Annotated in this window: 52 protein-coding genes and 2 pseudogenes (1 of these 54 cut by a window edge); 30 read left to right on the plus strand and 24 right to left on the minus strand. The window is 65.8% G+C overall.

Annotation, left to right across the window (positions count from 1 at the left end):
* Positions 1-713 precede the first annotated feature (713 nt).
* The 5 genes from rpsN to NFU08_RS17575 form a co-directional block, all read right to left on the minus strand.
* On the minus strand, positions 714-1,019 hold the full coding sequence (gene rpsN, locus NFU08_RS17555) for a 30S ribosomal protein S14 (RefSeq protein ID WP_009358853.1): 306 nt from the start codon (positions 1,017-1,019) through the stop codon (positions 714-716).
* A 2-nt stretch (positions 1,020-1,021) separates the two neighbouring features.
* Positions 1,022-1,189, minus strand: a complete 168-nt coding sequence (gene rpmG / locus NFU08_RS17560; protein ID WP_013602737.1) for a 50S ribosomal protein L33 — start codon at positions 1,187-1,189, stop codon at positions 1,022-1,024.
* Positions 1,189-1,425, minus strand: coding sequence for a 50S ribosomal protein L28 (gene rpmB, locus NFU08_RS17565; RefSeq protein WP_013602738.1), 237 nt, complete (start codon positions 1,423-1,425; stop codon positions 1,189-1,191). Before rpmB ends, rpmG begins: the two co-directional genes overlap by 1 nt.
* Positions 1,426-1,678: 253 nt before the next feature.
* On the minus strand, positions 1,679-2,440 hold the full coding sequence (locus tag NFU08_RS17570; RefSeq protein WP_174181813.1) for an SGNH/GDSL hydrolase family protein: 762 nt from the start codon (positions 2,438-2,440) through the stop codon (positions 1,679-1,681).
* A 52-nt stretch (positions 2,441-2,492) separates the two neighbouring features.
* Positions 2,493-2,972, minus strand: a complete 480-nt coding sequence (locus NFU08_RS17575) for a MarR family winged helix-turn-helix transcriptional regulator (RefSeq protein ID WP_174181811.1) — start codon at positions 2,970-2,972, stop codon at positions 2,493-2,495.
* A 71-nt stretch (positions 2,973-3,043) separates the two neighbouring features.
* Between NFU08_RS17575 and NFU08_RS17580 the strand changes: the two genes are divergently transcribed.
* A complete protein-coding gene (locus tag NFU08_RS17580) occupies positions 3,044-3,331 on the plus strand; it encodes a YciI family protein (protein ID WP_174181809.1) in 288 nt (95 codons plus the stop codon).
* 27 nt (positions 3,332-3,358) lie between these two features.
* Here the strand turns inward: NFU08_RS17580 and NFU08_RS17585 are convergent, their stop codons facing one another.
* The 6 genes from NFU08_RS17585 to NFU08_RS17610 all read right to left on the minus strand — a co-directional run bounded on the left by NFU08_RS17585 (position 3,359) and on the right by NFU08_RS17610 (position 9,509).
* Positions 3,359-4,204, minus strand: a complete 846-nt coding sequence (locus tag NFU08_RS17585) for an SGNH/GDSL hydrolase family protein (protein WP_251424946.1) — start codon at positions 4,202-4,204, stop codon at positions 3,359-3,361.
* A gap of 160 nt (positions 4,205-4,364) precedes the next feature.
* Positions 4,365-5,405, minus strand: coding sequence for a siderophore-interacting protein (locus NFU08_RS17590; protein ID WP_251424949.1), 1,041 nt, complete (start codon positions 5,403-5,405; stop codon positions 4,365-4,367).
* On the minus strand, positions 5,402-6,217 hold the full coding sequence (locus tag NFU08_RS17595) for an ABC transporter ATP-binding protein (protein ID WP_251424951.1): 816 nt from the start codon (positions 6,215-6,217) through the stop codon (positions 5,402-5,404). The genes NFU08_RS17590 and NFU08_RS17595 overlap by 4 nt, the downstream gene beginning before the upstream one ends.
* Position 6,218: 1 nt before the next feature.
* Complete coding sequence (locus tag NFU08_RS17600) at positions 6,219-7,241, minus strand: iron chelate uptake ABC transporter family permease subunit (RefSeq protein WP_251425068.1); 1,023 nt, start codon at positions 7,239-7,241, stop codon at positions 6,219-6,221.
* Positions 7,242-7,315: 74 nt separating this feature from the next.
* Positions 7,316-8,407: an iron ABC transporter permease gene (locus NFU08_RS17605; protein ID WP_251424953.1), complete on the minus strand. Its 1,092-nt coding sequence runs from the start codon at positions 8,405-8,407 to the stop codon at positions 7,316-7,318.
* Positions 8,408-8,417: 10 nt separating this feature from the next.
* Positions 8,418-9,509, minus strand: a complete 1,092-nt coding sequence (locus NFU08_RS17610; protein WP_251424955.1) for an iron-siderophore ABC transporter substrate-binding protein — start codon at positions 9,507-9,509, stop codon at positions 8,418-8,420.
* Positions 9,510-9,689: 180 nt separating this feature from the next.
* Here NFU08_RS17610 and NFU08_RS20880 point away from each other — a divergent pair, with 180 nt between their 5' ends.
* Positions 9,690-9,815, plus strand: coding sequence for a hypothetical protein (locus tag NFU08_RS20880; protein ID WP_285835605.1), 126 nt, complete (start codon positions 9,690-9,692; stop codon positions 9,813-9,815).
* A gap of 54 nt (positions 9,816-9,869) precedes the next feature.
* Positions 9,870-10,364 (plus strand): FBP domain-containing protein, encoded by a 495-nt coding sequence (locus NFU08_RS17615; protein ID WP_251424957.1) that lies wholly within the window; start codon positions 9,870-9,872, stop codon positions 10,362-10,364.
* Between the two features lie 31 nt (positions 10,365-10,395).
* On the opposite strand, the gene NFU08_RS17620 is transcribed toward NFU08_RS17615, so the two are convergent.
* The 4 genes from NFU08_RS17620 to NFU08_RS17635 all read right to left on the minus strand — a co-directional run bounded on the left by NFU08_RS17620 (position 10,396) and on the right by NFU08_RS17635 (position 16,926).
* Positions 10,396-11,040: a hypothetical protein gene (locus NFU08_RS17620; RefSeq protein WP_174181795.1), complete on the minus strand. Its 645-nt coding sequence runs from the start codon at positions 11,038-11,040 to the stop codon at positions 10,396-10,398.
* Positions 11,041-11,229: 189 nt separating this feature from the next.
* Complete coding sequence (locus tag NFU08_RS17625; protein WP_251424959.1) at positions 11,230-14,721, minus strand: ATP-binding protein; 3,492 nt, start codon at positions 14,719-14,721, stop codon at positions 11,230-11,232.
* Positions 14,718-15,476 carry a DUF4194 domain-containing protein gene (locus NFU08_RS17630; protein ID WP_174181791.1) on the minus strand — a complete coding sequence of 253 codons (759 nt, stop codon included), beginning with the start codon at positions 15,474-15,476 and terminating at the stop codon, positions 14,718-14,720. Before NFU08_RS17630 ends, NFU08_RS17625 begins: the two co-directional genes overlap by 4 nt.
* The gene (locus NFU08_RS17635; protein ID WP_174181789.1) at positions 15,469-16,926 is read right to left on the minus strand and encodes a DUF3375 family protein; all 1,458 of its coding nucleotides are present in this window, start codon (positions 16,924-16,926) and stop codon (positions 15,469-15,471) included. The genes NFU08_RS17630 and NFU08_RS17635 overlap by 8 nt, the downstream gene beginning before the upstream one ends.
* Before the next feature lie 238 nt (positions 16,927-17,164).
* Between NFU08_RS17635 and NFU08_RS17640 the strand changes: the two genes are divergently transcribed.
* The 3 genes from NFU08_RS17640 to NFU08_RS17650 all read left to right on the plus strand — a co-directional run bounded on the left by NFU08_RS17640 (position 17,165) and on the right by NFU08_RS17650 (position 20,472).
* Positions 17,165-17,467, plus strand: a complete 303-nt coding sequence (locus NFU08_RS17640) for a hypothetical protein (protein WP_174181787.1) — start codon at positions 17,165-17,167, stop codon at positions 17,465-17,467.
* Between the two features lie 61 nt (positions 17,468-17,528).
* Positions 17,529-19,571, plus strand: a complete 2,043-nt coding sequence (locus NFU08_RS17645) for an acyl-CoA dehydrogenase family protein (protein WP_251424961.1) — start codon at positions 17,529-17,531, stop codon at positions 19,569-19,571.
* Between the two features lie 64 nt (positions 19,572-19,635).
* A complete protein-coding gene (locus tag NFU08_RS17650) occupies positions 19,636-20,472 on the plus strand; it encodes a TIGR04086 family membrane protein (RefSeq protein WP_251424963.1) in 837 nt (278 codons plus the stop codon).
* Here the strand turns inward: NFU08_RS17650 and NFU08_RS17655 are convergent, their stop codons facing one another.
* Positions 20,473-20,871 (minus strand): YchJ family protein, encoded by a 399-nt coding sequence (locus NFU08_RS17655; protein WP_251424965.1) that lies wholly within the window; start codon positions 20,869-20,871, stop codon positions 20,473-20,475. It abuts the gene before it with no gap.
* Positions 20,872-21,035: 164 nt separating this feature from the next.
* On the opposite strand from NFU08_RS17655, the gene NFU08_RS17660 reads away from it, so the two are divergent.
* The 6 genes from NFU08_RS17660 to NFU08_RS17685 all read left to right on the plus strand — a co-directional run bounded on the left by NFU08_RS17660 (position 21,036) and on the right by NFU08_RS17685 (position 26,872).
* On the plus strand, positions 21,036-21,821 hold the full coding sequence (locus NFU08_RS17660) for a hypothetical protein (protein WP_251424967.1): 786 nt from the start codon (positions 21,036-21,038) through the stop codon (positions 21,819-21,821).
* Between the two features lie 27 nt (positions 21,822-21,848).
* Positions 21,849-22,853, plus strand: coding sequence for an aldo/keto reductase family protein (locus tag NFU08_RS17665; RefSeq protein WP_174181778.1), 1,005 nt, complete (start codon positions 21,849-21,851; stop codon positions 22,851-22,853).
* Positions 22,854-22,860: 7 nt separating this feature from the next.
* On the plus strand, positions 22,861-23,730 hold the full coding sequence (locus NFU08_RS17670; protein WP_251424970.1) for an SDR family oxidoreductase: 870 nt from the start codon (positions 22,861-22,863) through the stop codon (positions 23,728-23,730).
* Positions 23,731-23,821: 91 nt separating this feature from the next.
* Positions 23,822-24,949 (plus strand): sulfite oxidase, encoded by a 1,128-nt coding sequence (locus NFU08_RS17675; RefSeq protein WP_251424972.1) that lies wholly within the window; start codon positions 23,822-23,824, stop codon positions 24,947-24,949.
* Between the two features lie 79 nt (positions 24,950-25,028).
* Entirely contained in the window at positions 25,029-25,412 is a 384-nt protein-coding gene (locus NFU08_RS17680) for an RNA-binding S4 domain-containing protein (RefSeq protein WP_174181774.1), read from the plus strand.
* Entirely contained in the window at positions 25,409-26,872 is a 1,464-nt protein-coding gene (locus NFU08_RS17685) for an amidohydrolase (RefSeq protein ID WP_251424974.1), read from the plus strand. The genes NFU08_RS17680 and NFU08_RS17685 overlap by 4 nt, the downstream gene beginning before the upstream one ends.
* Positions 26,873-26,886: 14 nt before the next feature.
* On the opposite strand, the gene NFU08_RS17690 is transcribed toward NFU08_RS17685, so the two are convergent.
* Positions 26,887-27,393 (minus strand): hypothetical protein, encoded by a 507-nt coding sequence (locus NFU08_RS17690; protein ID WP_251424977.1) that lies wholly within the window; start codon positions 27,391-27,393, stop codon positions 26,887-26,889.
* A 106-nt stretch (positions 27,394-27,499) separates the two neighbouring features.
* On the opposite strand from NFU08_RS17690, the gene NFU08_RS17695 reads away from it, so the two are divergent.
* The 6 genes and pseudogenes from NFU08_RS17695 to NFU08_RS17720 form a co-directional block, all read left to right on the plus strand.
* The gene (locus NFU08_RS17695; protein ID WP_397426116.1) at positions 27,500-29,092 is read left to right on the plus strand and encodes an HNH endonuclease signature motif containing protein; all 1,593 of its coding nucleotides are present in this window, start codon (positions 27,500-27,502) and stop codon (positions 29,090-29,092) included.
* 197 nt (positions 29,093-29,289) lie between these two features.
* Positions 29,290-29,907 (plus strand): uracil-DNA glycosylase, encoded by a 618-nt coding sequence (locus NFU08_RS17700; RefSeq protein WP_066272323.1) that lies wholly within the window; start codon positions 29,290-29,292, stop codon positions 29,905-29,907.
* A 15-nt stretch (positions 29,908-29,922) separates the two neighbouring features.
* Positions 29,923-30,876, plus strand: a complete 954-nt coding sequence (locus tag NFU08_RS17705; protein WP_251424980.1) for a hypothetical protein — start codon at positions 29,923-29,925, stop codon at positions 30,874-30,876.
* Between the two features lie 109 nt (positions 30,877-30,985).
* Positions 30,986-31,438, plus strand: a pseudogene (locus NFU08_RS17710) (helix-turn-helix domain-containing protein); the annotation flags it as partial.
* A 298-nt stretch (positions 31,439-31,736) separates the two neighbouring features.
* Positions 31,737-32,804, plus strand: coding sequence for an IS110 family transposase (locus NFU08_RS17715; RefSeq protein WP_251424983.1), 1,068 nt, complete (start codon positions 31,737-31,739; stop codon positions 32,802-32,804).
* Between the two features lie 7 nt (positions 32,805-32,811).
* Positions 32,812-33,372, plus strand: a pseudogene (locus NFU08_RS17720) (integrase core domain-containing protein); the annotation flags it as partial.
* A 5-nt stretch (positions 33,373-33,377) separates the two neighbouring features.
* On the opposite strand, the gene NFU08_RS17725 reads toward NFU08_RS17720, so the two are convergent.
* Together NFU08_RS17725 and NFU08_RS17730 are read right to left on the minus strand one after the other, a co-directional pair.
* Complete coding sequence (locus tag NFU08_RS17725) at positions 33,378-34,628, minus strand: type II toxin-antitoxin system HipA family toxin (protein ID WP_251424985.1); 1,251 nt, start codon at positions 34,626-34,628, stop codon at positions 33,378-33,380.
* Complete coding sequence (locus NFU08_RS17730) at positions 34,625-34,888, minus strand: helix-turn-helix transcriptional regulator (RefSeq protein ID WP_251424988.1); 264 nt, start codon at positions 34,886-34,888, stop codon at positions 34,625-34,627. Before NFU08_RS17730 ends, NFU08_RS17725 begins: the two co-directional genes overlap by 4 nt.
* A gap of 292 nt (positions 34,889-35,180) precedes the next feature.
* On the opposite strand from NFU08_RS17730, the gene NFU08_RS17735 reads away from it, so the two are divergent.
* Positions 35,181-36,293 (plus strand): thermonuclease family protein, encoded by a 1,113-nt coding sequence (locus tag NFU08_RS17735; protein WP_251424991.1) that lies wholly within the window; start codon positions 35,181-35,183, stop codon positions 36,291-36,293.
* A gap of 67 nt (positions 36,294-36,360) precedes the next feature.
* Here the strand turns inward: NFU08_RS17735 and NFU08_RS17740 are convergent, their stop codons facing one another.
* Complete coding sequence (locus NFU08_RS17740) at positions 36,361-37,611, minus strand: hypothetical protein (RefSeq protein ID WP_251424995.1); 1,251 nt, start codon at positions 37,609-37,611, stop codon at positions 36,361-36,363.
* Between the two features lie 123 nt (positions 37,612-37,734).
* On the opposite strand from NFU08_RS17740, the gene NFU08_RS17745 reads away from it, so the two are divergent.
* Genes NFU08_RS17745 through NFU08_RS17755 form a run of 3 tightly spaced genes read left to right on the plus strand, consistent with a single transcriptional unit; the run spans position 37,735 to position 41,329 of the window.
* Positions 37,735-39,231 carry a class I SAM-dependent DNA methyltransferase gene (locus NFU08_RS17745; protein WP_251424997.1) on the plus strand — a complete coding sequence of 499 codons (1,497 nt, stop codon included), beginning with the start codon at positions 37,735-37,737 and terminating at the stop codon, positions 39,229-39,231.
* On the plus strand, positions 39,228-40,391 hold the full coding sequence (locus tag NFU08_RS17750) for a restriction endonuclease subunit S (protein WP_251425000.1): 1,164 nt from the start codon (positions 39,228-39,230) through the stop codon (positions 40,389-40,391). The genes NFU08_RS17745 and NFU08_RS17750 overlap by 4 nt, the downstream gene beginning before the upstream one ends.
* Complete coding sequence (locus NFU08_RS17755) at positions 40,391-41,329, plus strand: restriction endonuclease (protein ID WP_251425003.1); 939 nt, start codon at positions 40,391-40,393, stop codon at positions 41,327-41,329. Before NFU08_RS17750 ends, NFU08_RS17755 begins: the two co-directional genes overlap by 1 nt.
* A gap of 30 nt (positions 41,330-41,359) precedes the next feature.
* Here NFU08_RS17755 and NFU08_RS17760 read toward each other — a convergent pair whose 3' ends face one another.
* Both NFU08_RS17760 and NFU08_RS17765 read right to left on the minus strand, forming a co-directional pair.
* Positions 41,360-41,740, minus strand: a complete 381-nt coding sequence (locus tag NFU08_RS17760; protein WP_251425006.1) for a PIN domain-containing protein — start codon at positions 41,738-41,740, stop codon at positions 41,360-41,362.
* Positions 41,737-42,006, minus strand: coding sequence for a type II toxin-antitoxin system Phd/YefM family antitoxin (locus NFU08_RS17765; RefSeq protein ID WP_251425009.1), 270 nt, complete (start codon positions 42,004-42,006; stop codon positions 41,737-41,739). Before NFU08_RS17765 ends, NFU08_RS17760 begins: the two co-directional genes overlap by 4 nt.
* Before the next feature lie 108 nt (positions 42,007-42,114).
* Between NFU08_RS17765 and NFU08_RS17770 the strand changes: the two genes are divergently transcribed.
* Complete coding sequence (locus tag NFU08_RS17770; protein WP_251425012.1) at positions 42,115-45,513, plus strand: DEAD/DEAH box helicase family protein; 3,399 nt, start codon at positions 42,115-42,117, stop codon at positions 45,511-45,513.
* Here NFU08_RS17770 and NFU08_RS17775 read toward each other — a convergent pair.
* On the minus strand, positions 45,510-46,103 hold the full coding sequence (locus NFU08_RS17775; protein ID WP_251425015.1) for a class I SAM-dependent methyltransferase: 594 nt from the start codon (positions 46,101-46,103) through the stop codon (positions 45,510-45,512). The two genes, NFU08_RS17770 and NFU08_RS17775, sit on opposite strands and share 4 nt — an antisense overlap.
* Positions 46,104-46,182: 79 nt before the next feature.
* On the opposite strand from NFU08_RS17775, the gene NFU08_RS17780 reads away from it, so the two are divergent.
* Genes NFU08_RS17780 through NFU08_RS17795 form a run of 4 tightly spaced genes read left to right on the plus strand, consistent with a single transcriptional unit; the run spans position 46,183 to position 50,976 of the window.
* The gene (locus NFU08_RS17780) at positions 46,183-46,884 is read left to right on the plus strand and encodes a FadR/GntR family transcriptional regulator (protein ID WP_251425017.1); all 702 of its coding nucleotides are present in this window, start codon (positions 46,183-46,185) and stop codon (positions 46,882-46,884) included.
* A 27-nt stretch (positions 46,885-46,911) separates the two neighbouring features.
* Positions 46,912-47,982 carry an asparaginase gene (locus NFU08_RS17785; protein WP_251425020.1) on the plus strand — a complete coding sequence of 357 codons (1,071 nt, stop codon included), beginning with the start codon at positions 46,912-46,914 and terminating at the stop codon, positions 47,980-47,982.
* A 6-nt stretch (positions 47,983-47,988) separates the two neighbouring features.
* Positions 47,989-49,428: an aspartate ammonia-lyase gene (locus tag NFU08_RS17790; RefSeq protein WP_251425023.1), complete on the plus strand. Its 1,440-nt coding sequence runs from the start codon at positions 47,989-47,991 to the stop codon at positions 49,426-49,428.
* A gap of 33 nt (positions 49,429-49,461) precedes the next feature.
* Positions 49,462-50,976, plus strand: coding sequence for an amino acid permease (locus NFU08_RS17795; RefSeq protein WP_251425026.1), 1,515 nt, complete (start codon positions 49,462-49,464; stop codon positions 50,974-50,976).
* A gap of 95 nt (positions 50,977-51,071) precedes the next feature.
* On the opposite strand, the gene ggt is transcribed toward NFU08_RS17795, so the two are convergent.
* On the minus strand, positions 51,072-52,931 hold the full coding sequence (ggt, locus tag NFU08_RS17800; RefSeq protein WP_251425029.1) for a gamma-glutamyltransferase: 1,860 nt from the start codon (positions 52,929-52,931) through the stop codon (positions 51,072-51,074).
* A 166-nt stretch (positions 52,932-53,097) separates the two neighbouring features.
* On the opposite strand from ggt, the gene NFU08_RS17805 reads away from it, so the two are divergent.
* From NFU08_RS17805 to NFU08_RS17815, 3 genes are all read left to right on the plus strand, one after another.
* The gene (locus tag NFU08_RS17805; protein WP_251425032.1) at positions 53,098-54,045 is read left to right on the plus strand and encodes an L-lactate dehydrogenase; all 948 of its coding nucleotides are present in this window, start codon (positions 53,098-53,100) and stop codon (positions 54,043-54,045) included.
* A gap of 138 nt (positions 54,046-54,183) precedes the next feature.
* Positions 54,184-55,506: an ATP-binding protein gene (locus tag NFU08_RS17810; protein WP_251425035.1), complete on the plus strand. Its 1,323-nt coding sequence runs from the start codon at positions 54,184-54,186 to the stop codon at positions 55,504-55,506.
* Between the two features lie 45 nt (positions 55,507-55,551).
* Positions 55,552-56,470, plus strand: the 5' portion of a protein-coding gene (locus NFU08_RS17815) for a low temperature requirement protein A (RefSeq protein ID WP_251425038.1). Its footprint extends 338 nt past the window's final position; the window shows 919 of its 1,257 coding nt (coding positions 1-919); its start codon is at positions 55,552-55,554; its stop codon lies beyond the right edge, outside the window.

The following is a 56,470-nucleotide window of genomic DNA, read 5'->3' on the forward strand; positions in this document are numbered from 1 at the left end:
GATCAAACTCTCCGTTGAAGTAAAACAGACACAACCCCCAGCCCCGGGAAAACGGGACAAAAAGGCTGCACAAAATTTGAAACCAGCTGTAAAAACCAGACCACCCACAGGGGCGGACGATCCAGTCAATTCAACCAATCACTAAAACAATTGGTATCAACAAACTTGGCACACTATTGAGTTCTCAAACAACAGACACACCCGGCACCACCACCAGCAAACAAACACCGTGGATCGCTCCGGAGCAACTTCTCAAACTTACCCGATCCTCCAGTCCGAAGCAAATCCATGTTTCAGGATTCCGATCGGCAGGAAGTCGTTCCCAACCACTTCAGGAGCGCTCTAAAGCACTACCAGAATTGGTGTTGATTTTTGGGGGTTTGGCCGCCGTGGTTACCAGCTCTTCGCTGTCTCCCTCGCGGCGACTTAGAAAACAATACACCTGCTCCAGCGCCACTGCAAATCCCCCTCGCGGGGGGCCGCAATCCCCGCCATTCCGCGGCGAAACGGCCTGTTTCCATCCCTGGAGGGCCATCCGCCGTCGCACCTTCTTTCTGTGTGCTGCAGCACAGTCCCAACGCAGGTACTGGTGTCGCACGGGTACCTATGCACCACCACCCCAAACGGCGCCATCAAGGTCCGTTAAACGCAGAAGAGCCGGCAACCGAAAGGTTGCCGGCTCTTCTCAAGCAGCTGGTAGCAGCAGTGCTGGATTACCAGGAAGACTTGGTGATGCCCGGAAGCTCGCCCTTGTGGGCCATGTCGCGGAAACGGACACGGGAGATTCCGAACTTCTGGAAGGTGCCGCGGGGACGGCCGTCGATGATGTCGCGGTTACGCAGACGGATCGGGGACGCGTTGCGGGGCAGCTTCTGCAGGCCCAGGCGGGCTGCTTCGCGTGCTTCGTCGGTTGCGTTTTCGTCAACCAGGGTCTTCTTCAGCTCGAGGCGCTTTGCAGCGTAACGCTCAACGATGACCTTGCGCTGCTCGTTGCGAGCAATCTTGGACTTCTTAGCCATGTTTAGCGCTCCTCTCGGAATTCGACGTGCTGGCGGATCTTGGGGTCGTACTTCTTCAGGACCATGCGGTCCGGATCGTTACGACGGTTCTTGCGGGTTACGTAGGTGTAACCCGTGCCCGCAGTCGACTTGAGCTTGATGATCGGACGTACGTCCTTGTCCTTAGCCACTAGAGCTTCACCCCACGAGCCAGGATCTGGGCGACGACTACGTCGATGCCGCGTACGTCGATGGTCTTGATGCCACGTGCAGAGACCTGCAGCGTGACGTTACGGCGCAGGGACGGAACCCAGTAGCGCTTCTTCTGAATGTTCGGATCGAACCGGCGCTTGTTGCGGCGGTGCGAGTGCGAAATGCTGTGCCCAAAGCCCGGCTCGGCTCCGGTCACTTGGCAGTGTGCTGCCATGACTTCTCCTCAAGAATTGAAAGTAATGATCCGCATATCTGCTGCTGGACCATGCTGCTAAGGGCGACCCAAAAATGAAGAAGGGCAACGGTTAGTCACGCAACTTGAGCCCCTAACTACCGGCCACCCTGGAGAAATTACCGGGAAACCGGAGCAATTGCGCACGCTCCGCGCACTTAGCGCCTACCAAGTCTACGAGTTCACGCAATTAAAGACCAATCCGGCGCCGAAGAGTGTATAAGCAGGCGCGGGGTTAGAGGCGCGTGAGCTCGGGGTACTTCGGCTTCAAGCCGTCGCCGGAGGACTTCCCAGTGACCCTCCGGACAACCCACGGACCGGCATACTCGCGGAACCAGCGGGCGTTGGCGCGGAGGGCGTCCACCCCGCTGAGTTCGGGGACGGGGGTCATGGGCGGGATGTCGATCGAGTGGTCGTGTTCCAGGACGTCCAGCACGCGCCTGGCCATATTGGCGTGCCCTGCCGCGGACATGTGCATCCGGTCCTGCGCCCACATGCCCCAGTCGTAGTACTCGCTGAAGCGCCAGTAGTCCACCAGGAGGGCGCCGTGGTCTCCCGCAATGCCCCGGACCAGTTCGTTGTAGATGGCCGTGCGTCCCCGCATGGTGCTGAACACCTTTGAGCCGCGGGCGTCGAAACCCGTGAACATGACCACGGCGGCACCGGTGGCGCGCAGTTTGGCGATGGCGTCGTCGTACTCCACCAGGAGGTCGTCAATATCGATCCTGGGGCGGAGGATGTCATTGGCGCCGGCGTAGATGGTCACCAGGGTGGGGTTAAGTTCGACGGCGGCGTCCACCTGCTCAGCCAGGATGTGGCGGAGTTTCCTGCCGCGGATGGCGAGGTTGGCATAACCGAAGCCAGGGTCGGCGGCGCACAGCTGCTCGGCCACGCGGTCCGCCCAGCCGCGGACACCGTTGGGGCGGGTGGGATCGTCGTCGCCCACGCCTTCCGTAAAGGAGTCTCCGAGGGCGACAAACCGGGAAGTAAAGTCCATCCGGTTAGTTTGCCACCCGTTGCCGGGAGCAACCAACCAGCTGGCGGGTGGGCTAGTTTTCCCGGAGGATCCAGTGGTCCGCGTCCAACCGGCCGACCACCTTCTCGCCGATCCTCGCCAGGTCCAGGACGTCCTGCTCAGTGAGGGCATCCAGGAACAGGTCGCGAACGTCCTCGACGTGCCCGGGCGCCAGCTCCACGATGGTGGCCATCCCTTCTTCGGTCAGATGGGCGGTGGTGACGCGGGCATCATGGGGATGCGGGCGCCGCTCCACCCAGCCGCGCTTCTGCAGCTTGGTCACTACGTGCGACAGCCGGGACAGGGAAGCGCTGCTGCGGGCGGCGAGCTCGCTCATGGGAAGGAACCGGCCCTCAGCTTCGGAGAGCATCGCCAGCACGGTGTAGTCGAAGAGCGAGAGCTTTCCCGCGGTGTGGAGCTTCGTGTCCAGGGCTGCGGGCAAAAGGGTGTTGATGCTTACCAGGGCCAGCCAGGCACGGCGTTCGTCGGCGTTGAGCCAGCGCGGTTCGGTCATGTCCCTCATTCTACGAGAGCAGCGTGGTTGATTCTTCAACTAGGCCCCGCGGCGGCCGGTAGGCTGGGGCCATGTATGTTGTCTCCCTGAGCTACCGAGTTCCGCAGGACATCGTGGACTTCCACAACGCCGGCCACATCGCCTGGCTGCAGAAGGCTTTCGACGACGGCGTTTTCATTGCGGCCGGCCGAAAAGTGCCCAGGACCGGCGGCCTGCTGCTCTCCCAGGCCGACCGCACTGTCCTTGATGCCTGCCTGGAGCAGGACCCGTTCTATACGAACGGGGTGGCGGACTTCGAGGTCATGGAGTTCCACGCGGCCAGGGTGGCCCCGGGGTACGAGATCCTGCTGGACAGCTGAGCGTCCTGGCGCTTCAGGTAGGGTCAGCTAGGCCCGGGGTGCAGCGGCGGAAGCACCCGCTGCCAGCTTTTTCAGTCCGCCCTTCCGCGGCACCTTGACCGGCTCCGGCCAGCGCGGGCCCAGCTCGTCCCCCAGGGTGACGCCGCGCAGCTTGCGGCCGAAGAGCGGCAGGACCCAGTCGCGGATCCAGCGCCGCTGCTGCCGTTCCCATTCCCGCAGGCTGTGCCGGGCGGGCGGTTCCCAGTCCTTGGGCCGGATCTTGTGCGGCACCCCCAACTGGTCCAGCACCTGCCCCGCCAGGTACTTGTGCCCTGCCTTGGACATGTGGAGCCGGTCGGAGTCCCACATCCGCCGGTCACGGAAGGCATCCAGGCACCAGTAGTCCACCAGCACCGCCCCGTACTTCGCGGCGATGGTCCGGACGTGCTGGTTGTAGTAGGTGTTGCGTTTCCGGAGCGGCTCCAGCAGTGCGGAGACCTTGACGTCGAACCCCGTGAAAAGCACCACCGTTGCCCCCGTTTCCGCCAGTGTTGCCACGAGCTTTTCGTAGTCCTCCATGAGCGCGGCCATGTCCGTTTTCACGTCCAGGATGTCGTTTCCGCCTGCATACAGCGTGACCAGCGAGGGCCTCATCCGCAGCGCCGGTTCCAGCTGCTCGTTGACGATATGCCGGAGCCGCTTGCTGCGGATGGCCAGGTTCGCATAGCGCCACCCGGGCTGGGCTTTGGCCAGTTTCTCCGCCACCCGGTCTGCCCAACCGCGGACACCGTTGGGCAACCGGTCGTCCCGGTCCCCGACCCCCTCCGTGAATGAGTCCCCCAGGGCGACGAACACCCGCCTCCCGGAATCAGGAAGCAACGGTTGAGCAGGCACCAGCCCAAGGTAGCCACCACAGAAGAAGGAAGAACGACGCCGGGGTGAACAGGAAGTGCAGAGCGTCCCCGGAAAACCGGCATCAAGTGCAAGAGCGTCGCCGGAAAACCGGCAGGATCTGCGAGAGCGTTGCCTGGGGCTGTAGCGCGACGGGCCCGGGCTACCCCTCGGCCTTGCCCTGCCGCCAGTACCCCATGAACGCCACCTGCTTCCGGTCGATCCCGACGTCCCGGACGAGGTACCGGCGCATGTCCTTGATCACGGCTGCTTCTCCGGCGATCCAGGCGTAGAAGGGCATGGCGCCGGCCGGCATTCCCGGGTTCTTGGTGGCCTGGATCTCGGAAGTCTCCATCCGTGCCGGGGTCTCCCAGAGGATGTCCACGTCCACATTGACGTCCTCCGGCTCGGGGCCCGCGCCGCCGTCGGCCGCTTTGATCCCCACCCAGCCCGGCACGGGCACGGCCTTGCGCACGGCCTCCTGGAGCAGCTCGCCGTGCGGCCTGGACCGCCCGATGGACGCCCCGCGCGCCAGCCAGGTGATGTCGACGCCGGCGGGTGACGTGAGTTCCCTGAAGTCGCCGGCTTCAGGGACCTCCAGGAACGCGTGCCCGGTCATGTACTCCGGCAGGCTTTCCAGGATGGCGGAGATGGCGGGGACGGAGGTTTCGTCACCGGCCAGCAGGATGCGCTGCGCGAGGCCGGGCCGCCATTCGATGCCCGAGTAGGTTTCGGCCGTGACGCAGTGGGCTGCCCTGTTGTTGGGTCCGATGATGGTGATGGCGTCGCCGGGCCGGGCGTTGAGGGCCCAGTTCGCCGCCGGCCCGCCGTTGCCACGGTGGTCAAAGTGCATCACGAAATCGACATCGATTTCGGGGTACACCGCGTCCAGGCGTGCCTGGCGGACGGTGTAGGTACGCATGGAGCCGCGCACGGCAGGGTCCATGGCCAGCCATTCGCGGTACCAGCCGGACTGGCTCATTTCGAACACCGGGAGGGGCAGCGGGCTGCCGTCCGCCGCGAGGGACGGGATCATGAGCTTGATCCGGAGGTCCAGGGTGTCCCCGTGGACGCCGAAATCCCGCAGCGAGTATCCGCCGAACGTGATCCTGCGGAAATTGGAGCTGAGCTCCTGGACCGAAGTGACGGTCACTTCGAACGCCAGGGTCATGGGCTCCGTGGAGGCGATGTCGCGGGTTTTCATGAAACGAGCTCCAGTTCATTGGCGGGAACGTGGTGGCGGCCGATGGGAATGATCAGGGGGGTGCCGGAGACGGGATCCGGGATGACCCGCGATTCGAGGCCGAAAACGCTGCGGACCAGCCCTTCCGTGACCACCTCGAGCGGGGACCCGACTGCTACCACGGCGCCGTCCTTCATGGCGATCACGGTGTCCGCGTACCGGGCGGCCAGGTTCAGGTCATGCAGGACGATGGCCACGGTGGTGCCGCGCTGGCGGTTCAGGTCCGTCACGAGGTCCAGGACCTCCACCTGGTGCGCGAGGTCCAGGTAGGTGGTGGGTTCGTCCAGGAGGAGCACGTCGGTCTCCTGCGCAAGGGCCATGGCGATCCAGACGCGCTGCCGCTGCCCGCCGGAAAGTTCGTCGACGTTCCGTTCGGCGAGGGCAAGGGTCTCGGTAGCTTCGAGCGCGCGCTGCACGGCGGTTTCGTCCCGTTCGCTCCAGCTGCGGAAGAAGCCCTGGTGGGGGTAGCGGCCGCGGCCCACCAGGTCCCTGACCGTGATGCCGTCCGGGGCAGAGGGGTGCTGTGGAAGGAGGCCCAGGGTACGGGCCAGTTCACGCGCCGGAAGGGAGTGGATGTCCTTGCCGTCCAGGGTTACGGCACCGGCCGCCGGCTTGAGGAGCCGGGACAGCCCGCGCAGGAGGGTGGACTTCCCGCAGGCGTTGGCGCCCACGATCATGGTCACCTTCCCCTCCGGAATCTCGGCGCTGAGGCCGTCCACCACGCAGCGCTGGTCGTACTTCAGCGTCAGGTCCTTGGCGTTGAGAACTGCCACCTCAGGCATCCTTTCGGTTGGCCGTGACCAGGAGCCACAGCAGGAACGGGGCACCGAGCGCACCGGTGATAACGCCCACCGGCAGCACTGTGCCGTCCAGGAGCAGGGGTGCCAGGTTGGCGGCCACATAGTCGGCCGCCAGGACAATCACGGCGCCCACAAGGGCCGACGCCGGGAGGCTGGCCTTGCCGGTAAAGCGCCGGGCGATGGGCCCGGCAAGGAAGGCAACGAACGAAACCGGGCCGGCTGCCGCCGTCGCCACCGCTGCCAGCGCAACGGCGGTGACCACCAGCGCAAGCCGTGTGGCACCCACCCTGATCCCCAGTCCTGCGGCGGCATCGGGTCCGAGTTCCAGGATGCGCAGCGGGCCGGCGAGGGCAACCACGGCGGGGAGCAGGACGGCGAGGGCCAGGGCAAGGACGCCCGCGCGGTCCCAGCTGGCGGAGTTCAGGGAACCATTGAGCCAAACCAGGGCGTCCGCCGCGGTGCGGATGTCCGCCCGGGTCATCAGGAAGTTGACCACTGCGTGCAGTGCTGCGGCAATGCCCACCCCGGCGAGGATGAGCCGGTTCCCCGCAGCGTCGCCGCGGCCGGTTCTGCGCAGGGTACCGCCGCTGGAAATGGCGTAAATGATGGCTGCCACGCCCAGCGCACCGCCCAGGGCCGCCGCGGAAACCGCTGCGCCGGATGCGCCGAAGACCACGATGGCGGTCACGGCCGCGGCGCTGGCCCCGTAGCTGATGCCAATGACATCGGGACTGGCCAGCGGGTTGCGGAGCATGGTCTGGAACAGGGCGCCCGCCAGGCCGAACGCGGCCCCGATCATGGTGCCGATGACGGCCCGCGGCAGCTTGTTTTCCATCACGATGAAGCTGGCACCGGGGATCTTTTCACCGCCGGTCAGGTGGGCGATGAGGATCCTGAAAAAGTCCGGGATGGTCACCGTGTAGCTGCCCAGCAGGACGGACACGGCGAACAGGACCACGACGACGGCGGCCAGGAAGGCGGTCCGGTTCAGCAGCAGCCGGGTGCGGCGTGGTCTCCCGGACCCTGCTTTGGGAGTTCCTGCCGAGGGGTCGACGCGGGATGTGGTGATGGTCACAGTCCGGCTCCCTTGCCGCGGCGGATCAGCCAGACGAAGACCGGTGCTCCGACGAGGGCGGTCATGATGCCGGCCGGGACTTCGCCGGGCAGGAGCACAACGCGGCCGATGATGTCCGCGCCGAGGAGCAGTGCCGGGGCAAGGACCAGGGAGAAGGGCAGGATCCAGCGGTAGTCCGGGCCGGTGAGGAAACGGACGGCGTGCGGGATGACCAGGCCCACGAAGGCGATGGGGCCGGCAAGCGCGGTGGCCGATCCGCACAGCAGCACTATGCCGAGCGCGGTAACGGCGCGGGACAGGCCTACCCGCTGGCCGAGGCCGCGGGCGATGTCGTCGCCCAGGGCCAGGCTGTTGAGGATGCGGCCGGTCAGGAGCACGATGAGGGCACCGGCGGCCAGGAAGGGCAGTCCGGAGAGCACCACGGACCAGTCGCGCCCGGCGATTCCGCCCACCTGCCAGAAGCGGAAGCGGTCCAGGGTGTCCTGGCTGGAGACCAGGATGACGTTCATCAGGGAGTAAAGGCCGGCATTCAGTGCGGCGCCCGCCAGGGCAAGCTTCACCGGTGTGGCCCCGTCCCTGCCGAGCGAGGCAATGAGGTACACCACGACGGCGGCGGCAGCGGCCCCCACGAACGCGAACCAGATGTAGCCGGAGAGCGAGCCGACGCCGAAGACGTAGATGCCGGTCACCACAGCGAGGGCGGCTCCGGCGTTAACGCCCATGATGCCGGGATCGGCCAGCGGGTTGCGGGCCACGCCCTGCATGGCTGCTCCGGCGAGGCCCAGCGCGCCGCCCGCCAGCAGGCCGAGGACGGTGCGCGGGATACGGGCGTGGACCACGGCGTGGTCGCCGTTGGCGGGATCAAACGCGGTGAGCGCCTGCCAGACGGTGGCCAGGGGAAGGCCCCGTGCGCCAATGGCCAGGGAGGCTCCGGCCAGCAGGGCAAGTACGACGACGGCGGCCAGCAGCCAGGCGGCGCGCGGCCCTGCGAACGCGCGGCCGCAGGTCCCGCCGGCAGGAGCCGGTCCCGGCACCAAAGTGCCGGGTCCGGGCTCACGGCGCGCCGCCGTCGTCGTACTCTCCGTCATGGAACTGCGCCTACTTCACCGCGTCCGCTGCGCCCGCCAGCTGCGGCAGGAACGTGTCCAGCGACCACGGCAGGCTCAGCGGGGAGGAAGCGGAGATGGAGAGGGTCAGGGTGTTGTCCGAGTCGGCCACCAGGGCACCGTTCTTGATGGCGGGGATCTGGCCCAGAAGGGGGTCCGACTTGATGGACTCGGTGGTGGCTGCGTCCGGAACCCAGGTCACGAAAATATCGGACTCGAGCTCGTTGGCCTTCTCAGCGGACCAGGGGATGAAGAATTCCTTGGAGCCCTTGGAATTTTCCTCAACCACGGGAGCCAGCTGCATGCCGATCTCGGAAAGGAAGCGGGGACGGTTGTCATTGGCGGTGTAGACATTGACGCCCTCGGCCGATGCCGGCTCCAGGTTGCCGTAGATGAAGCTCTTGCCGGTGATCTGCGGGTACTCGGCAACCTTTTCCTTGATGGTGGCCTCGGTGTCGGAGACCAGCTTGGCGGCTTCGGCATCCTTGCCGAGGGCCTTGCCGATGATGGAGGTGGAGTCCTGCCAGGAGGTTCCGTAGGCCAGTTCAGGGTGGGCCACCACCGGCGCGATCTCGGTGAGCTTCTTGTAGTCCTCCTCGGTGAGGCCCGAGTAGGCGGCCAGGATGACGTCCGGGGTGAGTTTGGCGATTTCGGTGAAGTTGATGCCGTCCGCCTCGGAGTACTGCACCGGGGCTTTGTCGGAGCCGAATCCGGCGCCGAGCTCCTCCAGAGCCGCGTCCTTCCACGGAGTGGAGCCCTGCTCGTTGCCGCCCCATTCGTTCTTGGGCACGCCCACCGGCACAACACCCAGGGCAATGGCGACGTCGTCATTGACCCAGGAGACAGTGGCCACGCGCGTGGGCTGCTTCTCGATGGTGGTTTCGCCGTAGACGTGCTCGATGGTGACGGGGAACTGCGAGCTGCTGGAGCTGGAGGCGCTGGCGTCGCCGGCGGAGGACGCCGGCCCTGTGGAGCAGGCGGACAGGGTGAGTGCCGCAGCGGCCAGGACGGCCGTGGCCTTGCCGGCTGATCTGAACAGCGTGCGGCGCGTGGCACTGGGCCCGGAGAAGAGGGGGGAAGTCACGGAACTCCTTAAGTCATGAAGCGAACTTAAGTAAGGCTAGCCTACCCTCGGGCTCATTACGCAACGTTTCCATGTCTTATTCCCGTTCGTGACAAAGGACACAATTCCGCCGTGGTCGGTGGGCTTGGACAGGGAAGATGCGGTTTGACAGGATATTCCTGCCGGTATTAACCGGCTGGAATGCCGGCCGCAGCCGGCGACGGATGGGGAGACGAAGGACAAATGTGCAAGCAGAAGGCCGTCATGGCCGGCGCTGCCATGGTGAGCGGGGTGGCCGCTATGGCCTGCTCCACGGGGAACAGCTGAGACCCACCTGCCATTACCCGCACGCCGGGGCCCATCCTTCGCGAAAGTCCAGCCATGCAATCCATCACGCCTCAGCAAATCCGCTCATCGTTTATCAATGCCAGCCGCTCCGAAGCGGCCAAGCTCACCCTGCCCAAGGATTTCGAGTCTCTCGACTGGGACAACCTTGACTTCCTGGGCTGGCGGGACGAAAAGATGCCCCTCCGCGGCTACCTTGTGGTCCCAGGGCCGAAGGGGGTCACGGGCATTCTGCTGCGGGCGCCCGAAGGCGGGGCCCGGAAGAACCGCTCAGTCCTTTGCGAGCTGTGCCGCGACGTGTTCTCCAAGGAGGATGTGCTCCTCTGGGTGGCCAGGCGCGCCGGGCAGTCCGGCCGGAACGGCAACACCGTTGGCACTTTGATCTGCGCCGATTTTCTCTGCTGCGGCAACGTCCGCAAGGAACCACCGGCCAATGAGATCAACCCGGATCCCGCCGCCGTGGTCCTCCGCCAGATTGCAGGGCTGAAGGAGCGGGCTGCCCAGTTCCTGGCCCGGGTACAGGCCAAATAGCCGGAGCACATCGCACGGACAGCAAAGCGGGTCAGCGGTAGGAAAAGCTCATCAGCAGAGCCTTCAAGGCCTGGCCTTCCGTTCCCCAATACCAGGCTTTCGCCTCCTCGTCATTGGCGAACGGCTGACCGGTGAACACCACATCGGCGGTCAGAACGCGGTCACCCAGCATGACCAGCCCGTCCCTCACCTCCCCGTCCGGCGATACGGGCAGCCCCGGAGTGAGCCCCATCCGATAAGTGGCAGCGTCGCCGCTGCGGTCAACAAAGAACGACGAATGGGGCGTTGGAACAGACTGCCCCACCAATCCCGGCACCGGATCCGTCTCGAGGACGGTCCGGGCGGCAGAACTGGCTACGACGTCTGCAATTTGGCCTGTGTAGATGCTGATTTTCGCCTGGCTGGTGGGATCGAACACCGTTGCGGTGCCCACGTACGGCGATTCGGATGCATTGAAGAACTCCACGTGCCATCCCTTCGGGTGCTGAAACGACAGCTTGCCGTCCGGAAAGGTGACCGTTACCAGGCTGTCGGCGCGGAACGCAGCCGGAGCCGTTGCGCCTGGGGTCGAGGAGCCGGCGGTTTCCACCGGGGTACTGGCAGCACAACCCGCAAGGGACAGTGCGGCCGCAGCGATTGCCGCCGGGAAGAATGCCACGCGTTGTGATGGGCGCATGCCGGTGCCTTTCAAGAGGACGCCATCGTTCTCTTGGGGAACAGGGCGGAACCCGGCATTCCGCAGTACCTATGGGATTTACTCAGGCGGGGTGGGTTGGTAAAGCCCAGAGTGGCACGGCAGCAGCACCCGTCACCAGAGCTTCCGCAATAATTCCATCAATTTGTTATATAGGCGTGGTCAGGGCGTTCAGCGCAGGACGATGTCCACCGGGTTCGCTTCCGAGCGCCATGCGCCCGCTTCGCCCTGCCGGGGTGTGATGACCGGCGCTGTGAGCACTCCGGAGCGGTTGGTGCGCTTGTCACGGAGGATTTCGGTGACGGAACCAAGGTGCCGGGAGAGGTCGATGACGTTCTCGGGGGCAGCCAGCAGCAGCTGGAACCCGAATTCGTGCAGCGCCTTGATCCCGGCGCCGGCGAACTCCTCGGAAGCCAGCACAAAGGCCTCGTCCATCATTACGGTGCCATACGTGGTGAAGCCCTGCTCCGCGATGCCCAGTTGGTAGCTCAGTGCGGCAGCCATGATGAAGGCCGTGAACCGCTGGCGCTCCCCGCCGGACATGGATCCGGTATCCGCGTGCATGAACACCTCGGACTTCTTCGCTCCACCCTTTTTGCCGGACGCCGGCTGGGCAACCTCGCGGTGCTCCTTGCACTGGATGAACAGGTGCCCGCGCACGTCCAGGACCTCGGCCCTCCACCGCCGGTCCTCGGGCGCCTGCGAGCCCAGCCGCTTCACCAGCGTCTCCAGCGACTTGTAGCGGGCGGTGAGCTCGGCGTCGTCGTCCCTTTCCCCTCCTGTTTCCAAGCCTGTGGCGCCTTTCCTCGACGCTTCGGATTTGGCCGGGCGGGAATGCCGGGCCTTCAGGGCGTTCTGGATCGCGTCCTTGAACTGCTTGGCCGTGGGAGGAAGCGTCTGCTTGATGTCCAGTTCAAGGAAACTCCCCTCGTGGAAGTTGACCTGCGACAGGATGCCGTTCAGCGGCAGGATGCGGCTGGTGATGGAGCGCCGCTCCTCATCAAGCAGGTGCAGCAGCGTGCTGAAGGACTCATGCGTGCGCTGGTTGAAGAACTGGCGGAACTCCGCTTCCTGGGCCGGGAGGCCATCGCTCACGATCGCGTGGTAGCGCGTCTCAAACTCGCCGGCGGCACCGATCGTGGTGCCGTGGTCTGCCGAGATGGCGCTCCCCCAGTCACGCACGAACGCCTCGAAGATGCGTGTAAGCCGCTCGGCGGTGGCCTGCCCGCGGGACTCGGCGGTGTGGAGCTCCGCCAGCAGGGCGGTGCGCACCCGGTGGGCGAGGTTGTCCAGCTCGTGCATCTCCGTCACATCACCGAAATCGGCAAAGTACGGTTCCAGGGCAGTGACGGTGGAGTCCGACGGCGGCGCCTGGGCCAGGCGCTGGCGGGCACCTTCCAGCAGGGAATCGGCAGCGGTGAGCTGCCGGTCCAGTGCCTTGTACTCGCTCTGCAGCACGGCGGCGGCCTCGGTGCTGGCCTGGTGTTTCTGCCGCACCTCCTCGATGCTGGCCCGCAGCGGTTCCAGGTCTGCCTGTGCCGCGAGGGCGTCCTTCAGCCGCTGCTCGAGCCGGGCGAGCTCCTCGGCGGCCACTGCCGCCGACACCTGGTCCCAGCCACGGTGGTCCTCAGCGATGCGGCGCAGGGCCTCAAGCTGCCGGGCCATGCCCTGGTGCGAGTCTTCCCGGCTTTGCGCCAGCTCTGCCGCCTTGGCCACCTCCTGCCGAAGGTCCTCCGCCTGCCCGGCAACAAGTTCCAGCTTGGCGGCGTTGTCGAACCCGAGGACGTAATCCTGCCGGCTGGTGAACCTGTCGTCCTTTTCCACGGTGTGGCGGTTGCGCTTCACCACGCCGCCCAGGCTGAGGCCGCGGTCCAGTGAGGCCAGCTCATCCGGGTCCTCGACGCAGGTGTAGGCGAAGTCCAGTGCGATGCGCTCACGGATCCAGGACCCTGCCTCGGCCGCGACGCCCGTGGTGAGGATGTCCAGCTTGGTCAGCAGGTCGCCGTCGCGCACGTCCTCCAGCGCCAGCGCGCCGCCGGACAGTGGCTTGGACACGTCCACGGCCCGCAGCGCGCCGCGCACGGCGTGATCGTTGAGGTACCGGGTGACCGCGGCGAAGTGCTCGCCCGGCACCAGCAGCGTGGTGGCCAGGTTGCGGAGCGCCCGCTCGGCGGCCGGGCGCCACTTCTCCTGCCCCTCGGCGAGGTCCATCAGTTCGCCGGCGAACGGCATCCGGTCCTCCGGGATGCCGGTTGCGGCGGCGATCGCGGCCCGGTTTTCAATGCTCGACGGCGGCAGCAGCGACTTGCGCGTCTTCAGGGACACGAATTCCTGCTCAGCCGCGGCCAGCTCGCGCTTCTTGGTTGCGTGCGCGTCGAAGGCCTCGAAGCGGAGTTCCTGGAGGGCCTGGGAATCGTTGTTGAGCTCCGCGGACCTTGCTGCCGCCTGCCCGTGCGCCTGCTCCCAGCCCTCCTCGGTCCAGTCAAGCTGCAGGCCGGCGTCGGCCAGCGCCTGGCGCGCCGTCTCCTCCACCTGTTGGCGGAGCTTCAGCCCAACGCGGGCGTTTTCCAGGGACTGCTCGATTGCGGAGATGGCATTGCCGCCCTGGTTGTTGTAATCCGCTTCCAGCTGGCGGAGGTCCTTGGCCAGCCCGTCCCGGACAGTCCGCTCGGCACCAAGCTCTTTCGCCTTCGCCTGGGCCAATCCCTTGAACCGTTCAAGCAATCCCTGGTGGACCGTGACGGCCAGCTTCTGCTTGTAGGCCTCGAACTCCTCGCCGGCGAGGTCCCGCAGCCTGTTCGCGTCCAGCAGCGCCTGAGCGTACTCCCGGTTCAGTCCGGGAACCGGTGCCAATTGGTCCCGCTGCTGGCGGACGTCCTCCAGCCGCTGCCGGATGGACATCAGGTTGCTGAATTCCTCCACCACGTCGTCCGCCGCCGCGAGGGTGGCCGGGGCGTCCAGGACCTGGTCGCGGAAGAACGTGTTGACGCTGCCGCCCAGGCCCTTGCCGGCCTGGATGACACGCAGGAGCGGAAGGGCCTGGTCCGAGTTGATGCCCAGCAGCCGGCGGAACCGCTCGGCGAAGGCCTTGTGGACATCGAAAACCTGCGCATCGGGAAAGATCGTCTCCAGCGCAGCCTTGGTGAACCGCTTGTCCGCGATGCCTTCGAGGGCTTCCAGGTCCAGCGGGTCGTGGTCGATGACATAGAAACGTCCGACGCTCGACTCCGTGCCGTTCTTGGGAAGGTCGAACAGGGCCGAGACGGTCACCCGCGTGCCGGCCGCGTTATCGAACGTCAGGGCGACGGCGGACCACGTGGCACCGGGCCGCTGGAAGGCGCTGGCCGAGCCCTCTCCCACAGCTTTGTCGCCCACCTTGCCCCGCATGTAGGTGAAGGTGGTCCGTTTGTCCTCCACGGCTCCGCCCGAACGCTGGGCCGCGGCCTCGTTGGACCTGGGCCGGGCATCGAAGACCCGCAGCATGGCGTCGAACAGCGTGGACTTGCCCACGCCCGAGTTGCCTGTCAGCAGCGTGCCGTTGCGGTCCACATGCATCGTGTGGGCTCCGTGGAACGTACCCCAGTTGACCACCTGCACCAGGGCAAGGCGCATCTGGCCGGGGTTTGTCAGCTCACCCATCGGGAGCATGGAAGCGATGCTCACTGGGCGTCCTCCGTGTCAGTGTCGCTGTCCGCGGAACCGGCTGCTCCGTTGTCGAACTCCAGGAGCGCCTCCGTGCCCGCGGGGTCTGTGGTTGCTGCCACCAGGGCCTCTATGTGGGCGGGGATGTCGCCTATGTTGTCGAACGGGAGGGCCAGGGGCAGGGCGTTGGAGATGGTGTAGACGTCGTCCAGCCCTGTGGGGAGGAGGAGCTGGCGGGCCAGGAGCTTGGTGATGGCCCTGTTCACCACGTCCGAATCCCGCAGCGCGTCCTGCTGGCCGGCGGGCTGGTAGTGCGCCACCAGGTCGGCGATTTCCTCGCGGGTGATGGTGGGGTCGGTCTGCGCGGTGACATGGCGGTCCAGGAGCAGCCGGAGCCGGAGCAGCACGATGGTCTCCACCCGGCTGAGGGCACGCTGCTGCCGAAGGATGCTGGAGCGGGTGCTGCCGCCGATGGCGTCGGGGTCCACCGGGCGCAGGACGGCGATCTTCCGCTCGTGGTCCAGCTCCATGGTGAGGAACAGCTCGGACAGCCGGCTCCGCAGGATCACCTGGTTGTCCAGCAGGACAGTCCACAGCTTTTCGTCCCGGCCGCCGTCCACGTAGGGGCCTTTGAGGAGCTTTACCAGCGCCTGCCGCACCTTCATGGACAGCACCCCGGTATCACCGGGGAAGAGCGCGGCGCCGTCCACGAAAGTGTCGCGGGGCGTGACGGCGAAAGGCCGCTCCGCCGTCGTCGTGGTTGTCTCTTCAGTCATCAGGATCCTTTGGAAGCGTGACCAGCGGCAGGTAGGCCCTGCGCGTGGTGCCGTCTATCTGTTCGTAGTCCAGTGCCTCAAGGCCCTGCTTGTCGAAGCCAGCGCCGGCGTGGAGGGCGTGCGAGAGGAGCGCGCGGATGGTGTTGATGTGCTGTTCTCCGGGCGGCAGCTGCTGCCACGCCTCGGAAAGGGTGGAGGCGCCGGCCAGGGCAGCCCGCACCACCTCCGGCTTCGCCTTGCCGGTCCTCGGCGAGCGCACCCGGTCAGAGTCGCTGAAGGCGATGGGATCGGCCAGTTTGGGCGGGGCGGCGAACTCGTCGGGATCGAAGAGCTTCACCATGGACAGCGATTCGAACCCCGCGTTGAACAGGACCGGCCCGGGGACCAGGCCAGGGCGTTCCCGCTCATAAGGAAGGGACCTGATGGCCTGCTCGGCCTCCCGCAGGACCTGGCGGAGCCGGACGGACTGACGGAAGTCGTCACTCTGGACGTAGGTATTGAGGCTCTCGCTGAGCTTGCCGTAGATCCGCTGGATCTGGCTGTGCTGGTGGCGAAGCTCCGCCACCAGGTTCTTCAGGGTTTCCCGGTCCTCCGGCGAAAGGTCGTCGGCGAACTGCCGGCCCAGGACCTCCCCGATCGCGGACCGGAAGCGCAGTTGCTGCTGCGGATCCTCGAGGAAGGCGGTGAAGGACCGGAACGTCCTGCCCTCGGGACTTTGCCGGAGGCGTTTGTCCGCCTCCAGCACCTGGGCCATGGTGGCGCCCTTGGTCAGCGACTCCTCGATGATCTGGTTGCGCAGTTCGCCCACCAGTTCCTCGATCCGGTCGCGCATCTTCTTGTAGTCGGCGGGCAGGCTTGCCGCCAGGTCCAGGATGTTTCCCGCGGCCTCTACCGCCTCGTCGTCATCCAGGAGGCCGTCGAATTCGCCGCTGCTGATGTCCTGGATCAGTTGCTGGCGTTCTTCGATCTCCTCTTCCAGGGACTCCAGCCGGGCGCTCTGGTCCGGGTTGGTCTCGTTGGCGAGCTTTTCCACGTCGCCCAGCAGCGTGCCCAGGCGGGACCCGTTGAGGGTGGACCGTTCGCTGGAGAGGCTGTCCAGGAAGGCCAGCACGCGCGCCGCGGGTTCCGTCACCTCGTAGACGATCTGGCCGGACTGGTTGCGCCGCGTCAGGAACTGGCGGCGCGTCCACTCGTCGCCAAAGGACTTCCCGTTCGCCCCTCCACCCAGCCCGGGGTCCTGGCGGCGGAGCTCCTCAAGGAAGGAGTCGACGTCGGCATGGAACTCCTCCAGCGGCAGCTGCGGCCGGGTGCGGGTGAAGGACGCCTGCAGCACCGCGATCACCCAAGGCGCCGAGCGCGTCAGCGCCCAGGCGGGTCCTTTGGTGAGGAGTTCGAGGTCCCGAAGCCGGGCGCTGATGGCATCAGCGGATGACCTGGCGGAGCGGGGCACACACTCTCCTTGGACTGTTTGCGGGGCGGGCGGCGGACTGGATCGGAAAACCGCCAACTACAAGGTTAACGCAGGCGCCGCGACCACTCCGTGACCTACCGGGCGGTAGTGTTTCGATCCCATATCAACAGGGCTTTGCGCCCGTTGCGGCTCTGGCTGGAAAGGGAGGCTCCCCCTACGCTCGTGCTACTGGTCTCAACCAACTCCTAACACACGCAACGACGCAGCAGGGGGACTCATGCCGTTCGATCTGACAGCAGTGGACAACGCCACTTTGGTGTTCGTGGGCACGCTGGTATTCGGGTTTATCCTGGCCGCTTTCGTCCTGGCCTCGGGACTGGTGGCACTGATCCTCCTGGGGGCCGGAAAGTTGGGCTGGACGCTGGCGTCCAAAACGCTCCTGGCCGTGGTGCACGGTATTAATACCGGCTGGGAAAGGCTGGTTCACCACGCCGCCACGGTGGACGTTGCAGGCGATTTCCAGGCCCAGGCTTCCCCTAGCACCGGAACCTACCCGCGGGTAATCTTGAGAGACAGCTGAAGGGTTCTCCAACCCGGCGGATCCATGGCTACACCGGCCAATCCGGCCAAGGAGATGACCCATGAGCTCCGCCACTGACAGCCCCGCAACAAGCCCTGCCACCGGCCTCCCCACCTCCACAGGACCGGCAACAGACTCCCCCGCAGAGGACACCCCCGTACCCGCCGGCAAAATCGGCGCCGGCGTCACGGCCGATGAGGCCCGCGCCGTGGCGGAAGCGGCACGGGAATCCGGCTGGGAGCGGCCCAGCTTCGCCAAAGGCCTCTACCTGGGCAGCTTCGACCTCAGCCTGGTCCACCCCTGGCCCACCCCGGACCCGGCTTCCGTGGAGCGGGGCGAGGCATTCATGGCCCGGCTGCTGGAGTTCGCGGGCACCATGGACGGCCGGGTGATCGAGCGCGATGCCATGATTCCCGACGACTACATCCGGGGCCTGGCGGACCTGGGTGTTTTCGGGATGAAGATCCCCCGGGAATACGGCGGCCTGGGCCTGTCCCTGGTGTACTACGGCCGGGCCCTGGCGCTGCTGGGCAGCGTGCACCCAAGCCTCGGTGCACTCCTCTCGGCCCACCAGTCAATCGGGGTGCCGGAACCGGTGAAGGTTTTTGGCACCCCGGAACAAAAGCGCGAGTACCTGCCACGCTGCGCGGCCGGCGCCATTACTGCCTTCCTGCTGACGGAACCGGATGTGGGCAGCGATCCCGCCCGGCTGGGCAGCACTGCAACGCCCACGGACGACGGCGAGGCGTACCTTTTGGACGGCGTCAAGCTGTGGACCACCAACGGGGTGATTGCGGAACTGGTGGTGGTGATGGCCGTGGTGCCGGCCCACACGGATGCTGACGGCACCCGCCACAAGGGCGGCATCAGCGCCTTCGTGGTGGAAATGGACTCGCCGGGCATCACGGTGGAAAACCGGAATGCGTTCATGGGCCTGCGGGGCATCGAAAACGGCGTGACCCGGTTCCACCAGGTCCGGGTGCCGGCCGCCAACCGGCTGGGGCGCGAGGGGCAGGGACTGAAGATTGCGCTCACCACCCTGAACACTGGACGGCTTTCCATTCCGGCGCTGTGCGTGGCGTCGGGCCGCTGGAGCCTGAAGATCGCCCGGGAATGGTCCAACGCCCGGACCCAGTGGGGCAGGCCGGTGGGCGAGCACGAGGCCGTGGGCAAAAAAATCGCATTCATCGCCGCCTCCGCCTTCGCCCTGGACGCGGTTTTTGAGCTCTCCGCCGAACTCGCCGACGCCGGCCAGAAGGACGTGCGGATCGAGGCCGCCCTGGCCAAGCTCTGGGCCACGGAAATCAGCTGCCGGATTGCCGATGAACTGGTCCAGATCCGGGGCGGCCGCGGCTTTGAGACCGCGGATTCGCTGGCGGCACGCGGCGAGCGCGCCGTTCCTGCGGAGCAGCAGCTGAGGGACCTGAGGATCAACCGGATCTTCGAGGGCTCGTCGGAAATCATGCGGCTGCTGATCGCCCGGGAGGCGGTGGATGCGCACCTGGCCGCCGCCGGTGACCTTGCGTCTCTGGACGCGAGCCTGTCCGACAAAGCGAGGGCCGCCGTCGGGGCTTCCGGCTTCTACGCGCGGTGGCTCCCCAAGCTGGTGGCCGGCGCCGGCATGGACCCGCGCTCCTACAGTGAGTTCGGGCGGCTGGCCAGGCAGCTGCGCTTCGTGGAGCGTTCGTCTCGGCGGCTGGCCCGCCAGACGTTCTACGGGATGGGCCGCTGGCAGGCGAAGCTCGAACGGAAGCAGGCGTTCCTGGGCAGGGTGGTGGACATCGGCGCCGAGCTGTTCGCCATGACCGCGTGCTGCGCCCGGGCGGAGAACCTGCTGCACACCGCACCGGAAAAGGCCGCCAGTGCCTATGAGCTGGCGGAGGCCTACTGCGAGCAGGCCCGGGTTCGTGTGGACGAGTACTTTGACCAGCTGTGGCGGAACACGGACGACGCCGACCACTCCCTCACGCGGAAGGTCCTGGCCGGGGACTACACCTGGCTTGAGGAGGGCATCCTGGACCAGTCCGAAGGGACCGGCCCGTGGATCGCTGATGCCTCCCCCGGAGCCTCCCGGCGGGAAAACCTGCACCGCAGATACCGGTGACGCCACAGGTCACGAAATAGTAAGCATCCTTGCTATCACTGGTGGGTGATGCTTGAGTGGAGCCATGAGTAGCTCAACAGACCCAGAGAACCTGCCTCCGAGGCGTGCCCGCGAGGATGTTGACCGAACCGGGACCCGCCGCGACGATGCCGTTGGGGGCGAACCCACCCGCTCCTACCCGCAGGTGCCGGCAAGCGATGCCGCGCCGACCTCCACCTATGACCGGGTGCCGGACCGCACAGGGCGGGCCGGTGCCTCCGCCGAGCGGGAGTACGTTCCCACAGCTCCCGCACCGGCTGCCGATCCCAACCTGACCGACCGGCAGACCGCCGTGGCCCGGGAAAAGGAACAGTTCGGCGGCATCAAGGTGGGCTCCGCGTTCTTCGGCTGGCTGACTGCCACCGGCATGGCCGTGCTACTCACCGCCTTTGTGGCGGCGGCGGGAACGGCTGTTGGCCTGGCCACCAACACCGATGTGAATGAAGCTGTCAGCCAGGCAGCCCAGAACCAGGGCACGGTGGGCCTGGTGGGCATCATTGTCCTGCTGGTGATCCTGTTCGTGTCCTATTACTCCGGCGGTTACGTGGCAGGCAGGATGGCGCGCTTCAATGGTGCCAAACAGGGCCTCATGGTGTGGATCTGGGCGCTGATCGTGGCGATCCTTGTGTCCATCCTGGGCCTGGTGGCGGGGCAGCAGTTCAACGTGCTGGCCAACCTCAACAGCTTCCCGCGGATCCCCATCAACGAAGGGCAGCTGACCACCACCAGCATCATCGCCGCCGTCGTGGTGGCCGCTGTTGCCCTGGTTGGCGCCGTCCTCGGCGGACTTGCCGGCATGCGGTTCCACCGCAAGGTGGACCGGGCGGGATTCACGCCGGACAGTGCCTACGACAACGAGTAGTCAGGCGTGGACGTCCCCGTCCACGTAGAGCCAGCGGCGGTTTTCCCGCACGAACCGGCTGGTCTCGTGGAGGACGCCGCGGCCGCTGCCGTGCCGGTAGTACGCCTTGAACTCCACCACCCCCTCGGTATCCAGCGGTCCGCCGCCGGACATGGAGAGGATGTCCAGGCGCCGCCACTCCATCCCCGGATCCAGTTCCAGCTCCGCCGGCGCTGTCCGGGGGTGCCAGGTGCGCATCAGGTAGTCCGCGTCCAGCAATGCGAACGCACTGTAGCGGGAGCGCATGAGTTGCTCAGCAGTGGCAGCATCCGCCACTCCCCGGTGGAAGCGTCCGCAGCACTGTCCGTACTGCTCCCCGGACAGGCACAGGCAGTTTTCCTGGTCTATGGATACCGTCATGCAAAAGATGCTGTCACACGCGGTAACAGCTTTGCTACAAACCGGGGCGCACCCCAGCGTCCGGCGGCACGGCACCCCAAAAATCCGTAAGGTGGAGAAGGAGCGGGCGCCCTGGCGGAGTAGGGCCGGGGTGCGTCCTGCTGCCGGCAGAGAGGAGAGATGACGTGGAGAATCCGGATACGCTCATCCTCAACCTGACGTTCCTGGGAACCGTGGGCGTTGCACTCCTGATGTTCCTGGTCCTCTTCCTGCTGGGGGTCATCACCCTGGTCCTTGCCGGGCTTGGCCGCCTGGCAGCCGCGCTGCTGATGGCCCTGTTCGGCCGGCGCTCCCGAAAAGAATCCCTTCCCCTTGTACGCTTCGCCGGACCTGCCGGGGGCCAGCAGCAGGCGTCCGACGGCGGCGCTGGCGCGGCGTCCGCAGCCGGACCGGCACACGCCGGGCTGCTTGCGCGCGCGTTCCGCAAGCGGGCCGGGAAGCCTCCCCGCGACTGGCGCGCCGCGCTGCAGCCCGGCCACCTGAAAACGACGCTGCGCACCGCCGTCGAACACCACCCCGCGCTGGCCGCCGCCCGCCGCGAGCCGCCTGTCCTCGCGGAGGACTGGGCCGCTGCCGTTGCGGACGCGGACGCGCGGGCAAAGGCCAAGGCACGCGCGGCTTCGCCGGACATCAAGCTTTCAGTGCGGGATTTGCCCGATCCCCAGGTGCCGGCAGAAGAGGTTGCGGAAGTGGCCCCGCTGGTGGAATCCGCACTGGATAACAGCCGTCCCTCGCGGGAGCTGCCCCGGTCCTTCAAGAAGCCGCAGGTCCCCCACGTCCTGGCTCCGCTGGACACCGGATCACTGGTGTCCCTGTCCGGCCCGGCGCAGATCAGCAGGGCGGCGGCGGAGGCAGCCAAGGAAGCGGGTTCCACAGGGTCTGCTTCGAAGGGCAGACAGCCCTTACCCTGAGCAACCATCTGGGTTAGCGTGAAACCCATGGAATTCAGATACCTCGGAAACAGCGGATTCAAAGTCTCGGAAATCACGTTCGGCAACTGGCTGACGCACGGCTCGCAGGTGGAGAACGACGTCGCCACCCAGTGCGTGCGGGCAGCGCTCGACGCCGGCATCAGCACATTCGATACAGCCGACGTCTACGCCAACACGGCAGCGGAAACGGTCCTGGGTGCTGCGCTGAAGAACGAACGGCGCGAATCCCTGGAAATCTTCACCAAGGTCTATGGGCCCACCGGCCCCAAGGGCAAGAACGATCTTGGCCTGTCCCGCAAGCACATCATGGAATCCATCAACGGTTCGCTGCGGCGCCTGCAGACGGACTACGTGGACCTCTACCAGGCCCACCGCTACGACTTCGAGACGCCGCTGGAGGAAACCATGCAGGCGTTCGCGGACATCGTCCGGCAGGGCAAGGCGCTGTACATCGGCGTCAGCGAGTGGACGGCCGAGCAGCTGCGTGAAGGACACGCACTGTCCAGGGAGCTCGGTTTCCAGCTGATTTCCAACCAGCCCCAGTACTCCATGCTGTGGCGGGTCATCGAGGCCGAGGTGGTGCCGGCGTCGGAGGAGCTGGGCGTGTCCCAGATTGTCTGGTCCCCCATGGCGCAGGGTGTGCTGAGCGGCAAGTACCTGCCCGGCCAGCCTGCCCCTGAAGGAAGCCGCGCCACGGATGAAAAGGGCGGCGCAAAGATGATCGAGCGCTGGATGCGCGACGACGTCCTGGCCGGCGTGCAGGAGCTCAAGCCCATTGCCGAGGAAGCGGGCCTCTCCATGCCCCAGCTGGCCGTGGCGTGGGTGCTGCAGAACCCGAACGTTGCCTCGGCCATCGTCGGCGCCTCGCGGCCGGAGCAGATCGCGGACAGCGTGGCGGCGGCAGGCGTGAAGCTTGAGCCGGAGGTCCTGAAGAAGATCGACGACGCCATCGGACCGCTGGCCGAGCGCGATCCCGCCCAGACCAAGTCCCCCGCCGCGCGCGAAGCCTAGGGCGCCCGTGACTTCCGCAGCGGAACTGCCTGACTTCCCCGGCCTCGGCGTCACGGGGTCCACCGGCGGGCTGGGCGGCATGGTGGCGCGGGAACTCGCCGCGCTGGGTTCCACCCAGCGCCTGCTGGTCCGCGATCCTGCGCGTGCGCCTGAGCTGGATGGTGCCACGCCCGCCGTGTGCAGCTACACAGACACCGCGGCTGCCCGGCAGGCCCTGGACGGCGTGAAAGTGCTGTTTATGGTGTCCGCCGCGGAAACGCAGGACCGGGTGCAGCAGCACACCGCCTTCATCGACGCCGCGGCAGGCGCCGGGGTGCAGCATGTGGTGTACACGTCCTTCTACGGCGCAGCTCCCGACGCCACCTTCACCCTGGCCCGGGACCATTACGCCACGGAGGAGCACATCCGGGCATCCGGCATGGACTTCACGTTCCTGCGGGACAACCTGTACCTGGACTTCCTGCCGCTCCTGGCCGGGGAGGACGGCGTGATCCGCGGACCCGCCGGCGACGGCGCCTTTTCGGGGGTGGCCCGCGAGGACGTTGCCCGCTGCGCCGTGGCCGTCCTGCGCGACCCCGCCATCCATAAGGGCGCCATCTACAACCTCACGGGCCCCGAGGAACTCACCCTGGCGCAGGCCGCGGACATCATCACGCAGAGTACGGGCCGCACCGTCTCCTACCAGCCGGAGACGCTGGAGGAGGCCTACGCGTCGCGGGCCTCCTATGGCGCACCTCCGTGGCAGGTGGACGCGTGGGTCAGCACGTATACCGCCATCGCGGCCGGGGACATGGCGGGGATATCACCGGATGTCCACGGGCTCACCGGTGAAGACCCCATCAGCCTGCGGGAATTCCTGGCCAGGCCTGTCCTCTGACTCCAACGGGAAGGCCGTTGACGTGCCGGCAGGGCGGGCGTAGACCTGTGGACAGGGGACGTTCAAGCCGGCCGGCAGGAGTGGCACCACCATGAAACAGATCTTCACGCACCAGCAGTCCGCGGGCCCAGCCGCAGCGGCGGAAAGCCCCGCTGCGCACACGGCCGGGCCCACCACCGGCCCGATCACCCGGGAGGAACTCCAGCTGGGGGCCCGCAACCACTCCATGCCGCTGGAGGCCCTCCGCCGTGACATCACCCCACCGGGGCTGCACTACGTCCTGACCCACTTCGACATCCCGGACATTGACGAGTCCTCCTGGCACCTGCGGATCAGCGGTGCGGTGGACATGGCCATGGAGCTGACCATGGCCGCCCTGCGCAGGGACCCCGTCATCACGGTGCCCGTCACCCTGGAGTGCGCCGGGAACGGACGGTCGCTCCTGGATCCGCGGCCGGTCAGCCAGCCGTGGATCCTGGAAGGCGTGGGCACCGCGCACTGGACGGGCGTACCCCTGGCCTACCTCCTGGGAAAGGCGGGCGTCCACCCGCACGCTGTCGAAGTGGTGTTCACCGGGGTGGACGAGGGCGTCCAGGGCGGCGTCCCCCACCGCTACGCACGCAGCCTGCCGATCCATGAGGCGCTGCGTCCCGACGTCGTCCTTGCCTATGCGATGAATGGCACTGAGCTGCCGCCCCAGCACGGCTACCCGCTGCGGCTGGTGGTGCCCGGCTGGTACGGCATGGCCAGCGTGAAATGGCTGCAATCCATCGAAGTGGTGACCACCCCGTTCAAAGGCTTCCAGCAGGAGGTCGCCTACCGCTACCAGGAATCAGCGGACGACGCCGGCACGCCGGTTTCGCGGATCAGGGTGCGTTCGCTGATGGTTCCGCCGGGCATCCCGGACTTCCTGACCCGCAACCGGATGCTGAAACCCGGGCCGGTGCTGCTGCAGGGCAGGGCGTGGTCCGGCGGGGGTGCCGTCACGTCGGTGGAGGTGGGCATCGACGGCGCGTGGCTGCCGGCCCAGCTCGACAAGCCTGCGGGCGGATACGCGTGGCGGAAGTGGACCATGCCGTGGGTGGCGGACCTGGGCGGGCACGTGCTGTCCTGCCGTGCCACGGACTCAACCGGAGCCACCCAGCCCCTGGAGCAGAACTGGAACTACCAGGGGATGGGCAACAACGTGGTGCAGCGCATCAGCGTAACGGTTGGTTAGCCGGGCGGCCCGGCTGGTGCTGGAGCCGCCGACAGGTCCGGCGCCGGGAAAGCGGGCCGGGCTATACTCGGTGCCAGCCATGACCAGCCTTCCTTCCTCCCCCGCCAGTGTCCGCATCGACGCGTGGCTGTGGGCCGTCCGCGCCTACAAGACCCGCTCCGCGGCTACGGCTGCCTGCCGGGCAGGCCACATCCGGCTCAACGGCAGCCCTGCAAAGGCATCCGCGACGCTGGTCACGGGCGACACAGTCACCGTTCGGATGTCCGGGTACGAACGCATCCTCGAGGTGCGCCGGCTGATCAACAAGCGCGTTGGGGCTGAACCGGCCTCGCACTGCTTCACCGACCACACACCTCCGCGCCCGGTCGCCCCCGCCCTCGGCCTGCCGCAGCGCGATCGGGGCGCCGGCCGGCCCACCAAGAAGGACCGCCGCGAGATGGAACGGCTCCGCGGTTCGGCGTGACGGGCCTGGTCCTTGCAAACGTGCGGATACCCGGGGACGCCGCACTGTACAGCGTGCACATCAGCGACGGCCGGGTGGCCGGGTTTGGCGCAGATGCTGACTCTCCGGTAGCCGCGCGCGTCATCGACGCCGGCGGGCGCTGCCTGCTACCTGGGCTCTGGGACGAGCACGTCCACATGACCCAGTGGGCGCTGCACGCCAACCGCATTGACCTCTCCGGTGCCGTCAGCGCCCAGGATGCGGCCGCCGTCGTACGTTCTTCGATGCCCGGCGCCGATCCGGCGGTGACCGCCGTCGGCGTCGGCTTCCGTGACGCCCTGTGGCCGGACACGCCCTCCCTGGCGCTGCTGGATGAGGCAACCGGCAGCCAGCCCACCGCACTGGTCAGCCACGACCTGCACAGCGTGTGGCTCAATACCGCTGCGGCCAGGCGGTATGCGGTACAGGTGGACGCCTCCGGGCTGCTGCGCGAGGACCCGGCCTTTGCCCTGACACGGGAGCTGGGCCGCCTGCCCGACGCCGTGGTGGATGCCTGGGTGGCCGGAGCCGCCAGGGCGGCTGCTGCCCGTGGCGTGGTGGGCGTGGTGGATTTCGAGATGACCTGGAACCGGGACCCGTGGCTTCGGCGCATTGCCGGCGGCTTCGATGCCCTCCGGGTGGACGCCGGTGTCTACCCTGCCGACCTTGAGCGCGCTGCGGCCGAAGGCATGAGGACCGGACAGGAGGTCGACGGCGGCAAGGGGCTGCTGCGGGTGGGACCGCTCAAGGTGCTTATTGATGGGGCGTTGAACACCCGCACCGCCTATTGCGTGGATCCCTACCCCTTTGGCGGGCGCGGGCTCCTGACGGTGGAGCCGGAGGAGCTCCTGGCCCTGCTGGAGCGGGCAAGGGCCACCGGATTCCTTCCCGCCGTCCACGCAATCGGGGATGCGGCCAACCAGGTGGCCCTCGACGCTTTCGAACGGGCGGGGATTGGCGGGCGGATCGAGCACGCCCAGTTTGTCCGCCGGGAGGACCTGGCGCGTTTCGGTTCGTTGGGCGTGCTGGCCAGCGTCCAGCCTGTCCATGCACTCGACGATCGCGATGCCGCGGAGACCAACTGGCCAGGGCGGACTGACCGCGCTTTCCCGCTGCGTTCCCTGCTCGACGCCGGGGCATCGCTGCTGCTGGGCTCGGATGCCCCGGTGGCCCCACTGGATCCTTGGGCTGCCATGGCGGCGGCCACGGCGCGGGCCCGCGATGACGGGCGCGGGCCGTGGCATCCCCAGGAAGCCATTACCCGCGGGCAGGCGCTCCTGGCGTCGAGCCGGGGGCGTTCGCAGGTGCGCGTGGGTGATCCCGCCGACCTGGTACTTCTTGATGCCGATCCGTTGGCTGCGCCGGACGCGGTGTTCGCGGCTATGCCGGTGGCCGCCACGCTCGTCGCCGGGCGTTTTACGTACGACGGCGGCCTGGCGTAGGTCAGGCTGCGGTCTCACCCCTTTGTGCGTGCCCTCACGAGGTTGGCAAACGGGAGCCTTCCGTGTTCCTCGACGAAGGCCGCGTGGTAGCCCGCTTCTGCCTTGGCGAGGTGTTCCGCCGGCAGTTCCTTCCAGGCGATCAGCAACTGGTCCGCATCCGCGAGCTGCCAGACCAGCCGGCCGTCCCAGTGCCCCGGCGGCTTGCCCTGGCCGAAATCCAGGAACTCCTGGACCTGCCGCCGGAGGCCGCGGTTGCCCTTGCTGCCCGGGCCTGCCTTGCCCAGGTAAAGAACGACGGTGGCGTCCACCCATTCGGCGGCGAGGGCGGGCTCGGGCAGGGACGGGTCCTTCTTCTTGAAGACGCCTGCGGTGCTTTTTTTGAGGAAGCGGGGCTGGAACCCTTCCGGTGCCAGGACGGCGAAGACGCCTGTACCCTGCGGGATCCGCATGGCCTCGAGCGAACCGATGGGACGGAAGCCCGCGAACCCCTCGGCTTTCAGGCCCTTTCTGGAGAACTGCATTCCCTCATTCAACAGCACGCCTCACGGCCACTTGGCTTATCCCGGTTTATCCACATACCGCCCTTAGCAGCCGGTTGTTGTCAGACCCTGCTGGAAGACTTTGTTTATGGAAGCGGTTCAGGTGCTGGGAGGGGCACTGCCACCAGCGCAGGTGGCGGGAAAACCCGCTGCGCCTGCGGACGCCACGCGCCTTGTCTCCTGGGTGGCGCCGGTTCCCGGGGTCCTGTCCGTTGCTGACATCTCGCGTTCCCTGTTGTCGGTTCCGGTCGCGGCTGACGGCCCCGGGATGATTGATCAGGTGCGGGAGCTTGAAGACCTGAAATCGCTGGCGGCTGCGAAACAGGCCCGGATCGCTGTGGCTTTCGATCTCTCCCAGCGGAGGGAGCAGGCCGCGGCCGGTGTCCCGGCCAAGGAACAGGGCGCCGGTGTTGCCGCGCAGGTCGCGTTGGCACGCCGGGAGTCCCCGGCCCGCGGCGGCCGGCTCCTGGGCCTGGCCAAAGCCCTCACCACCGAGATGCCCCACACCCTGGCCGCCCTGCAGTCCGGGCAGCTGAACGAATGGCGCGCCACCCTCATCGTGAAGGAAACAGCATGCCTGTCCGCCGAAGACCGGTGCGGGGTGGATGAGGAACTCGCCGCCGACACCGGCACCCTCTCCGGTACAGGTGCACTGGCCGGCGCCGGGGACCGGACCATCCTTGCCGCGGTCCGGGCCGCCGCGTACCGGCGCGACCCGCGCTCCGTAGCCAGACGAGCCAATCAGGCAGTGAACGACCGGACCGTGACGCTCCGCCCGGCGCCGGACACCATGGCCCGCCTGAGCGCCCTGCTCCCGGTCGCGCAGGGCGTCGCCGTGTACGCCGCCCTCACCCGCCACGCCGACACCGCCCGATCAAACGGTGATGACCGTTCCAGGGGCGCGGCCATGGCCGATGAACTGGTGCAGCGCATCACTGGCACCCCGGCCGGGATCAGCAGCATTGAAGTCCAGCTCGTCATGACCGACCGCACCCTCTTCCAGGCCGACAGCGAACCCGCCCGCCTGGCAGGCTACGGCATCGTCCCCGCCCACTGGGCACGGCAAACCATCCTCGGGCAGCAAGAACGACCCGGCGCGGGACCAGCGGACAGCGCCGGCGCTCCGGAGACGGACGTCAGGGCTGGCAGCGGTACTGATGTTTGGCTCCGCCGGGTCTTCACAGCCCCCGGCACCGGCGAACTCCTCGCCATGGATTCGAAAGCCCGGCTCTTCCCTCCCGGGCTCCGCCGGTTCCTCCAGGTCCGCGACGACACCTGCCGCATCCCCTACTGCGATGCACCCATCCGCCACCACGACCACATCATCCCCTGGCACCAGGACGGGCCCACCACCAGCAACAACGGCCAAGGCCTCTGCGAAGCCTGCAACCACACCAAAGAAACACCCGGATTCTCAGCCAGACCGGTCCCTGGACCACGACACACGGTGGAACTGAAAACCCCCACCGGCCACACCTACCACTCCACCGCACTGCCACCTCCCGGCACCGGCCTCGAGGGCGCTGGAGCGGGCGCTCCAGCCGCTATTGCTGCTGTCCTCGCTACGGGTCCCCCATATGAGCTCGCTCCCCGGGCAGCGCGAGCCGCGCCGTCGCAGCGGGCCCGCCGTCCCGCCGTCGTGGGAAACGTCCAAAGCGCCTACAGCAGGCCAAAGCACTAAACTGCGCGATTCCGGCATTCCCTCGCGGCCAAGGACGGAACACGTTGTTCGAAGCACCGGCCGCCCGGGTTCCGGCTGACCCAATCAGCCGATCTCACAGAAGGGAGAGAGAACTTCACCTGCCCACCCATCAGCGTGGAAGCGTAGAGTGGCCTAAGACGCCTGATTCTGGACGCCTTGCTGCTGAGGGAGAAATCGTGACGATTGATTGGGACGAGAAAAAGGCCCTGCTACAGGAACCGAACATTGCGAAGGTAACCCAGCTTTGCGACGAACTGATGGAAAAGAAGCCAGGGTCCGTCGTCCCTTATATCGACCCTGTGCACGACGAGGATGAGTGCCGCATCGTCAGCCTGCAGGTCAGCCCCGGCAAGGGCACCGAGTCCGGCTTTGTCTCGCACTACAACGACGATGAGGCCGCCCGCCGCGCCACCCAGATCTACGAGTTGGCAGAACTTGATCCCCGCTATGTGATGCCGTGGCACGCCTACCCCTGGGTCCGCGATGCGGATATGCCGTCCGCCCTGAATGTGCAGGAGAAAACTGACGGCCTCCGCCCGTTCCGGCAGTTCCTGAAGATCAACTCCCGGGTGTCTGCGGTCATCGCCCACGGCACCGATGCCTCCACTTTCCTCACCCTCTTCGAGAAGACCTACCACCAGTCGCTGAAGAACAGCGGTATCAAGGTATACAAGGCCACCGCGCTCGGAGGCCGGGCCTTCGCCGTCTCGGAAGCGAAGCAGGAAGAGCTTCTGGCCAAGAACGTGGACATCTATAAGGACGCCATGCAACGGGCAGGAATCCAGCACCTCTAACATTCCGTCTAGGGCATGGATGTCATCGCCTGGCTGCTCGAGTCCGATCCAGCCCTCCGCTGGCAGGTCCTGCGCGACCTGACCGGCGCGGCGCCTGGGACAGTGATTGCCGAACGGAACCTGGTTGCCACCAGCGGCTGGGGCGCCCGCCTTCTAGCGCTGCAAGGAGCAGACGGACAATGGGACGGCGGCACCTACTGGCCGGACCATGACGACGACCCCCACGGCCAGCCCTGGACCGCAACCACCTACAGCCTGCTGCTCCTGCGCGATTTCGGCCTGAACCCCGCCGCCCAGGAAGCCAGGCATGCGGTCAGCCTGGTGAGGGACAACAGCCGTTGGGAGGAAGGCAACCAGCCTTTCTTCGACGGCGAAACCGAGCCCTGCATCAACGGCATGGTGGTGGGGCTGGGCGCCTACTTCGGGGAGAACGTCGACGCTGTGGTGGACCGGCTGGTCCGTGAACAGCTTCCGGACGGCGGATGGAACTGCGAAGCAGAACGGGGATCTGTCCGATCTTCATTCCACACCACCATCTGCGTGCTGGAAGGGCTGCTGGAGTACGAACAGGCCACCGGGGGGACCGGCGCATCACGGCAGGCGCGGCACCGCGGCGGGGAATACCTGCTGGAACGCAGGCTGCACCGGCGGAAAAGCACGGGCGCCGAGGTCAGTCCCGAATGGCTGCAGTTCTCCTACCCCACGCGCTGGTTCTACGACGTTCTCCGCGGGCTGGACTACTTCCGCTCCGCCGGCGGCACGCCCGACGAACGGCTGGGAGAAGCCGTGGAGGCCGTCCGCTCCAGGCAGCAGCCGGACGGCTCGTGGCTGCTGGAGAACACCCATCCCGGCAAGGTGCACTTCACGCTGGAGGACGGCGATGGGCAACCCAGCCGGTGGAACACCCTCCGCGCCCTGCGGGTCCTCAGCTGGTACGGGGGCCACCAGAAGGGACCGGAACCGGCCTAGCTGTACTGTCCCGGCTGGTTGATGACACGGGGATTGATTTGACGCAATAAGAGGACCTCCGGGTGTTGTGTGGTGCTTGTCGAGAGCGAACACAAACCAGGAGGTCCTCGTGTCCCACCGTAACGCGTTTTTGGCCTATTCGGGGCGTCTTCAGCTGGCCCGGTGCATCGTGGTTGATGGTTGGCCTTTGCGCCGTGCTGCCGAGAGATTCAACGTTTCCGTCCCGACAGCCGCGCGCTGGTCCCGCCGCTATCGGGAGTTGGGTGAGGCTGCGCTGGAAGACCGCAGGAGCCGGCCCCTGACGTGCCCGCACCGGACCCGGATGCGCACCGAACGGCGTGTGCTGGGACTGCGCGTGAACCGTCGCTGGGGTCCGGCCCGGATCGCGTACCACCTGCACCTGAATGTCTCCACGGTCCACCGCATCCTGACCCGCTACCTGTGTCCGCCGCTGCGCTTCACCGACCCGGCCACAGGGATCAGGATCCGCGGCCGAGACCACGCCCGCCGATACGAATATGCCTGGCCCGGGGAAATGATCCACGTGGACATCAAGAAGCTCTGTGAGTCTTATCAGCAGCTGGTCTGGGACTGGCTGGCAGGATGGTATCGGCCGTCCGCCTCGGTGGTTGTGACTCAAAGAAACTATGACCATTAGTGTCTTGCGTCCGACTTGTCCTTCCGTCGGGGTGGTCGGCCGGTACCTGTCCGGCCCACTTCGGTGACTTGATCAGAAGATTGTCCGCGTTGTTGAGCGCGTGACTCGTCACAGTGCTGTTCCGATGTGATTCCTACCCGGACCGGTACCGGCCTTTAGCGGCCGGACCTTGTCCATCGCTGAGGAAAGGTGCTGCACCGCCATGTCTATCGTTGCGCATTCCCACCCGTTTGTCGTGGGGGTTGATACCCACGCCCGGAATCATGTTTACGCCGTCCTCGCCGCCGGGACCGGCGAGCTGCTGGATACCCGGGAGTTTCCCACGACGCCTGCCGGCATCAGCAGGGCCATCGCCTGGGTCGCCCGCCGTACCGGGGCAGACGCCGACGCTCTCTGGGTCATCGAAGGCGCCGCATCCTACGGGGCTGTCCTGGCCGGCACTGTTGCTGCTGAGGGCTTCCCGGTCGCCGAGGCACCACGCATGGATGCCAGGAAGTGCCGCGGCGTTGGGAAGTCCGATGCCATGGACGCCCACCGGATCGGCGCGGCCGTGCTGCCGCTGCCGCTGGAGAAGCTGCGCCGGCCCAGGGTGAACGACGGGGTCCGTCAAGCCCTGCGGATCCTGATCACGGCACGCGATGCGATGAGCACCGAACGGACCCGCTCGGTCAACGCGCTCACCGCGCTGCTGCGCACACACGTTTTGGGAATGGACGCCCGGAAGCCTCTTTCCGTCGGGCAGATCACTGACGTCTCGCGGTGGCGTGCACGCGAGGAGGAGCTCTCCCTGTCCATTGCCCGCACCGAGGCGGTTCGCCTGGCCAGGCGTGTCCTCGAACTCGATGAACAGCTCAAATCCAACGTGAACCAACTGACCGAGCTGGTGCAGATCAGCGAGGCCGCGCCCCTGCTTCAGGAACCGGGCTTTGGGCCCGTCGCTGCAGCGACCTGCCTCGCCACCTGGTCCCACCACGGGCGGGTCCGAAACGAGGCCGCCTACGCCTCCCTGGCGGGCGTCAACCCGATCCCTGCGTCTTCAGGAAACACCGTCCGCCACCGCCTGAACCGCGGGGGCGACAGAAGCCTGAACCGCGCCTTACACATGGTCGCGCTCACCAAAATGGCCCACGATCCCGAGACCCGGAAATACGTCGAGAAGCGGCGGGCAGAAGGCCACACAAATAGGGAAATCCGTCGATGCATCAAGCGCTACCTGGCCCGACGCGTACACCGTACGCTCAACGCCTCCTGCACTTCGAATGCCGCTTGACAGACATAGAAGAGTCGGCCGCATACCCAACGGCGGCGGACACCGCGTTCAGGGCCGGGTACAAGGCGAAGCGAACTCCCGGGCCAGGAACCTCGCAGAAGGCCGGTCCAAGGACCGCGGCCAGGTCCGGGGCTATACCTTCCTCCATCACGCAGTGGATGACCATTCCCGATTCGTATACTCCGAGATCCTGCCCGACGAAACCAAAGAGACAGCCTCGGCGTTCATGCGCAACGCCATCACAGCGTTCACCGCCCGGGGCGTCAAAATCCAGCGGGTGCTCACCGATAACGGCTCCTGCTACCGCTCCCGCGCCTTCGCCGCTGTCCTGGCCGAGGCCGGCATCAAGCACAAACGCACACGCCCCTACCGGCCCCAAACCAACGGCAAGGTCGAACGCTTCAACCGCATCCTCCAAGAGGAATGGGCCTACGCCAAGGCCTACAACTCAGAAGCCGAACGGCAAGCCTGTTACCCAGACTTCATCGAGTACTACAATCAGCGCAGGCCCCACACCGCACTCAAAGGCGCCTCACCGGCCAGCCGTGTCACCAACCAACCGGGTTAGTACACCTAGCCCTCAAGCAGCCGCCGCCGGTGCTTCATCTCCTTGACCCAAGCCCTAGTGACCATTTCCGGAAACGGGGAGCCGCCGTCGTCGTCAGTCCTTTGCCCGGACCCGCCCAGGCCGCGGAAGGCGGTCCCGGATTCCAGGTCCGCCAGCAGCGGGCCCGCCGCTTTCAGGGCAACATCCACCACCTGGGCGGCCGCGCGCTCCGGCAGCCCGAGCTCCGTGGCCCAGCCCAGGAAATGACGCCGTGAGACACCCGCCCGTTTGCCGTTCATGCTCAGCGCAAGCGTCCTGTCTCCGTACACCACTGTGGAGGGAATGTCGTAGACCGGCGCAATGGTCCACTCCCCGGACGGCTGCTGGACCATGGACGCGTTCTTGGCGTGCAGATCCCCGTTGCCGGTAAGCCATGCGTACGCTCCCTGGATGGCCAAATTCCTCAGGGCGGGAAGGGGTGCGGCGCAATGGTCCGCCAGCGCATGGCAGACCTGCCCGTAACCCACGTTGTACTTGTCCGCCGGATACAGCTTCAGCACCTGCGCCCCGTCCTCGACCGCCAGCCGCCGCACCCCGCCCGGTTTGCCCGCAGGCTTGGGAACCCGGTCGAAACGCTCAACCAGCAACCCGGGCCTGCCGGCAACGTCCCGGATCAACCGGACCTTGCCCAGCGGGATCCTGAGCTTGGCCGCGTAACGGAACATCACCAGCTCGTTCTCCACCACATGCGGAAATTCGGGCGCGTTGAGTTTGAGGATGAATTGCCGCCCGGTACCGGTCACCGGGACAGAGATCATGCCGGCGGAGAGCTTGTCCTGCACGCCGGCCAGTGCCACCGGGTCGATCAGGTCGGGATCCCCCAGCAGCTGGTCGAAGTCCACCGGCTGTTTCGGATCGAGCCGGACCGCGTGGTCATCCGGGTCCAAGGGCTCCCCGTGGCCCACGATCTGCACGTCGCCCACAGGATTCGAGCCGGCGGCGATGAGCAGGGACAGGTCGTCATCAGCGCTGGTCTTGATGGAACGCCGCAGCGCATTAAGCCGGCGGCCCTCAGGCAGCAGCCCGGTGAAATAGGGCGGTGCGGCCCCCGCGGCCGACAGCACCGGTTCGCTGCTGAGCGGCAGGGAAGTCGCGACGGCGGGTCCGGCCAAATGGAGGTAGGCAGGCAGGTAGCTGAAGCGGGTACCGCCGTCGTGCCGTTCCAACCGTGCTGCCAGAACACCCGCTTTGTAGATGTCCGCGATGCGGTGCCTCATTGTTCAGGGCTGTTCTCGGCTGGCGGTCCGGCCGCGCGGGCCGCCTGGCTGTTCCGGGCGGTGACCTTCAGTTCCAGACCCAGGGTGTCAAGGACAGCCACCAGGGAGTCCAGCTGGACGCTCGGCTTGCCCTGCTCGACGAAGCGGACAAAGCGCTCGGAGACGCCGGCCAGCTGGGCGAGATCGTGCTGCGTCAGGCGGAGGACTGCGCGGCGGGCGCGCACTTCTCCCGCTATCACCGCCGCAAAGCTCTGGGGCATAGGACTCTCATTAGGTACGATCGTTCCGCTCTAGCACTGTAAAGCCACACTACTGCTGACCGCGGTCAATCAAAAGAGGGAGATCGGCACGATCATGCCGGTTCAGTAAATCCAAGCAAAAGCTCCCCCGCAGCTTCAGGCGTGCGGCACAGAACTGCCGCAATCTTGAGGGTCGCTTGAGGAACTCTTGCATTTTGGTGGCCAGCATACATAGAGCAAGCACTCAGGTTTCTTCAAGGTGGATGATGTTCTTCCGGCACGGACCTGACGCAGGGTCTACCGAAGGCACTAAATGAAGAAACTGATAATCGCCACAATGGCCGCCACAGCTTTGGTGGCAGGCTCCGTTGCTGTCGGCGCAGCAGCGAACGAGGATTCCGGAACGGTGGTGCGGGTTGTCGACGGCGACACTCTCATCGTCTCCATCAACAACGGCGACCACACCATACGGCTTCTCAATGTGGACACGCCTGAAACCAAGGACCCCAACCAGCCGGTGGAGTGCCTTGGCCCGCAAGCCTCGAAGTACCTCGAGGAAGCCCTTCCCGAGGGCACCCAGGTAAGGCTGGAATTCGATGTCGAGCGCCACGACAAATACGGCCGCACACTGGCGGGAGTCTTTGCTCCGGACGGTTCCCTCGTGAATGCTGAGATTGCAAGGGAAGGGCTGGGGATACCGGTGCAGGTCGGCGAAAACCGCAAGTTCCTTCCGCCCGTGCAGGCAGCCTACGAGGAAGCCCGGGCTGCGAAGTCCGGCCTCTTTTCCGAGGCCATAGACTGCACCCTTCCCGCGCAGCTGGCTGAGACAACCAAAGCACTGGAAGAGGCAGCCGGGGCTGCGCCGGCAACAACGTCGGCGGCCGCGGGCACGGCGGCGGCCGCACTGGCTGCGAAGCTTGCCGCTGCCAAATCCCTCAGGGCGGTCCTTGCTGCTACCAAGGACGCCAACAGGGCAATCTACTGGGCCGGGCTTTCGGCTGCCGCTGCTGCGGCCGCTGTGGCAGCGCTCGAAAAGAAGATTGCCTCTGGCGAGCAGAAGAGGGACGAGTTCAAGGCACAGCAGTCGACGTTGGCGGCAGCTGAGAAGAAGGCCGAAGAAGACCGCCTGGCAGCCGAAGCTCGCGCCGCCGCTGAAAAGAAGGCCGCTGAAGAACGTGCAGCTGCCGAGAAGAAGGCGGCCGACGAAGCCGCAGCCGCCGCAAAGGCAGCAGCGGACGAAGCCGCCCGGCAGGCCGCTGCTGAAGCAGAGCGGCTTCGCAGGCTGCCCGCACCGGCGCCGTACGTAGCCCCGGCTCCCCAGCCATACGTTCCACCAGCACCCGCACCCTATGTACCACCGGCACCCTCCAAATACACAGGACCCCGCTGCTATGCGCCGGGCGGGAAAACCTGGACGCCCTGCTGAACGCCCATCAACAATGGCGGGTCCGAGGGCTTAACTACTCTCCGGATCCGCCGCTGCAATGGTCGGATCAGGAGGTCGTTTGATCGCCCGAATGGGCGCTCTTGCGGCGTTCCTCGATGCTCTGGGCGACCTGCAGGATGCTGTCCTCCACTCCTCCGGCGATGGCCTTTGGTGCTGCCGCAACAGAGCCGGCCGCGGCACCCACAGCCCCGGCCACGGCGCTCCCGGCTGCGTGGCCCAGATCAAGAAGGGACGTATGCCATTCCTTGCGCTCGAATGCCTCTGTAGCCGGCATGCCGTACGCCTCGGAGAACACCACGAGAAGCCGCTGGATTTCAGATACCGCATCATAGAGTTTGGGCAGCTCGAAGGGATTCGCCACCCGAGTTAAGGTGTCCACTTTGGACGCTTTCGCAGCAGCGTCTGCCAATTTCTGCACTTTGGACCTCGTGAGCTCAAGGCGGCGGTCCCTGGCCTGCTCCACGTGATGAATGTGCGCGCCTGCCCGGTCCCCCGTGGCGCCATGGACAATTTCGAGTGAATCCATCCGGACCATGTTCGTCAGCGCCACCGCTGTGATGATTAGCCAATGCTGAAGTTCACCTGAGGCAGCGTTCCTTGCCCCGTCCAGCCGCTTGCCGAAGCTCTTCGCATTTAGTCCGTCCGCGAGCGCATCTATGTGGTTGAGGGCCACCGCGTGCATCTGTGACAAAGCAGCAGCCTGCCCCGCCACCTGGTCCCACAGGGTGGGCGTCAGTTCTCCCGTTTCCTCGAAATAGCCAAAGGCCTTCTCCAGGATAAAGGTGGTCCCCTGGATGTTGCCCAGCGCTTCGTTCCGGGTGTCCCGCAGCACCGTATCGAGCTTTGCGTCGATTGATTCGAGCTGCACTTCCAGGCTGTGGAGCGCGGATCGAATCGCGATCGCAGCTGCCAGCATCGCAGGGTCTGGTCCGGCTGGGAGGCCCACGGGGGAAGATTTCACCAGTTTGACGACTGTGTCGATACTTCCGTCAGGATTGCGAAGGACACCGCTGACGATGCCGAAGGCTTCTTTGGTGGAACCAGCCAACTCCAGGTACTTGGCGTAGGACTCAGGTGTCATCTGGAACGAGTTGCCGCTGACTGCTCCCTGGCCCATCATTCCTAGCAGCCCGCCGGCTGCAGCCAGCATGTCAGTGACGGCCGTACCGACCTTTGACGTTGATTCTGGCGGTACGTCAAGCTTCCGGAAGAGCTCCGCGATGGCGTCAGGTGACCCTGCAACCAGGGCGGTCTCGCCCTCGACGTAGAGGGCAAGGTCCGGGTTCACATCATTCATACGGGACATCCTCACACATGGTTCAGGCAGAAGTCCGGTGCCACGTTGAGTGTCCGATCCAACACAGGGCAGCACTGCCCATGAAAGCCAAGCGCTACTCCCTCAGCCACTAAACTCACATGGGTGATCACAGGTGAAATCAAGTCCCAAGTAGACAAGGTCTGGAATACGTTCTGGAGCGGCGGTATCTCCAACCCCTTGGAAGTCATCGAACAGATCACCTATCTGCTGTTCCTGAAGCGCCTGGACGAGAACCACACACGCGAGGAGAAGCGCGCCAACCTGCTGGGCCAGCCGCTGCAGAACGCCGTGTTCCCGGACGGCCTGGACCCGCAGGGCCGGCCATACTCGGACCTTCGCTGGTCCCGGTTCAAGGACTTCTCCCAGGCTGAGATGTTCACCGTCTTCTCGCAGAGCATCTTCCCGTTCCTGCGCAATGAGCTCCCCAAGCTGGCCAACGGTGAGGACTCCACGTACAGCCACCACATGAAGGATGCCCAGTTCAAGATCCCGAACGCCGGCGTCCTGAAGCAGGTGGTCGACGTCATCGACAGCATCAACATGGACGGCAAGGACACCAAGGGCGATCTCTACGAGTACATGCTGTCCAAGCTGGCCTCCGCCGGCACCAACGGCCAGTTCCGAACGCCCCGGCACATCATCGACCTGATGGTGGCCATGACCGCGCCAAAGCCGCTGGAGGCCATTTGTGATCCGGCCTCGGGCACGTGCGGCTTCCTGGTGCAGGCCGGTGAGTTCCTGCGGAGGAACAACCCGAACCTGCTCACCAATGGCGAAAGCGGCAAGTTCTTCCACAACCAGCAGTTCCACGGCTTCGACTTCGACTCCACCATGCTCCGCATCGGCTCCATGAACATGCTGCTGCACGGCGTGGAGAACCCGGACATCTCGTACCGTGATTCACTGGCCGACCTCCACGCCGAGGAGGAGGAGAAGTACAACATCATCCTGGCCAACCCGCCCTTCGCCGGCAGCCTGGACTACGAGAACGTCGCCAAGGACCTCCTGACCGTCGTCAAGACCAAGAAGACCGAGCTCCTCTTCCTGGCACTCTTCATCAAACTGCTCAAGCCCGGCGGCCGCGCAGCAGTCATCGTTCCCGACGGCGTGCTGTTCGGTTCCACCGGCGCGCACAAGTCCCTGCGGAAAACACTCGTCGAGGGCCACAAGCTCGACGCCGTAGTGAAGCTCCCCTCCGGTGTCTTCAAGCCGTATGCCGGGGTGTCCACCGCCATCCTGTTCTTCACCAAGACAAACTCCGGCGGCACGGACAACGTCTGGTTCTACGACGTGAAGTCCGACGGCTTCAGCCTCGACGACAAGCGAACCCCACTCGGCTCCTCCGACCTCCCCGACGTCCTCGCCCGCTGGAACGAACGCACGACGACGGAACTTGAGCGGGCGCGCACGGACCAGTCGTTCTGTGTGCCGCTTTCCGAGATCGCCGCCAACGACTACGACCTCTCCCTGAACCGGTACAAGGAGATCGAACAGGAAGACGTCGAGCACGCCGAGCCTGCGGAGATTCTGGCGACGTTGGACGAGCTGGAGGCAGAAATTGCTGAGGGCATGGCAGAGCTGCGGGAGCTGCTGAAGTGAACTTCGCGAGGCTGGGAGATGTATGTAATTTCACCAGCGGAGGTACGCCTAGCAGGTCGGTCGACTCCTATTTCCAAGGAGAAATCCCTTGGATCACCGGGGCCGATATCACCGGACCCGTCGCGTACGCTGCACGCAGCTACATATCGCCAGAAGCTGTCGCGAAGTCAGCTACCAGCGTCGTCACCGAGGGTACCGTGCTGCTGGTGACTCGCACTTCGGTAGGAAAAGTCGCGGTCGCCGGGCGGGACATTGCGTTCAGCCAAGACATTACGGCTGTGAAGCCGCACCCCGGGGTAGCCTGTGCTTCCTACATCACGCAAATGCTCCGCTTACACCAACCGACCCTTGAGCGGCAGGCTCGTGGAGCCACAATCAAGGGCGTAACGAGACGGGACGTAGAGTCGCTTGAGATCCCTCTCCCGCCCCTCGACGAGCAGCGGCGGATTGCGGCGATACTGGACAAGGCCGACGAACTCCGCACCAAGCGTCGCGAAGCCCTCGTCCACCTCGACACCCTCACACAGTCGCTCTTTCACTCCCAGTTCAACGCAGATGCGGATTCTTGGATAACGGTCCCCCTCGAGGAGGTTGCCGAAGTGCAGGGGGGCCTGCAGGTCACACGCAAACGTGATGCCCTTCCCAGCAGAGCCCCCTATCTTCGAGTTGCCAACGTCTATCGCGGCCGGCTCGACCTCGGCGTAATCAAAGAAATCGGCTTAACTCCCACGGAGCGGCAGCGGACCACTCTGCAGCCAGGCGACCTTCTCATTGTCGAAGGGCACGGGAATCCGGAAGAGATTGGCCGATGTGGCTTATGGTCGGGTGAGGTGGCCAACTGCGTACATCAAAATCACTTGATCCGGGTCCGTGCGGACATTAGTAGGGTGAATCCTGTTTTTGCGATGCACTTTTTGAACTCGTTGAAGGGAAGGCAATACTTGCTCCGAGCGGCGAACACCACGTCTGGACTCAACACAATTAGCACTTCCACAGTCAAGACCTGCCCCATGTCGGTCCCTCCGCTGGAAGTTCAGCAGACCTTCGCGACCAGAGTTGCTGCCGTCGAACGCTTGAAAGAAATACACCTGAAGCACCTTGTCGAACTGGACGCCCTCTTTGCCTCACTTCAGCATCGAGCATTCAAGGGAGAACTGTGATGTCAGACGTTCAAGTGGAGTCGACTGCTACCGAAGTCCCGATCTGGCCGGCACTGATAGTTCCCGTCCTGCGGGCACTCGAAGACGGCCGTACACTCCACCGCAAAGACCTGTTCCATCAGGCGGCAGACCAAGCCGGACTTTCGGAATCAGCCCGACTTGAAACGCTCAACTCCGGTGGACTGCGTTACGAGCAGCGGATGGGGTGGGTCCTCAGCCACCTCACGCGCGCCAACTGGATCGACAGGCCGACGAAGGGCCACTACTGCATCACCGATCCCGGCCGGCAGTGGCTGCACGCCAACCCGGATGGAATCAACTACAGCCAGGCACACGAGCTCTTCGCCCAGTACTGGCCCAAGTCCGAGAAGCAGATACCGGCACAGAAAGCATCCACTGCCAGCCTTCCCACCGTGGAAGAACTGGAGCCCGTCGAGCAGATCGAGGACGGCATCAACCGGATCCACGACGAGGTGGGCGCAGCGCTTATCCAACGGCTGCGCGAAGGACATCCCGATTTCTTCGAAGAAGCAGTGGTCAAGCTTCTCCTCAAGATGGGCTACGGCGGCGCCGAACAGCGGGGACGTCGCATCGGCGGTTCCGGCGACGGCGGCGTCGACGGTGTGATCGACCAGGATGCATTGGGCCTCGACCGGATCTATGTGCAGGCCAAGCGCTACGCGGACGGCAATACGGTGGGGCGCGAGACCATCCAGGCCTTCGTGGGAGCGCTGCACGGAGTCGGGGCATCCCGCGGTGTGTTCATCACCACCAGCACCTTCACGTCCGGCGCCCGTCAGTACGCCGAGAACGTGCCGTCACGCATCATCCTGATCGACTCGGCCCGCCTGGTCAGCCTCATGATCAAGTACCGGGTAGGCGTCCAGGTGAAGCAGAGCTACGACGTGGTGGAACTCGACGAGGACTTCTTCGAGTAAACCGATCTATGAGCGGGAGAACGGGCTGCTTCAACTTACGCCAAGGATCTCCACGACGTCGCTGACCAGTTCGAAGTCTTTGGCGTTCCGCGTCATCAAGGGAATCCCCAACGAGTGGGCCTGCGCTGCGATCATGATGTCCTTGCTCCTGGCATGCTGCGGCCGAAGCGAGCGGACTTTTGCCGCCAGCTCCCCATAACTCTCCGCCGCAGGCTCATCAAAAAGGAGCCAGTCCATCAGCTCCCGCCAAACGGCGAGGCGGCGTACGCGCTGCCTCCGGATCTCCTCGGAAGCGGAGGAACGGATGCCGAAATGCAGCTCCGCCAGCGAAATAATGCTTGACCCCAGCACCTCACCTTCCGGCCACTCCGCCGGCGGGCTGATCAGGATGTTCGTATCAAGGAGGATCACCGCGTCTCCCACGGATCCACCAACGGATCAGCATCCCTGGATTCGTGGTGCTCCTCCAGCCAGCCGGTCTGGTCCGCACCAAGCCCGGCCAGTTCAAGAGCCCGGGCAACGTCGGCAGCGGGCGTCCACTTCCTGCGGTGCGTAATGGGAGACATCCTGGCCACAGCTCGCCCCTGCAGGGTGATCTCCACGCTGGCTCCATGCTCAACGCGCTCGATGACAGCCCTGGGGTTTTGCTTGAGTTCCCGAACGCCCACCTTGTCCATACGTGCAGTGTATTCCCGAAGTAGTCTTTGTTCTACAAGTACTGGACGGCCGCTTTCGCGTGGTTGACTAGTGCCCATACGCGGCGTGGCAGTGACGGGGGTCAAATAGTGGGGGTAGTCAACAGCAACTTCGGCTTTCTGCTGGCTGATTGGCCGGATCTGGCACAGCATGCCCGCAGGGCAGAGAAGTTCGCCCGCGTGGACCCCCGCGCTTCCATGTTCTATTCCCGGTACACGGTTGAGCGGCTCGTCGATTGGCTCTACAGGGTTGAGACTGCCCTGGTCCTCCCGTATAAAGACGACCTCAACGCCCTGCTCAACGAGCCTGCGTTTAAAGGCCTTGTGGGCAGCACCATCGGCAGCAAGCTCACCATCATCCGGAAGGCCGGCAACAACGCCGTCCACAACCCGGTCAACCCCACCGTCCAGGGCGCGGAAATCGTCCTCCGCGAACTGCATCACGTCTGCTACTGGCTGGCGCGGAACTACGCGAAGAACGGCAGCCAGCTGCCGCCGTCGCTGGCGTTTGACTCCGGCCACCTCGCTCCGGCGAGCGCGCCTCCCGCCCAGCAGCACTCCCCCGAGGCCCTCCAGAAACTGGAGGAGGAGCTCAAGGCCAAGGACGAGGCCCTGGCCAAGGCTGCGGCCGAATCGGCGGACCTCGCCGCCCAGCTGGCGCAGCTGCGGGCCGAAATCGCCGCCACCAAGCAGCAGAACCAAGCGGTCCCGGACCAGCACGACTATGACGAGGCACTGACCCGGAAACATCTTATTGACTGGGACCTGAACGAAGCCGGGTGGCCGCTCACTAACACCGAAGACCGTGAGTTCAAGGTGGACACCATGCCCACCAACAGCGGCACCTTGAGCGGCACCGGCTACGTTGACTACGTCCTCTGGGGCGCGGACGGGCTGCCGCTGGCCGTCGTCGAAGCGAAGCGGACCACCAAGGACCCGCACGTGGGCAAGCAGCAGGCGAAGCTGTATGCCGACTGCCTGGAGCGCCGGTACAACAGGCGGCCCATCATTTATTACACCTCGGGCTACGAGACGTGGATCTGGGACGACACCATGTACCCGGAGCGGACCGTCCAGGGGTTCCACACCCGGGACCAGCTGCAGCTCCTCATCAACCGCCGGCAGACCCGGAAACCGCTGGCGCAGCAGCAGATCGATGACGAAATCGTCGAGCGGCCGTACCAGCACAACGCCATCCGCGCCGTCACCGAAGCCTACGAGAACGACTACGAACGCAAGGCCCTGGTGGTCATGGCGACAGGAACGGGAAAGACGCGCACCGTCGTCGCACTCACCAAACTGCTGCAGGAAGCCAACTGGGCCAAGCGCGTCCTGTTCCTGGCGGACCGCGTTGCCCTGGTGAAACAGGCAGCCAACGCGTTCAAAACCCACCTTCCCGGTTCCGGCCCCGTCATCCTGGGCTCCGGCGAGGAGGCGGACAGCCGCATCCACGTGGCCACCTACCCCACCATGATGAACCTCATCAACAAAACAGAGGGCCGGCTGGGCCAGCGGCGGTTCGGGATCGGCCACTACGACCTCATCATCGTGGACGAAGCCCACCGGTCCATCTACCAGAAGTACAAGGCGATCTTCGACTACTTCGACTCGCTTCTGATCGGACTCACCGCCACTCCCCAGTCGGAAGTGGACCGCAATACCTACAGCCTGTTCGGCATCGAGGACAACGTCCCCACGTTCGCCTACGAGCTCAACGAGGCCATCGAGGCCGGCTACCTTGTCCCGCCCCGCGTGGTGCCCGTGCCGCTGAAGTTCCCCTACGAAGGCATCGCCTACGACGACCTCCCCGAGCACGAAAAGGAGCAGTGGGACGAGCTCGACTGGAACGAGGACGGCGAGATCCCCGAATCCGTCGATCCCGCCGTCGTCAATTCCTGGCTCTTCAACACCGACACCGTGGACAAAGCGCTCGAAGTGCTGATGACGCACGGCCACAAGGTGGCGGGCGGCGACCGGCTGGGCAAGACCATCATCTTCGCCAAGAACAACCGGCACGCCGACTACATCGCCGAGCGCTTCGACAAAAACTACCCGCACCTCAAAGGCCACTTCGCCCGCGTCGTGACCTACCAGGTCAACTACGCGCAGACCCTCATCGACGATTTCTCGCGCCGCGACAGCAACCCGCACATCGCCATCTCCGTGGACATGCTTGACACCGGCATCGATGTCCCCGAGGCGGTCAACCTGGTCTTCTTCAAGATGGTCCGGTCCAAGACCAAGTTCTGGCAGATGGTGGGACGCGGCACGCGCCTCTGCCCGGACCTCTTCGGCCCCGGCGAAGACAAGAAGGACTTCTTCATCTTCGACCTCTGCCGCAACGCCGAATACTTCAACGCCGGGATGCCCGGCAACGAAGGATCCCTGGGCAAGTCCCTCGCCGAGAGCACCTTCGCAACGCGCGTCCGCTTGCTGCGTACGACGGCGGACCTCGCCTGGGATTCCACTTCGCCCTTCGTTGTTGAGCTGCGGGACTCGCTGAAGAACACCGTGGGCAGGCTGCCGCTGGAGAATTTCCTGGTCAAGCCCGTCCGCAAGTGGGTGGACAAATTTGCCGAACCATCCGCCTGGGACTCCCTGGGTGCCGAGGACTTTGACGCCCTCGAGGCGGAAGTGGCCCGTCTCGCCCCCATCGGCGCACTGCCGGACACGGAGGAAGCCAAGCGCTTCGACTACCTTCTGCTGCAAACCGAACTGGCGGCGCTGCAGGGCAAACCCCTGGACGCGTTCCGCAAGAAAGTACAGGCCGTAGCCTCCGCACTGCAGGATCAGCCGAACGTTCCAGCCATCGCGGCGCAGCTGCCACTGATCGAGGCCATCCTGGACGACGCCGAGTGGGAGTCCGTGTCAGCGGAGTGGCTGGAGGAGATGAGGTTGCGGCTCCGCGAACTTGTGCACCTGATCGAGAAACGCAAGCGGAACGTTGTCTACACCAACTTCCTGGACGAGCTCGGCGAGCTTGAAGAGATCGACCTCGCCGGGGCGTCCAATGGCCACATCGACCTGGCCCGGTACCGTGAGAAGATCCGGCTGTACCTGGCCGACCATCAGGACCACGCCGCCATCCAGCGCCTGCGCCGGAACAGGCAGCTCACTGCCTTGGATCTCTCAGAGCTGGAACGCATCCTGCTGGAAAGTGGCCTCGGTTCGCGGGAGGACCTCGACAGGGCCGCGGCTGAGGGTCTTGGCCTGTATGTGCGGTCGCTGGTGGGCCTGGACCGGGACGCAGTAGAGGAAGCGCTCCGGGAATTTGTTGCCGGGACAACCCTGACAGCCCAGCAGCTCGACTTCCTCCAGGTCCTGACCAACCATCTGGTGGAAAACGGCAAGGTCAATCCCGCTGCCCTTTTCGACTCGCCCTACAACGAGCTCGCGCCATCCGGGCCGGACGTGCTGTTCGGTGACGACGGCGTTGTGAAACTGTTCGGCATCCTGCGCTCCATTGAGGACAACGCCCGCGTAAGCTAGGCCGTACTGACAACAACATAGCGCTCGTCACTGATCTCCCGGCCCCACAATGCAGGGTCCGTCAGCATTGTTACGGTGGCATTTTTACGGTGGGAGCGAACCAGTTCGAGGCAGCGGTCCGCAGGAATTCCCGCGCCAGTTCCCCACAGCCCCTCCACGAGGATCATGGTGCCCGAACCACGCAGCAGTCCGGCCCATCGAGCCAACGCAGCGTCAGGTTTTGGGAGGGCCCACAACACATGGCGGGCAAGGACAACATCGGCAGAGCCACGGGCGCGCGGCGGCACCGATGCGTCACCCACGACGAACTCAGCGGACACGCCCGCATCCGCCAGCTTGGTCCGCGCCCTGGCCACCATCTGCTCGGACAGGTCCATACCCCAGACCTGATGTCCGGCCTCGCCCAGCAGCAGGGAAAGGCTGCCTGTGCCACAGCCAAGATCCGCCACGTCGCATCCCGGCGAAGGCATCAGCGGCAGCAGCAACTCTTTCCACGCCTGCCGGACGGTGGGGTCAACAAGCCCATGGTCCGCTTCAACATCGAAGTTCCCTGCCTGGCTGTTCCAGTAGCGGCGCACTGCATCAGTCATGCGGGCCAGTCTGGCACATACCGCGCTCGCTAAGGAGAACAATATTGACACCGCGTGTGACCCCTGCCATATTTAAAGCGTGAACCTGTCAGACAGCCGGACAGCAGGACAGCCTGCACCCCTCGCCCGGCTCAGCGCCGCCGAAGCGGTCTTCAATGCGATCCGACAGGACATCGAGTCCGGCGCCGTTCCCGTTGGCAGCAAGCTCAGCTCCGAGTCCACGCTCTCCCAGCAGTACGGGGTAAGCCGCTCGGTGATCCGCGAGGCCCTCCGCTCCTGCACGGCCCTGGGCCTGACCGTCACCAAAACGGGCAAAGGCACGTTCGTCGTGGCGGATAAGGTGGCCAACGACCTCGCCCTCGGCCAGTACTCAGCACGGGACCTCACGGAAGCGCGGCCCCACATCGAGGTTCCCGCAGCCGGCCTGGCTGCGGAGCGGCGCAGTGACGGGGAGCTGGAAACTCTCCGCCACCTCGTTGCCGCCATGCGCACCGAAACCGATCCCGAATCCTGGGTTGCCCTGGATTCCAGCTTCCATGCAGCGATCGCCCGGGCCAGCGGCAACCGGGTGTTTGCCAGCGTGGTGGCGGACATCCGCGGCGCCCTGGCCCACCAGTCCGAAACCCTGAACATGGTGGCGGACAGGCAGCACGCCTCGGACACCGAACACCGGGACATCCTCGCCGCCATCGAGGCCGGCTCCCCCGAGGATGCGCGCGCCGCGATGGCCCACCACCTGCACGCCGTGGGCCTGGCCCTCGATTCCATCCTCAATACCTAGCCCCGCCCCCACCCAGCCAAGGAACCCATGCTTTCCCCTGCCCTTTCGCCTGCCCTCAGCGCTGCCGCCCTCCCGCAGCACACGCCCCTGGTCGCCGCCACCCGCGACGGGGTTGTAGAAAGCATCCACTACGGGTCGGCCATCGCGCTGGATGCTGACGGCACCACAGTGGCCGCCGCGGGCGATCCGCTTGCACCGTTCTATCCCCGGTCCTCGCTCAAGCCGCTGCAGGCCGTGGCCATGGTCCGGGCCGGACTCGAACTTCCCGCGGACCTCCTGGCCCTGGCTGCCGCGAGCCACTCCGGCGGCGCAAAGCACCGTCAGGGAGCCCTGCGGATCCTGGAACTGCACGGACTCAGCGTCAGCGATTTCGAGAACAGCAGGGACCTCCCCTACGGCCCGGCCGAACAGGAGGAATGGCTGCGCAACGGGGGCCGTTCCACCCAGCTCACCCAGAACTGCTCGGGCAAACACGCCGCCATGGTTGCCACCTGCACCATCAACGGCTGGCCGGTCAAGGGCTACCTGGATCCCTCGCACCCGCTGCAGCGGCTCGTGGCCGCCACCGTCACCGAGCTCACCGGCGACGAACCCCTCGCCCTCAGCACCGACGGCTGCGGCACTCCCCTGTATGCCCTGACCCTGCCGGGCATGGCCCGCGCCTTCGGTGCGATTGCCCGCGCCGCCGCGGACAACAGCGGCGGTAACGATGACGGCGGCCCGGCCCCGCTGGGTGCGGAAGCCGCCGTCGGCCTGGCCATGCAGCAGCACCCGGACATGGTGGCGGGGGAAGGCCGTGACGTCACCGAGCTGATGCGCCTGCTCCCGGGCGCGGTGGCGAAGGACGGCTTTGAAGGCGTCCAGCTGGTTGGTCTTGCGGACGGCCGCTCGGCAGCCGTGAAGATTTCCGACGGCGGCGACCGCGCCCGCATGCCCGCCACCATCCGGCTGCTGGAGGCGCTGGGCGTGGACACCGCAACGCTCGCCGGCCTTGGAACGGCGCCCGTCCTGGGCGGCGGCCAGCACGTGGGCCTGCTGCAGGCCACCGATTTCCTGACCCACACTTTCCCGTCCGCACCCGTCAACGAAGCCCCGTAAGGACACATGACCATCATCGATACACCAGCCTCCGCAGCAGGAACCGCCCCTGCGCACACCCGGTCCGAGCACGACCTGCTCGGCGACCGCGACATCCCCGCCGGCGCCTACTGGGGCGTGCACACGCTCCGGGCCGTGGAAAACTTCCCCATCACCGGCCAGAAGCTGTCCTCCAACATGCACCTTGTCCGTGGACTCGCTGCGGTCAAGCTGGCCGCCGCCCGCACCAACCGGGAACTGGGCCTGCTGGACGCGGAACGCTCGGACGCCATTGAGCAGGCCTGCCAGGACGTGCTCGACGGCCAACTCGCCGACCAGTTCGTGGTGGACGTCATCCAGGGCGGCGCCGGGACGTCGTCGAACATGAACGCCAACGAGGTCATTGCCAACCGCGCCCTCGAAATCCTTGGCCACCCCAAGGGCGACTACGCCCGCCTGCACCCCAACGACCATGTGAACCTCAGCCAGTCCACCAACGACGTCTACCCCACCGCGGTGAAGCTGGGCACCATCTTCGCCGCGCGGGAACTGCTGGATGCCCTGGCTGAACTGGAGGAAGCCTGCGCAGCCAAGGCGGTGGAGTTCCGCACAGTGGTAAAGATGGGCCGCACCCAACTGCAGGACGCGGTGCCCATGACCCTGGGGCAGGAGTTCGGCAGCTACGCCATCACCATCGGCGAGGACCGCCTCCGCCTGGCTGAAGCCGATCTGCTCATCCACGAGATCAACCTCGGCGCCACCGCCATCGGCACCGGCCTGAACGCACCCGCAGGCTATGCGGAAGCTGCCTGCCGGCACCTCGCCGAAGTGACCGGCCTGCCGCTGGTGACCGCGCCCGACCTGATCGAGGCCACCCAGGACGTTGGCGCCTTCGTGCACCTCTCCGGCGTGCTCAAGCGGGTGGCCGTGAAGCTCTCCAAGATCTGCAACGACCTGCGCCTGCTCTCCTCCGGACCGCGCGCCGGCTTCGGCGAAATCAACCTGCCGGCCGTCCAGTCCGGCTCGTCCATCATGCCCGGCAAGATCAACCCGGTGATCCCGGAAGTGGTCAGCCAGGTGGCCTACGAGGTCATCGGAAACGACGTCACCATCACCATGGCGGCCGAAGCCGGGCAGCTCCAGCTGAACGCGTTCGAGCCGGTCATCGTCCACAGCCTCCACAAGAGCATCTCCCACCTGGAAGCCGCCTGCCGCACCCTGACGGCGCGCTGCATCCGGGGCATCACCGCGAACACCGAGCACCTCCGCCGCACGGTGGAGCAGTCAATCGGCCTGGTCACAGCCCTCAATCCCCATCTGGGCTATGCCACCGCCACCGCCATCGCCAAGGAAGCACTGGCAACCGGCAAGGGCGTGGCCGAACTCGTCCTGGAACACGGACTCCTCACCAACACGCAGCTCCAGGAACTCCTCAGCCCTGAGCGCCTGGCCAACCTGAGCAAGTAATCCCCCATGCCAACGGATACCCCTAGGACCCCCATGTCTAATCCCACGCTCCCGGACCACGTTATTGACGGTGGTCATGCCCATGCTTCTGAGTCGGCGCTGCATGCCGAGGACAAGGGCTACCACAAGAATTTGAAGCCCCGGCAGATCCAGATGATCGCGATCGGCGGCGCGATCGGTACCGGCCTGTTCCTCGGCGCCGGCGGCCGGCTCAACGCCGCGGGCCCGTCCCTGGTGATCGCCTACGCCGTGTGCGGGTTCTTCGCGTTCCTGATCCTCCGCGCCCTGGGCGAACTGGTCCTGCACCGGCCCTCCTCAGGCTCGTTTGTCTCCTACGCCCGCGAATTCTTCGGCGAAAAAGCCGCGTTCGTCTCCGGCTGGTTCTACTGGATCAACTGGGCCACCACCACCATCGTGGACATCACCGCCGCCGCGCTCTACATGAACTTCTTCGGCAACTACATCCCCTGGATGGCAGCGGTCCCGCAATGGGCCTGGGCCCTGACCGCCCTCGTCGTCGTCCTCGCCCTGAACCTCGTCTCGGTCAAGGTCTTCGGCGAAATGGAATTCTGGTTCGCCCTGATCAAAGTCGCCGCCCTGGTCATCTTCCTCGTCGTCGGCACCTACTTCGTCATCTTCGGCACCCCCGTGGACGGCCAACAGGTCGGCCTGAGCCTGCTCTCAGACAACGGCGGGATCTTCCCCAACGGCCTGCTGCCCATGATCATCCTCATGCAGGGCGTCCTGTTCGCCTACGCCTCCATCGAACTCGTCGGCACCGCCGCGGGCGAAACCGAAAACCCGGAAAAGATCATGCCCAAAGCCATCAACTCCGTCGTCTTCCGCATCGCCGTGTTCTACGTCGGCTCCGTGATCCTCCTGGCCCTGCTGCTGCCCTACACCTCCTACGAAAAAGGCGTCAGCCCCTTCGTGACCTTCTTCGGCTCCATCGGCATCCAGGGCGTGGACGTCATCATGAACCTCGTCGTCCTCACCGCCGCCCTGTCCTCCCTCAACGCCGGGCTCTACTCCACCGGCCGGATCCTGCGCTCCATGTCCGTCAACGGCTCAGCACCCCGCTTCGCCTCCCGCATGAACAAAGCCGGCGTCCCCTACGGCGGGATCGCCATCACCGCCGGCGTGTCCCTCCTCGGCGTCCCCCTGAACTACCTCGTCCCCGCCCAGGCCTTCGAAATCGTCCTCAACGTCGCCTCCGTCGGCATCATCATGACCTGGGCCACCATCGTCCTATGCCAGCTGCAACTCAAACGCTGGGCAGACAAAGGCTGGCTGGAACGCCCCTCCTTCCGCATGATCGGCGCCCCCTACACCGGCTACCTCTCCCTGCTCTTCCTCGCCGGCGTCCTCACCATGGTCTTCATCGACTCCCCCCTCACCATGCTCGTCACCGCCATCGCCTCCGCCCTCATGATCGCCGGCTGGTACGCCTGCCGCACCCGCATCCGCGACATCGCCCAAACCCGCGAAGGCCACACCGGACTCTCCCCCGTCATCGCCAACCCACCAGCAGCAACCTTCAAGAAGTAACACCTCTCCCTAACGCCCGACGGCGGCACCCTAGGTTCTGAAGCTGCAGAACCTAGGGTGCCGCCGTCGGGGTTTAACGAAAGGTCCGGCGTTGGCTACTTGCGCGAAGGTTCGACCACCAGGGCCGAGCCGCCCCCGCGGCGCGTCGGCTCGGCCACGGCAGTGGCCTTCTTCCCGTCCTCGCTGAACTCGATGGCCGTCGCCGCGCCGATTTCGGCAGCAGAGGTTCCGGGGGTGCCGGCAGGGGTGAAGTTGTGGCCGTACCGTGTGGCAAGGTCCTTTCCATACGGCGCGTCGATGAAGGCCTGCTCTGCCGTAACATTCGCGGTGTTCCGCTGGGACGCGCGCGGGGCGGCGAGCGCCTCCTCGATGGTCATGCCGAGGTCGATGCGGTTGATCAGCGTCTGCAGCACCGTTGTGATGATGGTGGAACCGCCCGGAGAACCCAAGGCCAGGAACGGCTCGTCATCCTTGAGCACGATGGTGGGTGACATGGAAGACCGCGGCCGCTTGCCGGGCTGGATCCGGTTCGGGTCTTCCTCGCTGTAGACCGGCGAGAAATCGGTCAGCTCGTTGTTCAGGATGAAGCCGCGGCCCGGGACCACAATGCCGGATCCGCCGGTCTGCTCGATGGTCAGGGTGTATTCCACCACGTTGCCCCATTTGTCCGAGACGGTGAGGTTGGTGGTGTTGATGTTCTCGGTGTCCTTCTCATCGGCGAGTGCGGCGGGCTCACGGTCGCAGGTGCCGTCGTAATCACCTGCGTCACCTGCAGCCACAGGCTTTTTTGCTGCCGTGAGCGGGTCGATTTCGCAGGCCCTCTCCTTGCCGAAGACCGGATCCAGGAGTTTCCTGGTGGGAACCTTGACGAAGGCAGGATCCCCCACGTACTTGCCGCGGTCGGCGAACGCCAGCGCAGTCGCCTCAAGGTAGTGGTGCAGGACGGCTGGCCGGTCTTCCTTCACATCGGGAAGGTCGAAGACCTCCAGGATGTTCAGCGCCTCTCCCACGGTGGTGCCGCCGCTGCTGGAGGGCGCCATTCCGTAGACGTCAAAGCCGCGGTAGTTCACATGGGTTGGTTTCTGGTCCAGGGCCTTGTAATCGTCAAGGTCTTCGGCTGTCATAACCCCGGCGGGACCGGGCAGCGTCGTGGGATCAGTGGACGAGGGCGCATTCCTGACGGTGGCCACGATTTCTTCGGCCAGCTTGCCCTCGTAGAAAGCGTCCATCCCATGCTTCCCCAAGTGCTCGTAGGTGTCGGCAATGTCCTCATTGGTGAAAACAGATCCCACGGCAGGAGCATCATTATCCGGCCCGGGCAGGAATAGCTTCCTTGTTGCTTCAAAGGGCAGGAACCGGTCCTTGTTTTCAAGCGTCTGCTGCCGGAACGTTCCATCAACAACAAAGCCCCGCTCGGCAACATCGATCGCCGGCTCCAGCGTTTCGGCAAGGCTCATGCTGCCCCAGCGCTCCAAGGCGCGCTCCCATGTTGCTGGGGTGCCTGGAACGCCTACGGAGATTCCGCTCGTGGCCTGCTTCCTGAACGGGTAAGGCTCCTTGGTGGCCGGGTCGATGAACGCATCCGTCGGCATCGCCGCGGGAGCAGTCTCGCGGCCGTCGATGGTACTGACCTTCTCCTTCTTGGCGTCGTAGTACACGAAGTAGCCGCCGCCCCCGATCCCGGCGCTGTACGGCTCGGTAACGCCCAGTGTTGCCGCGGCGGCAACGGCAGCGTCCACAGCGTTCCCTCCCTTGCGGAGGACCTCGATGGCGGCCGCGGATGCGTCCAGGTCGACGGTACTGACGGCACCGCCGTAACCCTTGGCTACTGGGGTCTTTTTGGTCTCGCCGTCCTGCCCCGAGTCGGCAGATGCCGGGCTGGATAAGGCACCGGTTGTCACGCTCATCGCCAGCGCTGCAGTGACCGCAGCGAACCGGCGTCCCAGATATGGCATGGTAGCTCCTGAAAGGGGTGCGGGTGAGGTGAATCACACGCTACTCCTCCCGGAATGGACACTCAACGCTCCCGCCTGCCCCTGCTGCCTCGGTAGCATGAAAGCCACTGCCGGGAGTTGCACCACCAACACGGGCCCCGATCGGCCCGGGGAATCGAGGTACCTCATGTCAGGATCCAAACTCGCCGTGGTGGGAGCCGGGAGTGTGGGAAGTTCCCTTGCGTACGCTGCCCTGATCCGTGGTTCGGCCAGCAACATCGCCCTGTTCGACGTCAATGCTGCCAAGGCTGACGCCGAAGTGCTGGACCTCGCCCACGGCACCCAGTTCGCTGCCGCCGCTGCGTCCATGACCGGCGGCGGCGACATCGCCGTGACGGAGGGCGCCGACGTCGTGGTCATCACGGCCGGAGCCAAGCAGGCGCCCGGACAGACCCGGCTGGACCTCGCCGGAACCAACGTGCGGATCCTGGAAGAGCTTATGCCCCGGCTCCTCAAGCACGCCCCGGACGCGGTCTACGTCCTGGTCACCAACCCCTGCGACGTGCTCACCGTTGCAGCGCAGAAGATCTCCGGGCTCCCGGCGGGGCGTATCTTTTCCTCCGGCACGGTCCTGGACACCTCCCGGCTGCGCTGGCTGCTGGCCCGCCGGGCGGGAGTGGCCGTGCCCAGCGTCCACGCCAGCATCGTGGGCGAGCACGGGGACACCGAGTTCCCCGTGTGGTCCACGGCAACCATCGGACCCATCCCGGTCCGCGACTGGACGGTGGACGGGGAGCGCGTCTTCACCCCCGAATACCTGGCCGAGACGGCACGCGAAGTGACGCAGGCGGCGTATAAGGTCATCGCCGGCAAGGGTGCAACCAATTACGCAATCGGCCTCTCCGGCGCACGCATCGTGGAAGCCCTGCTCCGCGATGACAAAGCGGTGCTGCCGGTGTCCACGGTGCTGGACGGACAGCACGGAATTTCCGGGGTGGCCCTCTCCCTGCCGAGCGTCGTGGGGCGCGGCGGCGTCCACACCGTCCTGGAAATGCCCATGGACGACGGCGAGCTGGCAGCCCTGCAGCATTCCGCCGACACCCTGCGGCACACGCTGGGCACCCTGGGCATCTGAGAACCTTCGCCGGCGCGCGGCCGGCCGTCATGCAACGCCCCCGCAACCCCCGGGCCGCCGCGGTTCGCATATGCTCAGCAGAGCGCTGCACACCGCTGCTCTAACTGTTCAACGAAGAACCACCACAGGAGTAGACCCATGACCAACTGGCGCATCAGGGATTTCCACTCTGCGGACCTGGACGGCATCCTGCACCTCTGGGAAAGCCTCAAGGCAAGCAACGTGGAACCCGTCTACGCCCTCTCCGAAGTACTGGCTTCCTGCGAGAAGGACCACGCCGTGGTGGCGGTGCAGGGCGAGCAGGTGGTGGGGGCCGCCGTCGGACGCGCCGCCCACGACCAGGGCTGGATCGTCTTCCTTGCCACGCTGCCCGAATACCGCGGCCGCGGGATCGGCACCTCGCTGCTCGCCGCCGTCGAAAACCGCATGGCACCCCACGGCCTCAACAAGCTCTCAGCCCTCATGCCGGAGTCCGAAACCCGGGTGGAGGCGTTCCTCAGCCGGGGATTCGCCCTGAAGAAGAACCTGCGCTACTTCGAGCGCACCATCCCCGTCCAGCGGCAGGAGCTCGGCGCGCTCGGACAGCTCGGCGGACGCGTCCTGGCCCGGGACCTCTGGGAAAACGTGGCAGGCATGCGCAAGGAAAAGGAACTGCTGGAACGCCGCCTGGTCCTTCCGCTCGCCGAAGCGGACCTCGCTGACGAGTTCGGCGTGGTGCCGCCGCGCGCCGTCGTCCTTTTCGGCCCGCCCGGCACCGGCAAGACCACCTTCGCCAAAGCCATCGCGTCCAGGCTGGAATGGCCGTTTGTGGAGGTATTCCCGTCCCGGCTCGCGGCCGACCCGCAGGGCCTGGCCGGGGCACTGCGGGAGACGTTCCTGGAGATCGCCGAACTTGAGCACGCCGTGGTGTTCATCGATGAGGTGGAGGAGATCGCGTCCCAGCGCTCCGGTGAGCCGCCGTCCCCGCTGCAGGGCGTCACCAACGAGCTGCTCAAGATCATCCCGGCCTTCCGCGAGCAGCCCGGCCGCCTGCTGGTCTGCGCCACCAACTTCATCCGCGCCCTGGACTCGGCCTTCCTGCGCCATGGCCGGTTCGACTACGTCATCCCGATCGGACTGCCGGACCGGCAGGCCCGCGAAGCCATGTGGCAGCGTTTCATTCCCGCGCCCGTGGTGGACACCGTGGACGTGGAACTGCTCGTGGAGCGGACCGAGGGATTTTCCCCGGCAGACATTGAGTATGCAGCCCGTAGTGCCTCCCAGCGGGCGCTGGAGAACGTGGTCTACGGCAAGGACGACGGCGGGCCGGGCTCCGGAGGCGCGCTTTCCGTCCGCGGGGCGGTGCGGAAGGGCCCGTCCACCGAGGACTACCTGGACGCCATCGCCGACACCCGGACCACCGTCAGTGCCGAAGTGCACCAGGAGTTCCTGGAGGACATCGACGCCCTGGGCCGCGTCTAGGAGGTAACTTTCGGGGCGGGATCAGCGGGGCGTAATCTTTGACCCATGTCCTCCAATCCCCTCCGTCATGCCATGGCGCGCATGGGCGGCCGAGACCCGCACGAGGCACACCGGGCCGCCACTCCGCTTGAACTCTTCTTCGACCTGACCTTTGTCATCGCCTTTGGGGTTGCCGGCAGCCAGCTCGCCCACGAAATCGCGGAAGCCCACGTCCTGGCCGGGCTGCTGGGCTTCTCCTTCGCGATGTTCGCCGTGATCTGGGCATGGATCAACTTCACCTGGTTCGCCAGCGCCTATGACACGGACGACTGGATCTTCCGCGTGGTCACCATGATCCAGATCGTGGGGGTCCTGGTCCTGGCAATGGGGATCGAGCCCATGTTCCACTCGCTGGTGGAGGGCGACCATGTGGACAACGCGGTGATGGTGGGCGGCTACGTGGTGATGCGGCTCGCCCTGGTATCCCAGTGGCTCAGGGCAGCCCGGCAGGACCCGGCCCGCCGTGAAACGTGCCTCCGCTACGCGCGGTATCTCGCGCTGGTGCAGCTGGGGTGGATCGCGGTGGCCGTGATCGAGGCTGACGTGCCCACCACGCTCATCATGATTGCGCCGCTGATCGTCCTCGAAATGGCCACCCCCTTCGCCGCCGAACGGAAAACCAGGACACCCTGGCACGCGCACCACATCGCTGAACGGTACGGCCTGCTGGCCATCATTGCCCTCGGTGAATGCCTGATCGGCGCCATCGAGACACTCCGGGCCATCGTGGCCAACCACGGCTGGAGCGTCGACGCGGCGCTGGTGGGTTTCGGCGGGACGGCTCTGGCATTTGCCATGTGGTGGATCTACTTCATGCTGCCGGCCGGACGGGCCCTGCACCTGCGCCGGCACCGGTCCTTCCTCTTTGGCTACGGCCATATCCCCATCTTCGCCGCCATTGCGGCCACCGGCGCGGGCCTGCACG

Origin of the sequence: Pseudarthrobacter sp. NCCP-2145 (assembly GCF_023708005.1) — a bacterium.
Taxonomy (GTDB): Bacteria; Actinomycetota; Actinomycetes; order Actinomycetales; family Micrococcaceae; genus Arthrobacter; species Arthrobacter oxydans.

What these genes read in the sequence shown, in the direction of transcription:
- NFU08_RS17795 (WP_251425026.1), top strand. Translation starts at nt 49,462, where the DNA reads ATGTCTAATCCCACGCTCCCGGACCACGTTATTGACGGTGGTCATGCC.
- NFU08_RS17570 (WP_174181813.1), bottom strand. Translation starts at nt 2,440, where the DNA reads ATGGACTTTACTTCCCGGTTTGTCGCCCTCGGAGACTCCTTTACGGAA.
- NFU08_RS17615 (WP_251424957.1), top strand. Translation starts at nt 9,870, where the DNA reads ATGCAATCCATCACGCCTCAGCAAATCCGCTCATCGTTTATCAATGCC.
- NFU08_RS17785 (WP_251425020.1), top strand. Translation starts at nt 46,912, where the DNA reads ATGCTTTCCCCTGCCCTTTCGCCTGCCCTCAGCGCTGCCGCCCTCCCG.
- NFU08_RS17725 (WP_251424985.1), bottom strand. Translation starts at nt 34,628, where the DNA reads ATGAGGCACCGCATCGCGGACATCTACAAAGCGGGTGTTCTGGCAGCA.
- NFU08_RS20880 (WP_285835605.1), top strand. Translation starts at nt 9,690, where the DNA reads ATGCCGGCCGCAGCCGGCGACGGATGGGGAGACGAAGGACAAATGTGC.
- NFU08_RS17650 (WP_251424963.1), top strand. Translation starts at nt 19,636, where the DNA reads ATGAGTAGCTCAACAGACCCAGAGAACCTGCCTCCGAGGCGTGCCCGC.
- NFU08_RS17810 (WP_251425035.1), top strand. Translation starts at nt 54,184, where the DNA reads ATGACCAACTGGCGCATCAGGGATTTCCACTCTGCGGACCTGGACGGC.
- NFU08_RS17665 (WP_174181778.1), top strand. Translation starts at nt 21,849, where the DNA reads ATGGAATTCAGATACCTCGGAAACAGCGGATTCAAAGTCTCGGAAATC.
- NFU08_RS17690 (WP_251424977.1), bottom strand. Translation starts at nt 27,393, where the DNA reads ATGCAGTTCTCCAGAAAGGGCCTGAAAGCCGAGGGGTTCGCGGGCTTC.
- rpmB (WP_013602738.1), bottom strand. Translation starts at nt 1,425, where the DNA reads ATGGCAGCACACTGCCAAGTGACCGGAGCCGAGCCGGGCTTTGGGCAC.
- NFU08_RS17645 (WP_251424961.1), top strand. Translation starts at nt 17,529, where the DNA reads ATGAGCTCCGCCACTGACAGCCCCGCAACAAGCCCTGCCACCGGCCTC.
- NFU08_RS17755 (WP_251425003.1), top strand. Translation starts at nt 40,391, where the DNA reads ATGTCAGACGTTCAAGTGGAGTCGACTGCTACCGAAGTCCCGATCTGG.
- NFU08_RS17730 (WP_251424988.1), bottom strand. Translation starts at nt 34,888, where the DNA reads ATGCCCCAGAGCTTTGCGGCGGTGATAGCGGGAGAAGTGCGCGCCCGC.
- NFU08_RS17735 (WP_251424991.1), top strand. Translation starts at nt 35,181, where the DNA reads ATGAAGAAACTGATAATCGCCACAATGGCCGCCACAGCTTTGGTGGCA.
- NFU08_RS17715 (WP_251424983.1), top strand. Translation starts at nt 31,737, where the DNA reads ATGTCTATCGTTGCGCATTCCCACCCGTTTGTCGTGGGGGTTGATACC.
- NFU08_RS17620 (WP_174181795.1), bottom strand. Translation starts at nt 11,040, where the DNA reads ATGCGCCCATCACAACGCGTGGCATTCTTCCCGGCGGCAATCGCTGCG.
- NFU08_RS17680 (WP_174181774.1), top strand. Translation starts at nt 25,029, where the DNA reads ATGACCAGCCTTCCTTCCTCCCCCGCCAGTGTCCGCATCGACGCGTGG.
- NFU08_RS17805 (WP_251425032.1), top strand. Translation starts at nt 53,098, where the DNA reads ATGTCAGGATCCAAACTCGCCGTGGTGGGAGCCGGGAGTGTGGGAAGT.
- NFU08_RS17630 (WP_174181791.1), bottom strand. Translation starts at nt 15,476, where the DNA reads ATGACTGAAGAGACAACCACGACGACGGCGGAGCGGCCTTTCGCCGTC.
- NFU08_RS17640 (WP_174181787.1), top strand. Translation starts at nt 17,165, where the DNA reads ATGCCGTTCGATCTGACAGCAGTGGACAACGCCACTTTGGTGTTCGTG.
- ggt (WP_251425029.1), bottom strand. Translation starts at nt 52,931, where the DNA reads ATGCCATATCTGGGACGCCGGTTCGCTGCGGTCACTGCAGCGCTGGCG.
- NFU08_RS17775 (WP_251425015.1), bottom strand. Translation starts at nt 46,103, where the DNA reads ATGACTGATGCAGTGCGCCGCTACTGGAACAGCCAGGCAGGGAACTTC.
- NFU08_RS17790 (WP_251425023.1), top strand. Translation starts at nt 47,989, where the DNA reads ATGACCATCATCGATACACCAGCCTCCGCAGCAGGAACCGCCCCTGCG.
- NFU08_RS17765 (WP_251425009.1), bottom strand. Translation starts at nt 42,006, where the DNA reads ATGGACAAGGTGGGCGTTCGGGAACTCAAGCAAAACCCCAGGGCTGTC.
- NFU08_RS17590 (WP_251424949.1), bottom strand. Translation starts at nt 5,405, where the DNA reads ATGAAAACCCGCGACATCGCCTCCACGGAGCCCATGACCCTGGCGTTC.
- NFU08_RS17675 (WP_251424972.1), top strand. Translation starts at nt 23,822, where the DNA reads ATGAAACAGATCTTCACGCACCAGCAGTCCGCGGGCCCAGCCGCAGCG.
- NFU08_RS17580 (WP_174181809.1), top strand. Translation starts at nt 3,044, where the DNA reads ATGTATGTTGTCTCCCTGAGCTACCGAGTTCCGCAGGACATCGTGGAC.
- NFU08_RS17655 (WP_251424965.1), bottom strand. Translation starts at nt 20,871, where the DNA reads ATGACGGTATCCATAGACCAGGAAAACTGCCTGTGCCTGTCCGGGGAG.
- NFU08_RS17605 (WP_251424953.1), bottom strand. Translation starts at nt 8,407, where the DNA reads ATGACGGAGAGTACGACGACGGCGGCGCGCCGTGAGCCCGGACCCGGC.
- NFU08_RS17740 (WP_251424995.1), bottom strand. Translation starts at nt 37,611, where the DNA reads ATGAATGATGTGAACCCGGACCTTGCCCTCTACGTCGAGGGCGAGACC.
- NFU08_RS17705 (WP_251424980.1), top strand. Translation starts at nt 29,923, where the DNA reads ATGGATGTCATCGCCTGGCTGCTCGAGTCCGATCCAGCCCTCCGCTGG.
- NFU08_RS17575 (WP_174181811.1), bottom strand. Translation starts at nt 2,972, where the DNA reads ATGACCGAACCGCGCTGGCTCAACGCCGACGAACGCCGTGCCTGGCTG.
- rpsN (WP_009358853.1), bottom strand. Translation starts at nt 1,019, where the DNA reads ATGGCTAAGAAGTCCAAGATTGCTCGCAACGAGCAGCGCAAGGTCATC.
- NFU08_RS17695 (WP_397426116.1), top strand. Translation starts at nt 27,500, where the DNA reads ATGGAAGCGGTTCAGGTGCTGGGAGGGGCACTGCCACCAGCGCAGGTG.